Annotated in this window: 69 protein-coding genes (2 of these 69 cut by a window edge); 36 read left to right on the forward strand and 33 right to left on the reverse strand. The window is 59.3% G+C overall.

The window, feature by feature from the left end; translation table 11 throughout:
* Both ACR0BI_RS18780 and ACR0BI_RS18785 read left to right on the forward strand, forming a co-directional pair.
* Positions 1-108, forward strand: partial view of a MarR family winged helix-turn-helix transcriptional regulator gene (locus ACR0BI_RS18780; RefSeq protein WP_170392676.1) — the final stretch only. The gene continues 345 nt to the left of window position 1, outside the view; the window shows 108 of its 453 coding nt (coding positions 346-453); its start codon lies beyond the left edge, outside the window; the stop codon is at positions 106-108.
* 62 nt (positions 109-170) lie between these two features.
* Entirely contained in the window at positions 171-1,406 is a 1,236-nt protein-coding gene (locus ACR0BI_RS18785) for an adenylate/guanylate cyclase domain-containing protein (protein WP_170392675.1), read from the forward strand.
* Between the two features lie 56 nt (positions 1,407-1,462).
* Here the strand turns inward: ACR0BI_RS18785 and ACR0BI_RS18790 are convergent, their stop codons facing one another.
* Positions 1,463-2,401, reverse strand: coding sequence for a hydrogen peroxide-inducible genes activator (locus tag ACR0BI_RS18790; RefSeq protein WP_255611813.1), 939 nt, complete (start codon positions 2,399-2,401; stop codon positions 1,463-1,465).
* Positions 2,402-2,523: 122 nt separating this feature from the next.
* Here ACR0BI_RS18790 and ACR0BI_RS18795 point away from each other — a divergent pair, with 122 nt between their 5' ends.
* Entirely contained in the window at positions 2,524-3,210 is a 687-nt protein-coding gene (locus ACR0BI_RS18795) for a GNAT family N-acetyltransferase (RefSeq protein WP_480562529.1), read from the forward strand.
* A 46-nt stretch (positions 3,211-3,256) separates the two neighbouring features.
* On the opposite strand, the gene ACR0BI_RS18800 is transcribed toward ACR0BI_RS18795, so the two are convergent.
* The gene (locus ACR0BI_RS18800; protein WP_170402416.1) at positions 3,257-4,066 is read right to left on the reverse strand and encodes a division plane positioning ATPase MipZ; all 810 of its coding nucleotides are present in this window, start codon (positions 4,064-4,066) and stop codon (positions 3,257-3,259) included.
* Between the two features lie 218 nt (positions 4,067-4,284).
* Between ACR0BI_RS18800 and ACR0BI_RS18805 the strand changes: the two genes are divergently transcribed.
* The 3 genes from ACR0BI_RS18805 to ACR0BI_RS18815 all read left to right on the forward strand — a co-directional run bounded on the left by ACR0BI_RS18805 (position 4,285) and on the right by ACR0BI_RS18815 (position 7,609).
* On the forward strand, positions 4,285-5,172 hold the full coding sequence (locus ACR0BI_RS18805; protein ID WP_170425102.1) for an AEC family transporter: 888 nt from the start codon (positions 4,285-4,287) through the stop codon (positions 5,170-5,172).
* Positions 5,173-5,290: 118 nt separating this feature from the next.
* Positions 5,291-6,880, forward strand: coding sequence for an MFS transporter (locus tag ACR0BI_RS18810; protein ID WP_480562528.1), 1,590 nt, complete (start codon positions 5,291-5,293; stop codon positions 6,878-6,880).
* A gap of 51 nt (positions 6,881-6,931) precedes the next feature.
* Positions 6,932-7,609 (forward strand): SOS response-associated peptidase, encoded by a 678-nt coding sequence (locus ACR0BI_RS18815; protein ID WP_480562527.1) that lies wholly within the window; start codon positions 6,932-6,934, stop codon positions 7,607-7,609.
* 86 nt (positions 7,610-7,695) lie between these two features.
* On the opposite strand, the gene rpmE is transcribed toward ACR0BI_RS18815, so the two are convergent.
* Together rpmE and rplS are read right to left on the reverse strand one after the other, a co-directional pair.
* Positions 7,696-7,917 carry a 50S ribosomal protein L31 gene (gene rpmE, locus ACR0BI_RS18820; RefSeq protein WP_170392669.1) on the reverse strand — a complete coding sequence of 74 codons (222 nt, stop codon included), beginning with the start codon at positions 7,915-7,917 and terminating at the stop codon, positions 7,696-7,698.
* 11 nt (positions 7,918-7,928) lie between these two features.
* Positions 7,929-8,312: a 50S ribosomal protein L19 gene (rplS, locus tag ACR0BI_RS18825; protein WP_170328369.1), complete on the reverse strand. Its 384-nt coding sequence runs from the start codon at positions 8,310-8,312 to the stop codon at positions 7,929-7,931.
* Between the two features lie 370 nt (positions 8,313-8,682).
* Here rplS and ACR0BI_RS18830 point away from each other — a divergent pair, with 370 nt between their 5' ends.
* A complete protein-coding gene (locus ACR0BI_RS18830) occupies positions 8,683-9,483 on the forward strand; it encodes a glycoside hydrolase family 25 protein (protein ID WP_170402409.1) in 801 nt (266 codons plus the stop codon).
* A gap of 2 nt (positions 9,484-9,485) precedes the next feature.
* Here the strand turns inward: ACR0BI_RS18830 and trmD are convergent, their stop codons facing one another.
* From trmD to ACR0BI_RS18890, 12 genes are all read right to left on the reverse strand, one after another.
* Positions 9,486-10,289 (reverse strand): tRNA (guanosine(37)-N1)-methyltransferase TrmD, encoded by an 804-nt coding sequence (trmD, locus tag ACR0BI_RS18835; protein ID WP_480562526.1) that lies wholly within the window; start codon positions 10,287-10,289, stop codon positions 9,486-9,488.
* A complete protein-coding gene (locus ACR0BI_RS18840; protein ID WP_480562525.1) occupies positions 10,286-11,101 on the reverse strand; it encodes a hypothetical protein in 816 nt (271 codons plus the stop codon). Before ACR0BI_RS18840 ends, trmD begins: the two co-directional genes overlap by 4 nt.
* Positions 11,101-11,604, reverse strand: coding sequence for a ribosome maturation factor RimM (gene rimM, locus ACR0BI_RS18845; RefSeq protein WP_480562524.1), 504 nt, complete (start codon positions 11,602-11,604; stop codon positions 11,101-11,103). The genes ACR0BI_RS18840 and rimM overlap by 1 nt, the downstream gene beginning before the upstream one ends.
* The gene (locus ACR0BI_RS18850) at positions 11,597-11,743 is read right to left on the reverse strand and encodes a hypothetical protein (protein ID WP_170392664.1); all 147 of its coding nucleotides are present in this window, start codon (positions 11,741-11,743) and stop codon (positions 11,597-11,599) included. The genes rimM and ACR0BI_RS18850 overlap by 8 nt, the downstream gene beginning before the upstream one ends.
* Before the next feature lie 2 nt (positions 11,744-11,745).
* Positions 11,746-12,381 (reverse strand): 5,6-dimethylbenzimidazole synthase, encoded by a 636-nt coding sequence (bluB, locus tag ACR0BI_RS18855; protein ID WP_480562523.1) that lies wholly within the window; start codon positions 12,379-12,381, stop codon positions 11,746-11,748.
* A gap of 12 nt (positions 12,382-12,393) precedes the next feature.
* Positions 12,394-12,783 carry a 30S ribosomal protein S16 gene (gene rpsP, locus ACR0BI_RS18860; protein WP_010437590.1) on the reverse strand — a complete coding sequence of 130 codons (390 nt, stop codon included), beginning with the start codon at positions 12,781-12,783 and terminating at the stop codon, positions 12,394-12,396.
* Positions 12,784-12,826: 43 nt separating this feature from the next.
* The gene (locus ACR0BI_RS18865; RefSeq protein ID WP_480562522.1) at positions 12,827-13,123 is read right to left on the reverse strand and encodes a chorismate mutase; all 297 of its coding nucleotides are present in this window, start codon (positions 13,121-13,123) and stop codon (positions 12,827-12,829) included.
* Positions 13,120-13,659 (reverse strand): GNAT family N-acetyltransferase, encoded by a 540-nt coding sequence (locus ACR0BI_RS18870; protein WP_170513361.1) that lies wholly within the window; start codon positions 13,657-13,659, stop codon positions 13,120-13,122. Before ACR0BI_RS18870 ends, ACR0BI_RS18865 begins: the two co-directional genes overlap by 4 nt.
* A complete protein-coding gene (locus ACR0BI_RS18875; protein ID WP_170402397.1) occupies positions 13,656-14,207 on the reverse strand; it encodes a GNAT family N-acetyltransferase in 552 nt (183 codons plus the stop codon). The genes ACR0BI_RS18870 and ACR0BI_RS18875 overlap by 4 nt, the downstream gene beginning before the upstream one ends.
* Positions 14,204-14,761 carry a GNAT family N-acetyltransferase gene (locus ACR0BI_RS18880; RefSeq protein WP_480888640.1) on the reverse strand — a complete coding sequence of 186 codons (558 nt, stop codon included), beginning with the start codon at positions 14,759-14,761 and terminating at the stop codon, positions 14,204-14,206. The genes ACR0BI_RS18875 and ACR0BI_RS18880 overlap by 4 nt, the downstream gene beginning before the upstream one ends.
* The gene (gene ffh / locus ACR0BI_RS18885; protein ID WP_170402391.1) at positions 14,758-16,266 is read right to left on the reverse strand and encodes a signal recognition particle protein; all 1,509 of its coding nucleotides are present in this window, start codon (positions 16,264-16,266) and stop codon (positions 14,758-14,760) included. Before ffh ends, ACR0BI_RS18880 begins: the two co-directional genes overlap by 4 nt.
* A 160-nt stretch (positions 16,267-16,426) precedes the next feature.
* The gene (locus ACR0BI_RS18890; protein ID WP_170425135.1) at positions 16,427-16,945 is read right to left on the reverse strand and encodes a hypothetical protein; all 519 of its coding nucleotides are present in this window, start codon (positions 16,943-16,945) and stop codon (positions 16,427-16,429) included.
* Between the two features lie 89 nt (positions 16,946-17,034).
* Between ACR0BI_RS18890 and ACR0BI_RS18895 the strand changes: the two genes are divergently transcribed.
* Positions 17,035-17,565, forward strand: a complete 531-nt coding sequence (locus ACR0BI_RS18895; protein ID WP_170425138.1) for a prolyl-tRNA synthetase associated domain-containing protein — start codon at positions 17,035-17,037, stop codon at positions 17,563-17,565.
* Here ACR0BI_RS18895 and ACR0BI_RS18900 read toward each other — a convergent pair whose 3' ends face one another.
* Positions 17,566-18,306 (reverse strand): aspartate/glutamate racemase family protein, encoded by a 741-nt coding sequence (locus ACR0BI_RS18900; protein ID WP_170425141.1) that lies wholly within the window; start codon positions 18,304-18,306, stop codon positions 17,566-17,568.
* Positions 18,307-18,370: 64 nt separating this feature from the next.
* The gene (locus ACR0BI_RS18905; RefSeq protein WP_170648517.1) at positions 18,371-18,952 is read right to left on the reverse strand and encodes an NAD(P)H-dependent oxidoreductase; all 582 of its coding nucleotides are present in this window, start codon (positions 18,950-18,952) and stop codon (positions 18,371-18,373) included.
* Positions 18,953-19,072: 120 nt separating this feature from the next.
* Here ACR0BI_RS18905 and ACR0BI_RS18910 point away from each other — a divergent pair, with 120 nt between their 5' ends.
* From ACR0BI_RS18910 to ACR0BI_RS18925, 4 genes are all read left to right on the forward strand, one after another.
* Positions 19,073-19,951 carry a LysR family transcriptional regulator gene (locus ACR0BI_RS18910; protein ID WP_480562521.1) on the forward strand — a complete coding sequence of 293 codons (879 nt, stop codon included), beginning with the start codon at positions 19,073-19,075 and terminating at the stop codon, positions 19,949-19,951.
* Positions 19,948-20,859 (forward strand): DMT family transporter, encoded by a 912-nt coding sequence (locus tag ACR0BI_RS18915; protein WP_170392652.1) that lies wholly within the window; start codon positions 19,948-19,950, stop codon positions 20,857-20,859. The genes ACR0BI_RS18910 and ACR0BI_RS18915 overlap by 4 nt, the downstream gene beginning before the upstream one ends.
* Positions 20,860-20,916: 57 nt before the next feature.
* Complete coding sequence (locus ACR0BI_RS18920) at positions 20,917-21,195, forward strand: hypothetical protein (protein ID WP_170392651.1); 279 nt, start codon at positions 20,917-20,919, stop codon at positions 21,193-21,195.
* A gap of 81 nt (positions 21,196-21,276) precedes the next feature.
* Positions 21,277-21,690, forward strand: a complete 414-nt coding sequence (locus ACR0BI_RS18925; protein WP_480562520.1) for a universal stress protein — start codon at positions 21,277-21,279, stop codon at positions 21,688-21,690.
* Here the strand turns inward: ACR0BI_RS18925 and ACR0BI_RS18930 are convergent.
* Positions 21,687-22,019, reverse strand: a complete 333-nt coding sequence (locus tag ACR0BI_RS18930) for an ArsR/SmtB family transcription factor (RefSeq protein WP_170392649.1) — start codon at positions 22,017-22,019, stop codon at positions 21,687-21,689. The genes ACR0BI_RS18925 and ACR0BI_RS18930 overlap by 4 nt on opposite strands.
* Before the next feature lie 231 nt (positions 22,020-22,250).
* On the opposite strand from ACR0BI_RS18930, the gene ACR0BI_RS18935 reads away from it, so the two are divergent.
* The 5 genes from ACR0BI_RS18935 to ACR0BI_RS18955 all read left to right on the forward strand — a co-directional run bounded on the left by ACR0BI_RS18935 (position 22,251) and on the right by ACR0BI_RS18955 (position 24,821).
* A complete protein-coding gene (locus tag ACR0BI_RS18935) occupies positions 22,251-22,583 on the forward strand; it encodes an AtpZ/AtpI family protein (protein WP_170392648.1) in 333 nt (110 codons plus the stop codon).
* A gap of 2 nt (positions 22,584-22,585) precedes the next feature.
* Complete coding sequence (locus ACR0BI_RS18940; RefSeq protein ID WP_170392647.1) at positions 22,586-23,344, forward strand: F0F1 ATP synthase subunit A; 759 nt, start codon at positions 22,586-22,588, stop codon at positions 23,342-23,344.
* Between the two features lie 48 nt (positions 23,345-23,392).
* Entirely contained in the window at positions 23,393-23,617 is a 225-nt protein-coding gene (locus ACR0BI_RS18945) for a F0F1 ATP synthase subunit C (RefSeq protein ID WP_005981269.1), read from the forward strand.
* Positions 23,618-23,703: 86 nt separating this feature from the next.
* A complete protein-coding gene (locus tag ACR0BI_RS18950; protein ID WP_480562519.1) occupies positions 23,704-24,255 on the forward strand; it encodes a F0F1 ATP synthase subunit B' in 552 nt (183 codons plus the stop codon).
* A 5-nt stretch (positions 24,256-24,260) separates the two neighbouring features.
* Positions 24,261-24,821, forward strand: coding sequence for a F0F1 ATP synthase subunit B (locus tag ACR0BI_RS18955; protein WP_170392645.1), 561 nt, complete (start codon positions 24,261-24,263; stop codon positions 24,819-24,821).
* 81 nt (positions 24,822-24,902) lie between these two features.
* Here the strand turns inward: ACR0BI_RS18955 and ACR0BI_RS18960 are convergent, their stop codons facing one another.
* The gene (locus ACR0BI_RS18960; protein WP_170392644.1) at positions 24,903-25,673 is read right to left on the reverse strand and encodes a FadR/GntR family transcriptional regulator; all 771 of its coding nucleotides are present in this window, start codon (positions 25,671-25,673) and stop codon (positions 24,903-24,905) included.
* A gap of 151 nt (positions 25,674-25,824) precedes the next feature.
* On the opposite strand from ACR0BI_RS18960, the gene ACR0BI_RS18965 reads away from it, so the two are divergent.
* The 5 genes from ACR0BI_RS18965 to ACR0BI_RS18985 all read left to right on the forward strand — a co-directional run bounded on the left by ACR0BI_RS18965 (position 25,825) and on the right by ACR0BI_RS18985 (position 32,387).
* Complete coding sequence (locus ACR0BI_RS18965; protein ID WP_480562518.1) at positions 25,825-27,018, forward strand: aminotransferase-like domain-containing protein; 1,194 nt, start codon at positions 25,825-25,827, stop codon at positions 27,016-27,018.
* 45 nt (positions 27,019-27,063) lie between these two features.
* On the forward strand, positions 27,064-27,459 hold the full coding sequence (locus ACR0BI_RS18970; protein WP_480562517.1) for a hypothetical protein: 396 nt from the start codon (positions 27,064-27,066) through the stop codon (positions 27,457-27,459).
* A gap of 141 nt (positions 27,460-27,600) precedes the next feature.
* On the forward strand, positions 27,601-31,056 hold the full coding sequence (locus ACR0BI_RS18975) for a chromosome segregation SMC family protein (protein WP_480562516.1): 3,456 nt from the start codon (positions 27,601-27,603) through the stop codon (positions 31,054-31,056).
* Positions 31,057-31,110: 54 nt separating this feature from the next.
* On the forward strand, positions 31,111-31,464 hold the full coding sequence (locus tag ACR0BI_RS18980) for a hypothetical protein (protein WP_480562515.1): 354 nt from the start codon (positions 31,111-31,113) through the stop codon (positions 31,462-31,464).
* A gap of 125 nt (positions 31,465-31,589) precedes the next feature.
* Complete coding sequence (locus ACR0BI_RS18985; RefSeq protein ID WP_170565095.1) at positions 31,590-32,387, forward strand: class II glutamine amidotransferase; 798 nt, start codon at positions 31,590-31,592, stop codon at positions 32,385-32,387.
* Positions 32,388-32,397: 10 nt separating this feature from the next.
* On the opposite strand, the gene ACR0BI_RS18990 is transcribed toward ACR0BI_RS18985, so the two are convergent.
* The 3 genes from ACR0BI_RS18990 to ACR0BI_RS19000 are packed head-to-tail and all read right to left on the reverse strand — an operon-like array spanning position 32,398 to position 35,456.
* Positions 32,398-33,561: a lytic murein transglycosylase gene (locus ACR0BI_RS18990; RefSeq protein WP_170565092.1), complete on the reverse strand. Its 1,164-nt coding sequence runs from the start codon at positions 33,559-33,561 to the stop codon at positions 32,398-32,400.
* A gap of 12 nt (positions 33,562-33,573) precedes the next feature.
* Positions 33,574-34,494: an adenosylcobinamide-phosphate synthase CbiB gene (cbiB, locus tag ACR0BI_RS18995; RefSeq protein WP_170425177.1), complete on the reverse strand. Its 921-nt coding sequence runs from the start codon at positions 34,492-34,494 to the stop codon at positions 33,574-33,576.
* Positions 34,491-35,456, reverse strand: a complete 966-nt coding sequence (locus ACR0BI_RS19000; RefSeq protein ID WP_170610037.1) for a threonine-phosphate decarboxylase — start codon at positions 35,454-35,456, stop codon at positions 34,491-34,493. The genes cbiB and ACR0BI_RS19000 overlap by 4 nt, the downstream gene beginning before the upstream one ends.
* Positions 35,457-35,637: 181 nt before the next feature.
* Between ACR0BI_RS19000 and ACR0BI_RS19005 the strand changes: the two genes are divergently transcribed.
* Positions 35,638-36,000, forward strand: a complete 363-nt coding sequence (locus ACR0BI_RS19005; protein WP_008756687.1) for a response regulator transcription factor — start codon at positions 35,638-35,640, stop codon at positions 35,998-36,000.
* On the opposite strand, the gene ACR0BI_RS19010 is transcribed toward ACR0BI_RS19005, so the two are convergent.
* Entirely contained in the window at positions 35,982-36,971 is a 990-nt protein-coding gene (locus ACR0BI_RS19010; RefSeq protein ID WP_170392636.1) for a glutathione S-transferase family protein, read from the reverse strand. The genes ACR0BI_RS19005 and ACR0BI_RS19010 overlap by 19 nt on opposite strands.
* 212 nt (positions 36,972-37,183) lie before the next feature.
* Here ACR0BI_RS19010 and ACR0BI_RS19015 point away from each other — a divergent pair, with 212 nt between their 5' ends.
* A complete protein-coding gene (locus tag ACR0BI_RS19015) occupies positions 37,184-37,537 on the forward strand; it encodes a hypothetical protein (protein WP_170513411.1) in 354 nt (117 codons plus the stop codon).
* Between the two features lie 91 nt (positions 37,538-37,628).
* Here the strand turns inward: ACR0BI_RS19015 and ACR0BI_RS19020 are convergent, their stop codons facing one another.
* Entirely contained in the window at positions 37,629-38,327 is a 699-nt protein-coding gene (locus tag ACR0BI_RS19020; RefSeq protein WP_170609756.1) for a fumarylacetoacetate hydrolase family protein, read from the reverse strand.
* A 29-nt stretch (positions 38,328-38,356) separates the two neighbouring features.
* Complete coding sequence (locus ACR0BI_RS19025) at positions 38,357-39,529, reverse strand: MalY/PatB family protein (RefSeq protein ID WP_480562514.1); 1,173 nt, start codon at positions 39,527-39,529, stop codon at positions 38,357-38,359.
* 94 nt (positions 39,530-39,623) lie between these two features.
* Between ACR0BI_RS19025 and def (ACR0BI_RS19030) the strand changes: the two genes are divergently transcribed.
* The 6 genes from def (ACR0BI_RS19030) (at position 39,624) to speB (ending at position 42,936) form a co-directional block, all read left to right on the forward strand.
* The gene (def, locus tag ACR0BI_RS19030) at positions 39,624-40,142 is read left to right on the forward strand and encodes a peptide deformylase (protein ID WP_170392632.1); all 519 of its coding nucleotides are present in this window, start codon (positions 39,624-39,626) and stop codon (positions 40,140-40,142) included.
* Complete coding sequence (gene def, locus ACR0BI_RS19035) at positions 40,139-40,633, forward strand: peptide deformylase (RefSeq protein ID WP_170513416.1); 495 nt, start codon at positions 40,139-40,141, stop codon at positions 40,631-40,633. Before def (ACR0BI_RS19030) ends, def (ACR0BI_RS19035) begins: the two co-directional genes overlap by 4 nt.
* 23 nt (positions 40,634-40,656) lie before the next feature.
* Entirely contained in the window at positions 40,657-41,571 is a 915-nt protein-coding gene (fmt, locus tag ACR0BI_RS19040; RefSeq protein ID WP_480562513.1) for a methionyl-tRNA formyltransferase, read from the forward strand.
* 6 nt (positions 41,572-41,577) lie between these two features.
* Positions 41,578-41,814: a hypothetical protein gene (locus tag ACR0BI_RS19045; protein WP_170392629.1), complete on the forward strand. Its 237-nt coding sequence runs from the start codon at positions 41,578-41,580 to the stop codon at positions 41,812-41,814.
* A gap of 1 nt (position 41,815) precedes the next feature.
* The gene (locus ACR0BI_RS19050) at positions 41,816-42,052 is read left to right on the forward strand and encodes a GlsB/YeaQ/YmgE family stress response membrane protein (RefSeq protein WP_170392628.1); all 237 of its coding nucleotides are present in this window, start codon (positions 41,816-41,818) and stop codon (positions 42,050-42,052) included.
* 62 nt (positions 42,053-42,114) lie between these two features.
* Positions 42,115-42,936 carry an agmatinase gene (gene speB / locus ACR0BI_RS19055; RefSeq protein ID WP_170392627.1) on the forward strand — a complete coding sequence of 274 codons (822 nt, stop codon included), beginning with the start codon at positions 42,115-42,117 and terminating at the stop codon, positions 42,934-42,936.
* Here speB and ACR0BI_RS19060 read toward each other — a convergent pair.
* From ACR0BI_RS19060 to ACR0BI_RS19090, 7 genes are all read right to left on the reverse strand, one after another.
* A complete protein-coding gene (locus tag ACR0BI_RS19060; RefSeq protein WP_170392626.1) occupies positions 42,933-43,532 on the reverse strand; it encodes a COG3904 family protein in 600 nt (199 codons plus the stop codon). The genes speB and ACR0BI_RS19060 overlap by 4 nt on opposite strands.
* Positions 43,533-43,556: 24 nt before the next feature.
* A complete protein-coding gene (locus ACR0BI_RS19065; protein ID WP_480562512.1) occupies positions 43,557-44,180 on the reverse strand; it encodes a trimeric intracellular cation channel family protein in 624 nt (207 codons plus the stop codon).
* The gene (rnhA, locus tag ACR0BI_RS19070) at positions 44,177-44,644 is read right to left on the reverse strand and encodes a ribonuclease HI (protein WP_170402325.1); all 468 of its coding nucleotides are present in this window, start codon (positions 44,642-44,644) and stop codon (positions 44,177-44,179) included. The genes ACR0BI_RS19065 and rnhA overlap by 4 nt, the downstream gene beginning before the upstream one ends.
* Entirely contained in the window at positions 44,637-45,224 is a 588-nt protein-coding gene (locus tag ACR0BI_RS19075) for a class I SAM-dependent methyltransferase (RefSeq protein WP_170565069.1), read from the reverse strand. Before ACR0BI_RS19075 ends, rnhA begins: the two co-directional genes overlap by 8 nt.
* A complete protein-coding gene (locus tag ACR0BI_RS19080) occupies positions 45,221-45,673 on the reverse strand; it encodes a DUF3429 domain-containing protein (RefSeq protein ID WP_480562511.1) in 453 nt (150 codons plus the stop codon). Before ACR0BI_RS19080 ends, ACR0BI_RS19075 begins: the two co-directional genes overlap by 4 nt.
* Entirely contained in the window at positions 45,670-46,620 is a 951-nt protein-coding gene (gene ispH, locus ACR0BI_RS19085) for a 4-hydroxy-3-methylbut-2-enyl diphosphate reductase (protein ID WP_480562510.1), read from the reverse strand. The genes ACR0BI_RS19080 and ispH overlap by 4 nt, the downstream gene beginning before the upstream one ends.
* A gap of 202 nt (positions 46,621-46,822) precedes the next feature.
* Positions 46,823-47,398, reverse strand: a complete 576-nt coding sequence (locus tag ACR0BI_RS19090; RefSeq protein WP_039541714.1) for a LabA-like NYN domain-containing protein — start codon at positions 47,396-47,398, stop codon at positions 46,823-46,825.
* A 126-nt stretch (positions 47,399-47,524) separates the two neighbouring features.
* On the opposite strand from ACR0BI_RS19090, the gene folK reads away from it, so the two are divergent.
* The 6 genes from folK to ACR0BI_RS19120 form a co-directional block, all read left to right on the forward strand.
* A complete protein-coding gene (folK, locus tag ACR0BI_RS19095) occupies positions 47,525-48,106 on the forward strand; it encodes a 2-amino-4-hydroxy-6-hydroxymethyldihydropteridine diphosphokinase (protein WP_480562509.1) in 582 nt (193 codons plus the stop codon).
* A 94-nt stretch (positions 48,107-48,200) separates the two neighbouring features.
* A complete protein-coding gene (gene rpoZ, locus ACR0BI_RS19100; protein ID WP_010437681.1) occupies positions 48,201-48,554 on the forward strand; it encodes a DNA-directed RNA polymerase subunit omega in 354 nt (117 codons plus the stop codon).
* A gap of 25 nt (positions 48,555-48,579) precedes the next feature.
* Positions 48,580-50,712, forward strand: coding sequence for a RelA/SpoT family protein (locus ACR0BI_RS19105; protein WP_170392619.1), 2,133 nt, complete (start codon positions 48,580-48,582; stop codon positions 50,710-50,712).
* 16 nt (positions 50,713-50,728) lie between these two features.
* A complete protein-coding gene (locus ACR0BI_RS19110) occupies positions 50,729-51,427 on the forward strand; it encodes a DUF2062 domain-containing protein (protein ID WP_170392618.1) in 699 nt (232 codons plus the stop codon).
* Positions 51,420-52,166 (forward strand): pyridoxine 5'-phosphate synthase, encoded by a 747-nt coding sequence (locus ACR0BI_RS19115; protein WP_170392617.1) that lies wholly within the window; start codon positions 51,420-51,422, stop codon positions 52,164-52,166. Before ACR0BI_RS19110 ends, ACR0BI_RS19115 begins: the two co-directional genes overlap by 8 nt.
* On the forward strand, positions 52,163-52,560 hold the 5' portion of the coding sequence (locus ACR0BI_RS19120) for a LysE family translocator (protein ID WP_170425202.1). It continues 226 nt past the right edge of the window; 398 of the gene's 624 nt are visible here — the first part of the coding sequence; it begins with the start codon at positions 52,163-52,165; the stop codon falls past the right edge of the window. The genes ACR0BI_RS19115 and ACR0BI_RS19120 overlap by 4 nt, the downstream gene beginning before the upstream one ends.

The raw sequence follows: 52,560 nt of genomic DNA on the forward strand, positions 1-52,560 counted from the left end.
CTAAGCGGTATCGCGCAGGATTATGATCAGAAACTGGCATCGCGTTTCACCACGGGTGAGGCCGCTTTGCTGCGCATGATGCTGCGACGTCTGGCCGGAATGGATTAGGGTACTGGTAATCCGGTACAGCTGCCCCCAGATCAACGTCATAACGGACACAGGAACGACACATGACAGCGCCGGATTCCCCAACGGCAAAATCCCATGATCTGATAGATTGGTTGGTGACCCGAGGCCTGGAAGGGGCCGACAAACAAGAACTTCTGGACGGGTATTGCACCCGTTTAGTTGATCTTGGTGTGCCCTTGATGCGCTTTCATGCGGCGCAACCGGCCTTGCATCCCGTCTATGGCGGAACGGGCTATAGCTGGTACCGCAGCAAAGGAAGTAATCTGGAAACCTTCGAGTATTCCGAAGAGCCCAGTGAAGTTTGGACACAAAGTCCGCTGTATGCCGTATTGCACGAAGATATCGATGCTATCCGTGAACGGCTGGTCGATCAGAACGAACCCAGCCGTTTTCCCCTGCTAAACGAGTTGCGGGAAAACGGGGCCACGGACTATTACGCGACTGGCATCAGCTTTGATGTGCCGGCTCAACGCAACCCCTATGATGCGAAAGAGGCAATCGACGGCGTCTTGATGTCCTGGTCCAGCAATGCGCCGGAAGGATTCTGCGACGATGATCTGGACGTGATCAATACGGCGCTACCGCATCTGGGGCTGGCTCTGAAGTCAGCCTCGAACGCGCGGGTGTCGAAAGATTTGATGCGGGTTTATCTGGGGCGCGATGCCGGTCGTCGGGTCTTGTCCGGTGAAATCCGTCGCGGGTCACTGCAGCAGATTGATGCGGTGATCTGGAACTTCGATCTGGAAGGGTTCACCAGCTTGTCGGAAGAGATGCCAGGGATCGAAGTCATAGATATGCTGAATGACTACCTGGGTGTGGTGGTCGATGTTGTTCATCAATGCGAAGGCAACATCCTGAAGTTCATGGGCGACGGTGTCATGGCGATGTTTGATGTCGGCGAGATCGATGCCGATGCCCGCGCTGCGCTGGCTGCGGCGACCATGCTGCAAGAGCGCATGGCCGAATTGAACACTCAGCGGAGTTCACGGGGACAACCGGTTTCGAACTATACGCTGGCATTGCACTCTGGTGAGATCCTCTATGGAAACATCGGCTCCGAAAGTCGGCTGGATTTCACGGTAATTGGTCCGGCGGTCAACCAGACGTCCAGAATTGCGGGGATGCATCGGTCACTGGGGCAGCGCATCCTGATTTCCGACGATGTAGCCCGCGCGGCGCACCCTTGTGATCAGGACCTGATTTCGGTCGGGCGCTATATGTTGCGGGGTGTGGCTGAACCAAAAGAGTTGTTTACCATCTACAGAACAGCTGGCTAGATCTGGCCATTGTACAGCTGCTTAATGCGGTAGCTTGAGGCCAGAGGTCAACACCACTATTTTTCAACGCTGACCAATCCAGAATAATCTGTCTTGGCAACGCTGCGAATGGCGTCTGAGATAAAGCTGAATGCGCGATGGTGGCCACTGGAGGCGCGCCAGACAAGGCCAATCGACCTATTCAGGCGGCCGGGCCTATAGGGCACAAGTGCCACGTCCCCGCCAAATTTGGGCACTTCGGACGCCACATAAAGTGATGGAAGGAATGAGATTCCGATATTCATAGCGGTCATCTGACGAATGGCATCCAAACTGGTGCCTTCATAGTCATACAGCAGATTTGCGCCGACCTCCTTGGTCAGGTTTTCGATCTGGCTGTGGAGGGTGAAGCGCCGCGACAGGACCAAAACGTTTTCCCCCTTTAGATCTTCGTCTTCTACATATTCCTTTTTTGCCAGCGGATGGCTGAGGGCCACAGCCAGATGAAGAGGCTCTCGCAGTAATCGCTGAACAAAAACATCGGCCGATTTCACCGGCAGTTGCGTCAGAATAACGTCGTGCATTCCGCTCAGCAGTTCTTGCAGCAGTTCTGAGGGGGGGCCGTCACGCACGATCAATCTCAGATCTGGGTGGTTCTGATGCAAATGCAGAAAAACGCGCGGCAACAGATAAGGCCCCAGCGTTGGGGATGAGCCGAGGCGAAAACTTCCTGAAAGTTCGGATTTCATCCGATTGTGTGTTTCTTGTAGGGCCATCACATCAGATAGTATGCTTCGGGTTTGCTCAAGAATTTCTCGTCCTTCAGGCGTCAGCATCGCTCCGGCGCGGCCTCGTTCGACGAGGTTCAGACAAAGCACAGATTCCAAATTGGCAATCTGCAGGCTAAGGGAAGGCTGGCTAATGCCGATACGCTCGGCGGCTTTCCTGTAGTGGCCAGTGTCGGCCAGCGTACGGAAATAGGACAGTTGTTTCAATGTCAGCTGGATGTCGATCAATAGGTTTTTCCAATCAAATATTGTTGAATAATAGGCTATCCTATTTTGTTGGAATATCCAACAATTGGCGCAGTCTCTTGTTTCAGAGCACTTGGTGTTGGTGTGTTCGCTCGGAGGACGTCATGAACATTCAAAACAAATCTATTCGATCTGAACACTCCTGCGGGCATTCGAGATCAGTTGATCTGCGCAGATTGAGGTCGCAGGGCGTTCTTTCCGAACGTGAAGTCAAATGGTGTCAGTCGAACGGTGTCGAGGTCGCTTACGACCCGATTCAAATAGGCTGGGTCCCACTGGAATGTGAGGATGACATCCTGGGCACATTTGGGCGTCCGAATCCCCGGCCATTCCACTTCCGTGCATGGGATCTGAAGGACTCGGCAGAGTATGCGGCGATGCTTTCCTCTGAGCGCCTGTGGCGCTATCTGCCGGAGGTCTATCCAGGCCCAATCAGTGCGGACGATGCCGCCCAATTGATCGAACTGGGCTACGAAGATCATCATCAGGTGTTGGCCATCGAGAAAGATGGGCACGCAATCGGACAGGTTCGTATGCTAGAAAAGGGATCGGGCAGCGCCGAAGTCAGCTATTGGTTGGGTGAGAAGCATTGGGGCAACGGGTACGCCAGTTCGATCGTCGCACAGTACTGTGACGAATATTTGCGCCAACGCCCCAATGTTTACCGGGTGATCGCGGTTGTGCACGCAGACAACTTGGCATCTCAAGCTGTTCTCCGGAAATGTGCGTTTACTGACTCTGCGCGCGACGGAGAGTGGCTTACACTTGAGCGGCTACGTAGAGCATCTTAAGGCACTTGGATTTACTTTGGTTAGCTGTGCAGGCGCTGCCACGCGGCTAGAAGTCGATCTCAACACCCGGCAAGCTCAGTTCCTTCATCATGTCGCGCAATTCCTGACGTGCGGCGATGTTTGAGATGTTTAATTGCTTGACCCCGATATCCTTGAGGTCCAGCAAAGTCAGTCCGCGCGGGAACAACTCGCGGAAAATCACTCGCTCGGAAAAGCCCGAGGCGACGCGGAAGCCGATGCGCTGTGACAGCATCTCGATCGCGCGTTGCATCTTTTCCTTGTTGACCATGCGCTGGGTGCCGACCCGGTTGCGGACGACGACCCAGTCGATCGGTTTCAGCCCAGCTTGGGCGCGCAGTTGGCGGGCATTCCAGACCATCTCGGAATAGACTGAGGGGCCAAGGATTCTCTCACCTTTGGAATCGATCCGCGCCAGCAGGTCAAAATCGATGAAACTGTCGTTCAGCGGAGTAATCAGCGTATCGGCCAGCGAATGTGCAACCTGGCTGAGTCGAGTGTGCGAACCGGGGCAGTCGATCAGGATGAAATCGCTATCGCTTTCCAGTTCGGCCACGGCGGCTGAAAGGCGGTGGTCATAGATGTTTTCACCGGGTTGCAGAGCGCTGGCGTCAATCTCGGGCAGGTCGTGGTGGCGTGGGCTGGGCAGAGACAGGTCCGAGCCGTTCAGGAAGTTCAAGCGGTTCTCGAAATACCGGCCCAGACTGCGCTGACGCAGGTCAAGATCGAGTGTGCTGACCTTGTGCCCCAGCCGTGCCAATGCGGTGGCCACATGCATCGACACGGTTGATTTGCCTGCGCCGCCCTTTTCGTTCCCGACCACAATGATATGTGCCATGCCTGTATTCCCAAGTCCCGCCGTGTTTGCCTACACGTTGTTGGCGGCCACTATATGTTGTGTGAGCTGAGAAGGGAAGAACCTCGGGCCGTCTTGAGCGCTATTATCAAGCCTCAAATTGGAAAAGTGCTTGGTACTTGGGGGTTAGGGTAAATCCTTGCCAAACACACACCCCTGTTTCACTGTCCATCCTATGGATTTGTGATCGAGGGCAGCCATTGGATCATCTGTTTCTGAACGTTTTGAACGTGGTTCTGCCTGTCCTGATTTGCGCTGGAATCGGTTACGCTCTGGCTTTGATCAAGGCCCCCTATGACAACAAAGTTATTGGCGGGATCGTCTCGCGGGTCGGGTATCCGACGCTGATTATCTCGCACCTTTCAACCACCCAGATTGCGGTCGGCACCTTTCTTGATGTCATGATGGCCGCCGCTTTGGCGATTGCAGGTTTTGGGCTGTTGGGGCTTGTCGCGCTCAAACTGATGCGGCTGCCGGTGCGGGCATTTCTGACGCCACTGATGCATGGCAATGTCGGCAATATCGGCCTGCCCATTACCCTTTTGGCGCTGGGCGATGCGGGTATGGCCTATACGATGGCATTTGTGGTGGTTGTGCTGATCAGTATCTTCACGATCGGCATGTGGATTCCGGCCGGAGAGTTCTCACCCAAGAAACTGGCGACTTCGCCGATTATTTACGCGGTCGCACTGTCGCTGGTGTTGATGGCGACGGGCACCAGCCTGCCGCAACCGGTGGCCAAATCCTTTGATATTCTGGGAGGTCTTTCAATCCCGCTGATGTTGCTGACGCTGGGCCACACGCTGGCGACCCTGCGGATCAAAAGCCTTGGCCGAGCCGTTTTGCTGACAGCGCTGCACCTGCTGATGGCTGCGGTGATTGCCAGCGCGTTGGTCTGGAGCTTCGGCTTCACCGGGGCTGAGCGGGGCGCGGTGATCCTGTGCTGTTTGATGCCATCCTCTGTCGCGACCTATTTGTTCATCGATCAGCATGTGCCGGAATACGGACCCGATGTGGCCGGGTTCATTCTGGTTTCGACTCTGTCCACGATCCTGGTGCTGCCAGTGGCGCTGTCCTACTGGATCTAATAGGCGCTGGGCGCGCAGCGCGCTAAAAACAGTATCTATCAGCAAAAAACCGTTTAATAATAGGTACAACACGGTGCCCGAAAGGCCAGCGCGCTATTCCTGAACGGGGGACAGGCAGATGCCAAAAGACGTCACTGAGGACACATCCGGCGCGGGAGGGGCACGTCTGGTTCTAGTGATGACCGCGCTGTGCATGATGGTTGTTGGCTTCAACACAACCGCCGTTGCGACGATCCTGCCAAATCTGAAGGCCGAGTTCGATCTGTCGCCTTCCAGCCTGCAATGGGTGATGGCGATCTATACGGTGGTTAGCGCGACCCTCGTTACCATCGTCAGCCGACTTGGCGATATCACCGGCAAGATGGGCGTCTTCTTTGCCGGAATGATCGTGTTCGGTCTTGGCTCGGCCCTTGTGTTGTTTTCACAGGATGCAGCCATGTTGCTGGCAGGCCGCGGGGCCCAAGGTGCCGGGGCGGCAGCGCTGTTTGGCACCTCGCTTTCGCTGCTGACTGCCGCCACGCCCGAGGAACAACGGGCCAGCGTCACCGGTGCCTGGGGCGCGATCGTCGGGCTGGCAATTGGTGTTGGTCCGATCGTTGGCGGCGCGTTTGCGCATTACCTCAGCTGGCGGGGCGTGTTTGCCACCGATCTGGCGCTGCTGATCGTGGCGTTTGCGGTCGGGTTGCGGGTCAGCAAAGAGCATTACGTCCCCGACACCCGTCTTGCAGGCGCAAAGTTCGATCTTGCGGGTGCAGTCGCATTGGTCCTGCTGCTTGGCCCGCTATCCTTCGCGCTCAGCAACGGGGAAAGCCACGGATGGGCCACAAGATCGACCCTGATCCCGCTTGCCGTGTCGGCTGTAGCGGTGATTGCACTGATCATCACCTCGCGCCGCAGCGCGGACCCTCTGATCGAGCTGCGCTACTTCCGCCACCCCCGTTATTTCATGGCGGCGGCAGGGATGTTCATTACCGGCTTCGCGCTGTTCAGCTTTTTCGTCTATTTCAACGTCTTCGTGCAATCGCCAGATGCTTTTGGCCTGTCCGCTGTTGGGGCGGGGGTGGCGATCCTGCCGTTGAGCCTCAGTATGTTCGTCGTGTCCGTGGTGGCTCCGCGTTTTCTTGCACCTTACAGTTTTCGATGGCCGGTGATCCTGGGCATGGGGTTCATGACCTGTGGGTTCATGCTGTTGACGACAACGACGAATACAACAGGCATGGGTGCGATTTGGTGGAAGCTGGTGATTATCGGGATCGGGCTTGGCATCGGTTTTTCGTTATTGCCGCGTCTCGGGCTGCGCTTGTTGCCGGAAGAACATATGGGGCAGGGCTCGGGCGTGGTGAATGCGTTCCTCTATTTTGGTGCCACCCTTGGTGCCGTGGTTGGAGGTCTGGCCGAAGCAATCACTACCCGACGCGGCCTGTCCGAAGTGATCAACGCCTTGCCCACCGGGTCCGAGCAATGGGCCGACCTGGCCCATGCACTGACACATGGCACCGCCAGTCAGGTGCAGCAGCTTATAGCGGCGCTTGATCCGACCAAGGGCGAAGCGTTGGCGCGCGCCTTGCGAGATCTGCAGGATGATGCATTTAACAGTGCCATGCTTGTCGCCGCTATCGCTGCGCTTTTGGGGATGATCCTGGCTGCCGTAATGCTGCGAGGCCCGGTGCCTCCACCGCACAGCGCGGTTGATCTGACAAGGGACTGATCGTCGGTGGGGCCACTTGTGACCGGCACTCAATCGGCCTAGGCTTTTGTCATGTGTGGAAAGTTTGCAGCCGGTCACCTGACGCAGCGGGAAATGCTGGCGATTACCGAGTATTTTCTCTACGGCAAGGTCTCGCCTGATCTGCCCGAGCAGCTGCCTTCGGGTGGGTACAATGTGTCTCCGACCAATCGGGTTGGCATGGTCCGTTGGGACGGCGATCAGGCCGAATTGGCTACTGCGCGCTGGCAAATCAAGGATCCGCGCAGCAAGAAGCCGATGATCAATTCGAAGATCGAAAATGTCAGCTTCTGGCAGCAATACTGGAACAAGGGGCGCTGTCTAATTCCGGCACTGGGATATTACGAGTGGCCCAAGGATCAGGGCCATGATTGCCCGGTCTACATCACGGTTCAGCGCAATGCCCCGGTGATGTTTTTTGCGGGGTTTTACAGGACTGATGACGGCAGCCATAGCTGTACGATCCTGACCCGGACACCCAGCCCGCAGATCGCGCATATTCACAGCCGAATGCCGGTGATCCTGACCCCGGATGAGATCGAAAACTGGCTATCAGGCGTCACGACCGCGCAAGAGGCGCAGCAGTCGTTGGGTGCGCAGTACGAAGGCCGGTTTGAATATCACACCGTCAAACCCATCAAGCGCGGAGCTGAGGGCGAAGATATGATTGAGCCTTACACGCCCCCGGTCCAGACCGGGTTTGATTTCTGAAACAGCCGCAAAGTGCAGTGGGGTAATTCCAAAACAAAAAAAGGCCGCCCAATTGGACGGCCTTTCGCATTTCAACCAGGTCGGGATTAGAAGCCCAGACCTTCGTATTTCTTCTTGAACTTCGACACGCGGCCGCCTGCGTCCATCAGGCGCGACGAACCACCGGTCCATGCGGGGTGCACGGAAGGGTCGATTTCCAGAGCCAACTGGTCGCCTTCGCTGCCCCAGGTGGATTTCATCTGAACCACAGAGCCATCGGTCATTTTGACGTTGATGACGTGATAATCGGGATGGATGTCTTTTTTCATCTTTCCGCTCCTTACGCCTCGGCGCCAGCCTTGGGCTTGTAGTTGGTGACTTCTGCGATACGCGCGGATTTACCACGGCGCGAGCGCAGGTAGTAAAGTTTGGCGCGACGAACGCGGCCACGGCGGACAACGGTGATGCTGTCGATATTGGTCGAATGCAGCGGGAACACACGCTCCACGCCTTCGCCAAACGAAATCTTGCGAACGGTGAACGAACCGGCGATGCCGCTGCCACCTTTGCGCGCGATGCAGACGCCTTCATAGTTCTGCACACGGGTACGCGACCCTTCGGTCACTTTAAAGCCGACACGGATGGTGTCACCGGCTTTGAAATCGGGGATGTCTTTCCCCAGGGCGGCAATCTGTTCCGCCTCAAGCTGTGCGATCAGGTCCATCGCAGTTACTCCTATCTGCTCGTGGTTGGTCCACGAAGTTTGGGCACGGCCTGAGAGCTCTTGGTCTTCACCGGGTCCTGCGCACAGCCCGCCAGAGGTCAGATCGAATGTTCCTTTTGGTCCGGTCCGCCCTGTCGCGCCGGTGCCGAAGAAAGCTGGGCGTCACGTCAGGATGCAAACCAAAACACCGGAGTCGCATAACGCCACACCGGATTGCGCTGCTTTACGGGCTTTGCGGGCGGGGATCAAGCCTTATTCTTGGTGAAACAGGTGAGTTTTTGCCACCCGTCAAATCCACCGTTGCCTTGTTCACCAGATCAGGCATTCTGGGATTAATTATAAGAGCAGATATTTGATACAGGATCATAAGATGCGCAAAGCACTTCTGCTGGCCGTTATGGCGCTTGCACTTGTCTCATGTGGTCGCCGCGGCCCGCAACCTCAGGCGGTTGAGCCGCAGGCCTTCGCGGACACGACCCCGCCTTCGATCATCTACCCCGCCTTTGGTGACGCTGACCCGCACCCGTGGGAAGGTCGCCACCCCGGCCAGTACCCCGTGCATGGGCTGGATGTCTCGCGTTGGCAGGGGCCGATTGATTGGCGCACCGCACAGAAGAACGGTGTCAGCTTTGCCTTCATCAAAGCCACCGAGGGCGGAGATTTTACCGACCCGATGTTCGACGAGCACCGACGCGGCGCACAAGCTGCCGGAGTGCCGTGGGGGGCCTATCACTATTACTATTTCTGCCGACCGGCCCAAGAACAGGCGCGTTGGTTCATCCAGAACGTGCCCAAAGGGGCCGACCTGCCGCATGTGCTGGATATGGAATGGACGCCCCATTCCAAAACCTGCACCCTGCGCCCTGATGGCCGAACCGTTCGGGCCGAGGCGCAGCGGTTCCTTGATATTCTCGAGCGCCACTATGGCCGACGCCCGATTGTCTACACGACGGTAGATTTCTACGGCGACACCGATATCGGACGACTTCCCAAAACCGAGTTCTGGCTGCGCTCGGTCGCGGGCCACCCGCGCAACGTTTATCCAGGCTCGGTCTGGCGGTTCTGGCAATACACCGGCACCGGGCTGGTGCCGGGGGTTCAGGGTAAGGTGGACATCAACACCTTCAACGGCACGCCGGAAACCTGGGCGTTGTGGAAGGCAACCCGTTAGTCTTAGCCCTTATCTTCTGATTTTCGATAGGCGTCCCACAGATCGGGCCGCCGTTCGCGGGTGATCTGTTCCGACATTTCATAACGCCAATCCGCAATGCGTCCATGGTGGCCTGACATCAGGATCTCGGGGATCGGGCGGCCTTTCCAGTCGGCGGGGCGGGTGTATTGCGGATGCTCCAATAAGCCAGAGGAAAAGCTCTCCTCCTCGGCTGAGGCCTGGTTGCCCAGAACGCCCGGGATCAGCCGCACGGTGGCGTCGATCAGGGCCTGTGCGGCGATTTCACCCCCGGTCATGACAAAATCACCCAAGCTGATCTCTTGCACGCCGTAGTGCTCCAGCACGCGCTCATCGACGCCTTCGAAACGACCACATAACAGGGTCATGCCATCGCAGCGAGCCAGGTTTTGCATCATTTTCTGATCCATCCGACGCCCACGCGGGCTGAGGTAGATCAACGGCCAGTTGCCCCGGATGCCCGCCATCGTATGCTCAATGGCCTCACCCAGCACATCGGCACGCAGCACCATGCCCGCACCGCCGCCCGCCGGGGTGTCATCCACATTGCGGTGCTTGCCGATCCCGAATTGGCGCAAATCCACAGTTTCCAACTGCCATAGCCCTTCTTGCAGGGCCTTGCCGGTCAGGCTTTCGCCTAGAACACCGGGGAAGGCAGATGGGAACAACGTGATAATCTTGGCCTTCCACACCCCGTGCAGATCGGGCGTCGGCGTCATCAACTCGCGCGGCTTCAACGTTGGACGGATGGCTTTGCGGCCATGGGACTTTCCGGGTTTATCTGTCATCTCGAGCCGATCAGATCATTCTGGGTGCTTTGAACCAAAGCCGTCTTTTGATCGATCAGCGCAGCATCGTCCAGATCGGATCGGTTCATTTCCAGCATCTGCTGCAAGACATCCTCGGGCAGGCGTGGGTTTGATCGGGTCGGGCCTACCAATTCGGCGGCTTTGTCCGCAGGCAGGTCAAGGAATTCAGCAAAAGTGCTTCCAAGCCCATGTCGCTGGCCCTGCAGGTCTTCCAGCCATTCGGTGCGGACCGAGACCGAGGGCAAACGGTCGCGCACAGCCGCAGCAGCAATCTGAGGCGACGGCACCGGTTCAAGCCGGGCGCGAAAGGTCTCAAAATCCTGAATCATGCGCGATCGTTGCAGATCATGCGCCCACAGGCTGCGCAGCCAGCTTCCCCGTTGGCGCAGCGAGTAGTAGATCGTGATATGCACCTCTTCCCCGGCAAATCGGTCGCGGATCAGGCCGACAAGGCACGAGGCAAGCTCGGGCGCGGCCTCATATCCCACCGCGACATTGCGGCTAGGGCGCAGGCCCGAGAAATTCTCTTCGCTCAGAACCAGCCCGCGCTTCTGGCCGAATTCCAGTGAATTCAGGAAGTGACGCATCTGATCCTTGAAATCGCTCATCGCGCCGGGGGTGCCGTAGACGGAATAGCGTGTGGCTGCTTCGGACAAGCCGGTTTTGCGGGTCCGATAGGGCAGGACCAACGCATGGTGCGGCCAGATCAGTGAGCGGTTTTCGAACAGAAAGGACTGTGCCGCCGTTGTCCCGGTCTTGTGCAGACCCAGATGCAGCAACACGCGGCGCATTACAGCAGGCCCTCGGGCGGGTCGGCGATGATGCGGCCTTTTTCCAGATCAACGGTCGGAACGGATTCGAGTGTAAACGGCAGCAGCACGGTGGCCTTTAAGCCCGGACCGTGCAGTTCCAACAGATCCGCCGCGCCGTGATTTTGAACCGATTTCACCCGGCCCAGCAGCGTGCCGCCGGCATCATAAACCTCAAGCCCGATAAGGTCGGTGTGGTAAAACTCATCATCCGGCAGCGACGGCAATTGATCGCGCCGCGCATAAAGGCGCAGACCGTTCAGCGCATCCGCCGCTTCCTTCGTCTCAATGCCACCCAGCCGGGCGGCAAAGCCGTTCTTGATCGCGCGGGTCAGGACTACGGGATAGCGCTCTTTACCTTCTTCGTCTGTCAGCGGCGAATAGCCTTCGATATCCTCGGGGACGGCACAGAAACTTTTCAGCCGCACCTCGCCGCGCACCCCATACGAGCCCGCGATGCTGCCTACGCAGATCAGATCACTCATTTCGACCATCCGTCACACATAGCCCGTCCCGCCATTGTCCGATCACCTCGCACGCCTCGCGCTGGTTCGAGCGTTCGAAGAATACGCCCACAATAAATGCGATCGCCAGCAGGATGGGAAGCCGTAACAAACCGAACATGACTAACGCACCTCGATCGGCAGAGAGGTGTCTCTGCATTCCCAGCCGACCTGCTCCAGTTCCGGCGTATCGGATTGGGCCTCGGGCCAGCCCAAGCAGAAATATCCGATCAACCGCCAGTCCTCGGGGACATCCAGATCGCGCACCATCTGATCCGGGTCGAGGATCGAGACCCAGCCTAGGCCCAAGCCTTCTGTCCGCAAGGCAAGCCAGAAGAGCGTGATGGCTGAGACGACGGAATAACGCCGCATTTCGGGCATAGTGCCTGCGCCGAGACCTTGACCTTTGTCGGTGGCATCGTCGCAAAACACAGCCAGCTGCACCGGAGCTTCTTTCATCCCGGACAGTTTCAACTGGCTGTACAGCTGCGCCTTTTCGCCGGAATACCCGCTCAGCGCCCGCTCGTTGGCCGCTTGGAAATTCTTCAGCGCCGCGTCGCGCGCGGCCTGACTTTCGATGCGGATCACGCGCCAGGGTTCGCTGAGCCCAACAGAAGGGGCCAGTCGAAACGCGTCGAGGCAGCGCGTAAGCACTGCCTCGTCAATTGCATCGGTGCGAAACCGGCGCACATCACGACGGAGCCGCATCAACAGATCGAACTGCGTGCGAAAATCGTCGGAAAAGGCCTGATCCTGCACGCGCCTGACTGCTTATTCTTCTGCAGCAGCTTCTTCAGCCGGTGCAGCAGCCGCTTCGGCAGCTTCAGCAGCCTTGGCAGCTTTCTCTTCCGCGCGTTCCTGAGCTTTCTTGCCCGGAGTACCCTTGTTGGGATTGTTGCGCTCGGCCTTGTCACGGGCGCCGGCAGCTTCCAGCATACGTGCGATCCGGTCGGTGGGCTGTGCGCCCTGATCCAGCCAGTACTGGATGCGCTCCATGTTCATTTTCACGCGCTCTTCGCTGTCTTTCGGCAGCAGCGGGTTGTAGGTGCCCAGTTTTTCGATGAAACGACCATCGCGCGGCATACGGCTGTCAGCCGCAACAATGCGATAGAAGGGACGCTTTTTCGAGCCGCCGCGGGCGAGACGAATTTTCATTGCCATGGTGGTATCTCCTTTAGATGGCGTTTACCGGGATCGTTTCCGGTTATTTCTGATGTTTCTTGTGGTGTCGGATGACTTCCTGAATGATGAAATTCAGAAAAGCCTTGGCGAAATCGGGGTCCAGATCGGCCTCTTTCGCCAGGTCTTCTAACCGTGCGATCTGCGCAGCCTCGCGCGACGGATCGGACGGGGGAAGGTCGTGTGCGGCCTTGAGCTTGCCAACGGCCTGCGTGTGCTTGAACCGCTCGCCCAGCGTATAGACCAGGATCGCATCCAGCCGGTCGATGCTTTCGCGGTGATCCTTCAACAGCGCGGCAGCTTGTGTCACGGGGTTGTTCATTGGCCGGTCCTTTCGGTGGTCAAATCAATCTGCGGATGACGCCAGATCTGAGCGTGCTTGCCCAAAAGCTCGGCTCTCTCAATCTCCAGCGTTGCGCCCAGCCGTTCGGCCAGCGCGCGCGAGCGATCATTGGCATGGGCGATGTAAGAAATCACACCGTTCAGCCCCTGATGCCGCGCTGCATAGTCGCGTGCAGCCGCGGCGGCCTCAAAGCCCAGACCTTTGCCTTCGGCCTCGGCCATCAGCGTCCAGCCCAGCTCGGGCTCCGCCCAGCCGGGTACGTAGATCATGCCTGCCCATCCCACGAATGCGCCGCTGGCCTTTTCAGTCAGATGCCACAGACCATAACCACGCAGCGCCCAATGACCCAATCTGTTCGAAAGAGAGCTCCAGCTTCCAAGCGCGTCCTTGGGACCACCAACCATATGGCTGCGCTCGGTCGCGTAGAACGCGGTCATCGCAGGCAGATCGTCCAGATGCGGCGCGCGAAGGATCAGGCGATCGGTTTCGACGGTGGGTATAGTGAACGAGGTCATGCGTATGCCTCCACGCCACCGTTTACCAGATCGGCAGGCGCAGAATGACGCCAGACCTGCATCGCCCCGAAAGCCGGGTGTTCGAACATATATTCGAACTGCGCGCCCAGCCGTTCCGCGACAGCCTTGCTGCCCAGATTATCCGGATCGATCAGCGAGATTGCGGTTTCCCAGCCCAGCACGTCATAGGCATGTGCACGTGCAGCCAGTGCCGCTTCGGTCGCATAACCCTTGCCGGTGGCGTGGTTCATAAGCGTCCAGCCAATTTCGGGCTCGGGCCAGCCGTGAGGGTTCCACAAGCCAACATGGCCTACATAGGTGCCGGTGTCTTTTTCCTCGACACCCCAGAAGCCATATCCCCGCATCGCCCAGTGGCCTAACAGCATCGCAACAGCGCGCCATGTCTCATCCGGGCGTTTCGGGCCGCCGACGAATTTCGATGCGTCGCTGGCAAAAAACTCTGCCTCAGCCTCAAAATCGGCCTCGCAGGGGGCCCGCATGATCAGGCGTTCGGTTTCCAGCGTTGGTATGGCCATGGCAAGTGTCATGCCTGCACCTCGCCGTATCGCCAGACATGCTGGGTTGGACCAAAGGCGCTTTCGGCAACGGCGTCGCGCGTTGCACCCAGACGCTGTGCCAATGCGTTCGAACGCGTGTTAGATTGCGAAACGTAACTTACGAACTGGCCGGATCCGAGCAGATCAAGCCCAAAATCGCGAACGGCGCTGCACGCTTCGGTCGCGTAACCTTGCATGCGGAACTTGCTATCGAACATATAGCCAAGCTCGGGCTCGTGGTCGTCCCATTCGAGGCCCAGAATGACGAAGCCAATGACCTGATCGTCGTCCTTTAGCGAGACCGTGAACAGGCCATGCCCATGCAAAAGCCAGCCCGATGTGTAGTAGGAAAACTCAGTCCAGGCGTCTTGCTCGGTATCGCCAAAGCTGTCCTTGCAGATCGATGTCCACACCGGCAGGTCGTCCAGAGTGGGTGCACGCAGAACCAGCCGCCGGGTCTCAATGACCGGCAGGGCCGCGCGATACTGCGCTGCTGCCATCGCCGCCTTTCCGGACGGGGGCTGGGTGCAGCGTGCTGACGTCACTTTTTCTTTCCAAAACCGCTCAACCCCGGGGGCAGGCCCATGCCGCCACCCAGTCCGGGCAGACCGCCGGGCATCTTACCGCCCATCGCTTTGGCGGCTTGTTCCAGCGCCTTGGGGTCCATGCCCGCAGCCATTTCCTCGGGGCTTGGGCCACCTTTGCCGAACATGCCTTTCATGGCCTGTTTCAGCATCTTGCCTTTGCCCATTTTGCCCATCTTTTTCATCATGTCGGACATCTGCCGGTGCATCTTGAGCAGCTTGTTGAGATCGCTGACCTCCATACCCGAACCGGCGGCGATGCGTTTCTTGCGGCTGGCTTGCAGCAGTTGCGGGTTGGCGCGTTCGCGTTTGGTCATCGACTGGATCAGCGCGATTTGCTGGCGCAGGATTTTATCGTCCAGACCGGCCTGATCCATCTGCTTGGCCATCTTGTTCATGCCCGGCATCATACCCATCATGCCCTGCATGCCGCCCATCTGGATCATCTGCTCCAGCTGCATTTTCAGGTCGTTCATGTTGAACTGACCTTTGACCATGCGCTTCATCATGCGCTCGGTCTGTTCCATCTCCATCGTTTCCTGGGCCTTTTCGACCAGAGCGACGATGTCGCCCATGCCCAGAATACGCCCCGCGATCCGGTCCGGCTCGAAGGTTTCGAGCGCGTCCATCTTCTCGCCCAGACCAACAAAGCGGATCGGCTTGCCGGTGACTGCGCGCATCGACAGCGCCGCACCGCCACGTCCGTCACCGTCCATCCGGGTCAGGACCACGCCCGAGATGCCGACCTTGGCATCAAACTCTTCGGCCACTTCAACAGCGACCTGACCGGTCAGGCCGTCGACCACCAGCAGCGTCTCGCGCGGGTCGACCACGTTACGAACCTGCTCGACCTCGTCCATCAGGACTTCGTCGATATGCAGACGACCCGCGGTGTCGAGCATATAGACGTCATAGCCGCCGAGCGTTGCCTGTTGCTTGGCGCGCTTGGCGATATCAACCGGCGTCTGACCGGGTACGATCGGCAGCGTATCTACACCAACCTGCGTGCCCAGAACCGCAAGCTGATCCATCGCCGCTGGGCGATAGACGTCGAGCGAGGCCATCAGGACCTTCTTGCCCTCTTTCTCTTTCAGGCGTTTCGCCAGCTTACCGGTGGTGGTTGTCTTACCGGAACCCTGCAGGCCGACCATCAGGATCGGGGCAGGCGGGTTGTCGATCTTCAGCGCACCGGGGTCTTCTTCGCCGCGCAGTGTATCGACCAACGCGTCGTGCACGATCTTAACGACCTGCTGGCCGGGCGTGATCGATTTGGTGACAGCTTGACCGGTCGCCTGTTCCTGTACTTTCTTGACGAACTCGCGCGCCACCGGCAGCGAGACGTCGGCCTCAAGCAGGGCAACGCGGACTTCGCGCAGGGCAGTTTTCACGTCTTCTTCAGACAGGGCACCCTGTTTGGTCAGCCGGTCAAAGACGCCGGAAAGGCGTTCGGATAGATTTTCAAACATGCCTTCGGCCTCCTTAGCCGGTTATCTGGTGGCGTGCCCTAGATAGGACGCGTCGGTTAAATGCACAAACGCCCCCACGGGCGAAACTCGCTGGTGGGGGGCGATCCCTGAACGACTCAAGGGACCGGAAGATCAAGCGCTTCCGGATGTTGTTGGCGACTTAGGCCGATTGGCTGGCAGAGTCAACCTTGCGCGCCGGAAGCCAGTCATTGATCGCATCAACCAGCCGATGCGCGCCGCGCCCGCTGGAATAAGCCTCGACAATGGGATGCCGTCCGGCGCTCATGCCCTCATCCAGTATTAGGACAGGGCGATAGAGGGTCGATGTGCCATTGTCGCTACGCGAGGTCGTGCTTTCGGTTTCCGCGTGCGAGAGGTGCAAGAGCTCATGTTCCACCGCATCATATCCAAAGACTGACTGTCTGCGGATCAGGATGCTGTTTTTATTGCGATCCAGTATGACCTGCACGCGGCGGACAAAGGCGCAAAACGCACCAAAACCCATGCCTCCGCCGAATAGTGCGAAGAAAATGCCGAAGAAGATACCTTCGCCACCTTCAGTGGCCAAGAAGACGCCCGCGCCGACAAAGGCCAGAATGAAGAAGACAAGCGAGATGCCGATGAACCATGGCGTATTGGACAGGATCAGTTGGTTCGGAGTGTTGCGCGTGACTTTCATGGCGGCACGCTAGCACCGAATACCGCGCCTGTCGTGGCTTGAATTTACCTGTCGGTTGAGCGATGAGCGCGCCATACGAGGAGGTTCCCATGGACGCATCATCCGCATTTCAGGATACACTACCGCTCAGCTCGGATGCGCTTTTGGCGCAGCTGGATGAATGGGGGCTGTCCTATCGGTTGCATACTCATATCCCACTGCGCACGGTCGAGGATGCAAAAGGGGTCGAAGGCCAGTTCATGGTGCCGGGTGAAAACACGCTGCGGCTTAAGAACCTGTATCTGCGCGACAAGAAAAAGCGGAACTATCTGGTGACGCTGGAACAGAGCCGCGAGATCGACCTTAAGGCGCTGGGCGCGGAGTTAGGGATTGGCAACTTATCCTTCGGCTCGGCGGATCGGCTGTTCCAGAACCTCGGCATCCGCCCTGGCGCGGTCAGTCCGCTGGCGATGATCAACGGCGTTGAGAACAACGTTAAGTTCTTCATGGACGCCGCCGCGCAACAGGCCGATGTCATCAACATGCACCCTTTGGTCAACGACCGAACCGTCGTTTTGTCGCGCGAAGACCTGATGGTGTTCTTTGATAAGATCGGGTGCGAGATAAACTGGCTGCCGTGATCACCCTTCAAGCGCTTCGTTCAAAGCGGCAGCGACATGGGCGGCGGAGGGGTTGACGAACAGGTGACCGTCCGCCTCGAACACCGGATCGTCCAGATGATCGGGGAAGGCCAGAGGCAACTCGGTACAGGCCAGCAAGATCGCGGTTCCGGGTGTGGCGTGTTTGTTGCAGAAGGCCAGCAGGCGCGCATGTGCGGTGTCGGATGCGCCGCCGTAGAAATCACTGTCGATCATCGCCTGCATCTCGGCGATCTCGGGCTCGGGCAGGCGTGTGTTTGCCGTGATACCCTCGGCGGCCAGCCGGTCGGCATAGTTTGTGGCCCGCATGGTGACTGCGGTTCCAAGGACCAAAGCATTGGTGGCGCCGGTCGAGGCGGTCGCGTCGGCGGTTGCGTCAAAAATGCTGAGAATAGGCATGGAGACGCCTTCGCGGATCGCGTGAAGCCGCGCGTGTGGCGTATTGGAGGCGATGATGCCGAAATCGCAGCCTGCGTGTTCCAAAGTCAGCAGTGCTTCGCGGAACACCGCGTCGAAAGCGGCCCAGCTGTCTTCGTCACCGGCCACGCCGCGCAAGGCGCGGGTTTTGGCTTGGGTGACGGATTCGATGGTCATGGGTGGGATGGGCAGCGGCGATCCGTGGCCGCGTTCAGCAAAATACCGACCCGCGCCTTCAGCGATCGCCCGGTAGTAGTCGACAGTTGAGGCCCAGCCAACACCGCCCAATATTCCAATCTTTTTCATGTGAAACGCCCAGTCTGCCGATTTGCCTCGGCGCAGACTGGACGGTTCAAGGGGGGCAGGTCAATCAGGCTGCCAGTTTGGTGACAGCTTTCTGCGCATTGGACAGGGTTGTTTCGGGGTCCAGTGCCATGCGATCTGCGGCTATGACTTCGACATCATGGATGCCGATGAAGCCCAGAACATGGCGCGCATAGGTGGTGGCAAAGTCGATCTCGGAGCCCACCGCCGTACCGCCTGATGCAACAGCAAGGATGGCGCGTTTGCCTTCCAGCAGACCTTTCGGTCCTTCTTCGGAATAGGAGAATGTCAGACCGGCACGGGCGACCAGATCAATCCAGGCCTTGAACGCGGCGGGAACTGAGAAGTTGTAGATCGGCAGGCCGATGACGATCGTGTCGGCCTTTTGCAACTCGGACACCAATTCGTCCGACAGGGCCAGCAGGTCTTTCTGTACCGCGTCACGCTGTTCGGCGGGGGTGAAATTGGCGCCGATCCAGTCTTCGGTCAGCAGGGGCAGGGGGGTGGCCAGATCGCGGCGGATGATGCGGCTGGCGTTCAGGTGGCGAACCACGCGGTCGGACAGATCGCGGGTGGCAGATCCAGTGCGGCGGGCCGAGGCGTCGATATGCAGGATGGTTTTGGTCATTTCGGGGCGTCCTTTGTTGCGGAATTAGCTTCTGTTGCCCCAATATGGCTGTTGCGTGCATGAACAAAACTCGGATATATCAACAAGCATTGTTAGAATTTGCACATTGGATCAGATGCAATGGACAATTGGGATGAAGTGAGAACCGCCTATCAGGTGGCGCGCATGGGAACGGTCAGCGGCGCGGCGGATGTGCTGGGTGTGCACCACGCCACCGTGATCCGCCATATCGATGCGATCGAGGCACGGTTGGGCGTCAAACTATTCCAGCGTCACGCGCGTGGGTACACACCAACCGAAGCGGGTGAGGACCTGTTGCGTGTCGCGCAGGCAACCGAAGATCAATTCAACCAGTTGGTTGGTCGCATGAAGGGGCGCGGAGACGATGTCTCGGGCGAGATCGTGGTCACCTCACTGGCCTCACTGGCCCCGCTCATCGTACCGACGCTGACCGAGTTCCAGCAGACCCACCCGGGATTGATTGTGCGCTATCTGACCGGCGACCGCCTGTTCCGGTTGGAATATGGCGAGGCGCATGTGGCGATCCGCGCCGGGGCCGCGCCGGATCAACCGGACAATGTGGTGCAGCCGTTCATTCCACAAGAGGTCGGACTATTCGCCAGCAAGGCCTATCTCGCGCGCTACGGCAAACCCGCGGACGTTGCAGATTTCGCCAATCACCACTTCGTCGGCAATGATGACGAAAACAGCCGCGCGCCGTTTTCCCGCTGGCTGCGTGCCAACGCGCCGGAGCAGGCGATCACTTTCCGCTGCACCAATAATTTCTGTATGCGAGAGGCTGTTCTGGCCGGTGCAGGCATCGGCTTTATGGCCCGTTGGGAGGCCGCGCGCGATCCCGATCTGGTCGAGGTGATGGCACCGTTGCCCGAGTGGTCTGGCAAGCTGTGGCTGGTGACTCATGTGGATCTGCACCGGACCACCAAGGTGCAGGCTTTCCTATCCTTCCTGAAAGATCAATCCAGGGGCTGGCTGCCGTGACACCGCAGGCGCGCGGCCATCTGGCCATGCTGACATTCTCGGCTTTGGTGGCGGGCAGTTTCTCGCTTGGCTCAATGGCGGCAAATGAGATCGCACCGTCGGCGATCACGGCAGCGCGCTTTGCGATTGCGGCGGTTGTGATCGGCATCGCTGCGATTGCCACAACGGGCATTCCGCGCAGCGCGGCTCGGGCACCATGGCGCTATCTGGTGCTTGGCGGATTGTTCGGAGCCTACTTTGTCCTGATGTTCTACGGATTGAAAACCGCTCCCCCGGTCAGCGCGGCGGCGGTCTTTACGCTGACCCCGGTCATGTCGGCGCTGGCCGGGTGGGTGCTGCTGCGCCAGATCACCACCCCACGCATGGCGCTGGCCCTGACGGTCGGTGCGGTCGGTGCGCTGTGGGTGATCTTTAGAGCGGATTGGCAAGCCTTTCAGGTCTTCGAGATCGGAGGCGGCGAGATCATCTATTTCTGGGGTTGCGCCGCGCACGCCGTCTATACGCCGATGATACGGCGATTGAACCGGGGCGAGCCTGCGGTGGTGTTCACCTTCGGTACGTTGGTTGCGGGGTGTTTGATCCTGACGGTCTGGGGCTGGTCCGATATCCGTGCAGTAGATTGGGGCAACCTTCCCGGGATTGTCTGGGTGACGCTGCTTTACATCTCGTTGTTTGCGACCGCCGCCAGTTTTGTACTGGTTCAGTTTGCAGCCCTGCGTTTGCCCGCGGCAAAGGTCATGGCCTACACTTACCTGACGCCCAGCTGGGTGATCCTGTGGGAAATCGCCCTGGGACGTCCTGCGCCGACGGCATTGGTGTTGGTTGGTGCCGGGCTCACCGCTGTTGCGCTGTTGTTGCTGCTGAAAGGAGAAGACGCGCCTGCAAATACTCCGGTGCGCTCGAATTGAAGCTTGTGATTTCTACCTGATGTGGCAGCCTGCCTGTCACCACCAAGGAGCTGGGCCATGAAAACAATGTCACTTATTCCCGCATTGCTGGCGCTGTCCGCCTGTGCCCCCGGTAGCGCGAAAGACGCTGCAGAGGCGGACCTGCAAGCCAGCTGCGAAGCTCTGGTGGGCGCCGAAACCGGCACAGGGCCTGATGGTGTCAAAGCGATGTCGACCCAGTCCAGCCCGACAGGCTCGGTCACCAGCGTATTCGTGGCAGGGGCCGAGGCTCCGTGGCTCTGTCGTGCCGACCCAACGGGGGTTGTGACCGGGGTGGAATATAGCCGCGAGGGCTGAGCCTGCCGTTTGGATCGTCCCGACGGGTCAGGCTGGCGAACCGCCCGGGTCGACATATCTCAGGATCAGGAGGACGCCAATATGTTCAAACACATCATGGTCCCGGTCGACCTGCACTTGCCGCCCGAGGTCAAGAAAGCCACCGAGGTTGCCGCGCAATTGGCCAAATGGCAGGGCGCCAAAGTGACCATCGTCAGCGTCACCGGCCCGCAGCCTGGGGATAGCCACCTGACAACAGACGCGATCAAACAAGAATTGCTGACCTGCGCCAGTGAAATTGCGATGCAAAGCGGCACAAGTGTGGACACACGCAACATTCACTCGGTTGATGTCGCGGTCGAGATCGACAAGGACCTGACCCACGCAGCAGAGGAAATGGGGGCCGATCTGATTGTTGTGGGAACCCACGCACCCCAGATCACAGACTATATCCTGTCCAGCCACGCGGGATATCTGGCCAAACACGCCAGCATGTCGGTCTTAGTTGTGCGTTAGGCCTCATCCGGGGGCAGTTCAACTTCTAGAAACCGCTCGAACGCATCCAGATTGACCGGTTCGAACTGTCCGAACCCCTGCATCCAAACCGAGGCCGCACGAAGCGCGTCGGGTTCAAGTTTGCACCACTTCACCCGTCCGCGTTTTTCCTGAGAAATCAGACCTGCTTTGGTCAGGATCACCAGATGCTTTGAAATCGCGGCCAGCGACATTTCGAACGGTTCGGCCACGTCGGTGACGGCCATGTCATCTTCCAGCAGCATCGCTAAGATGGCGCGGCGGGTGGGATCGGCGAGGGCTGCGAAGACAGTGTCGAGGTCGTTGGACATGGTTCCGCTGAACCATAGCCTGTGAGTTTGGTCAACCATTTGGTTGAATATGCGGATTCAGGCTTATCCGCCCGGTCAGCGAATTATACGCCATCGGCAGGTTTCGCGTGGTCTGTAATTTTATTATAAAAATCATATGCTTAGCGACGTTCATGCTGCGGCTTCATTGCCGTTGACTCTGCGCCCTCAGCCCCTTAGCACCCTACCCAAGACTGTGCGAGGGAAACGCCCGTGACCGAAGATGACCAAAAGCAGCGTATGGCGCAGCTGGAGGCCAAGATCGAAGCGGCGAAAAAGGCCAAAGCGCCGAAACCTCGTGCGGATGCTGACGTATCCGGAGGCGAGCTTGCCTGGAGGATGGTCATCGAAATGGTTTCCGGTCTGGGGATCGGATTTGGCATCGGATACGGGCTGGACAGCCTGCTCGGGACGATCCCGATCTTTCTGGTGCTGTTCACATTGCTGGGCCTTGTCGCGGGCGTGAAGGTTATGCTCCGCAGCGCGAAAGAGGTTCAAGAGAAACAAGCGGCCGCAAGCGCGACCGAGAAGGACGAGAGGGACTGAACGTGGCAACCGAGACCACCGCAGAAAAAGGCAGCAGCCTGGCTTTCCATCCAATGGACCAGTTTATCGTCAAGCCGTTGTTCGGCGACGGTGCGATTGCCTGGTACACGCCCACCAACGTGACCCTGTGGCTGTTCCTGGCGATTGCGGCGATCTTTGCCCTGCTGGTTCTCAGCACGTCCAAGCGCGCCATTGTTCCGACGCGGATGCAGTCGGTGGCCGAGCTGGCCTATGGTTTTATCTACAAAATGCTGGAAGACATCTGCGGCAAGGAAGGCGTCAAGTACTTCCCCTATGTCATGACCCTGTTCATGTTCATCGTCTGCGCGAACTTCCTGGGCATGTTGCCCATGTCCTTCACCACCACATCGCATTTCGCCGTGACCATCCCGCTGGCGCTGGCCGTGTTCCTGACCGTGACCGTTTTGGGTTTCGTCAAGAACGGCGCTGCGTTCCTGGGCTTGTTCTGGGTCTCCAGCGCGCCGCTGGCGCTGCGCCCTGTTCTGGCGATCATCGAGCTGATCTCGTACTTCGTACGCCCGGTCAGCCACTCCATTCGTCTTGCCGGTAACGTCATGGCAGGCCACGCGGTTATCAAGGTGTTCGCAGGCTTTGCCGCGATTGCCGTGATCTCGCCCGTGTCGGTTCTGGCGATCACCGCAATGTATGGCCTTGAGGTCCTCGTGTCCTTCATTCAGGCCTACGTCTTCACCATTCTGACCTGTGTGTATCTGAAAGATGCGCTGCATCCGTCGCACTAAGGTCCGAACCCCCAACATCGAAACTTCCAAATCGTAAGGAGAATTCTCATGGAAGGCGATCTCGCACACATCGGCGCAGGCCTGGCAGCAATCGGTTCCGGCGCAGCCGCAATCGGGGTGGGCAACGTTGCAGGCAACTTCCTGGCCGGCGCCCTGCGCAACCCTTCGGCGGCTGCTTCGCAGACCGCAACCCTGTTCATCGGTATCGCGTTCGCAGAAGCGCTGGGCATCTTCGCATTCCTGGTCTCGCTGCTGCTGATGTTCGCCGTATAATCTGCGGAACCTGATCCTTACGCGCAGGTGGGCCCAAGCCATAGCGGCCCATCTGTTGTAAAGACAACGTTCCGACGGAGGACATCATGGCGACTGAACCCATTGCTGAAGAAGTAGTAGGCACATGCGTTGATTCCAGCGGCTACGCCGTCGGGATGCCGCAGCTCTGCTTCGATTGGTTCCCCAACCAGATTTTCTGGCTGGTCATCACGCTGGTCGTCATCTTTCTGGTCCTGTCCCGCGTGGCTCTGCCCCGCATCGCGGCAATCCTGGCTGAACGCCAGGGGACCATTACAAATGACCTGGCTGCGGCCGAAGATCTGAAGGCCAAAGCGGTCGAGGCCGAAGAGGCCTATAACAAAGCGCTGGCCGATGCCCGTTCTGAGGCTCAGCGTATCGCAGCGGAAGCCCGCGCCGAAATCCAGTCTGGTCTGGATGACGCGATTGCCAAGGCGGATGCGGAAATCGCTGCAAAGGCGGCTGAATCGGAAAAGGCAATTGCCGAAATCCGTGCCGGTGCGCTGGAAAGCATTCAAGTGGTTGCCAAGGATACGGCGGCTGAACTGGTCACAACACTGGGCGGCGAGGCGGATGCCAAAGCCATCAACAGTGCAGTAGATGCGCAGACGAAAGGATAAGTGACATGCGGAACACTCTTGCCCTTATCCTGACCGTTGGTGCCGCCAGCCCCGCGCTGGCCGCAAGCGGCCCGTTCTTCTCGCTTGCCAACACTGACTTTGTCGTCACTCTGGGCTTCATCGTCTTTATCGCGGTCCTGTTCTACTTCAAGGTCCCCGGTATGATCGGTGGTGCGCTGGACAATCGCGCCGAAGGTATTCAAGCCGAGCTGGACGAAGCCCGCGCCCTGCATGAAGAAGCACGCAGTCTGCTGGCCTCGTACGAGCGCAAGCAGCGCGAAGTTCAGGGTCAGGCCGAAGCTATCGTTGCCGCGGCCAAGGAAGACGCGGTTCTGGCGGCTGAACAAGCTAAGGTGGATCTGGAAAAATCCATCGCGCGCCGTCTCGCGGCAGCGCAGGATCAGATCGCATCGGCTGAGGCATCTGCCGTCAAGGAAGTCCGCGATCAGGCCATCACCGTAGCGGTTTCGGCAGCCAACGCCGTGCTGGCCAAACAGATGACCGCAACGCAGGCGAACAAGCTGATCGATGCATCCATCGCGGATGTGGGTGAAAAGCTACACTGATCGCCCGGATCATATTATTTTAAAAACCCGAGGGCTTCAGGCTCTCGGGTTTTTTCTTTTTGTGGCTTCCAGTTTGAAGGATCAGACCTCTCCAGTCTCGTGCTTCAAACGCTGTTGCGCTATCTCTTCATTGCGCAGGGCCTTCTGCTGATCGGCCATGCAGCTTTTGACAAAGTTCAGATGATCCTCGACCGCCTTCCGTGCCCCTTTCGGGTCGCGGTCCTGCAGGGCTGTGTTGATGGCTCGGTGCTGGTCCAGAATTGCGTCGCGGGTGGTGCGTTGCTGGAACATGATCTGTCGGTTGTAGAATACGCCCTGCCGCAGCAGATCGAACATCGACCGCATCATATGCAGCATCACCACGTTATGACTGGCCTCGATGATCGCCATATGGAACTGGGCGTCCAGATGCGCCTCTTCTTCGGCTGCATTGCGGGCGTGGGCGTCTTCCATCTTGTCCAGTATGGTCTGCACCACCTTCAGATCGCTGCCCGAGCCCATGCGGGCGGCACGCTCAGCCGCTAGACCCTCCATGTCACGCCGGAATGAGAGATAGTCGAACACTGCCTCGTCGTGATTGCCGAACAACCGGATCAAAGCTGGCGCGAAGGCCGAGCCCAGAACCTCGGCCACATAGATGCCCGATCCGGCCTTGGCAGTCAGCAATCCCTGCTCCTGGAGGTCCGAGATTGCCTCGCGCAGCGACGGGCGCGACACGCCCATCCGCTCGGCCAGCTCCCGTTCTGAGGGCAGGCGTTCTCCGGGGCGCAGAATGCCGCGCAGGATCAGCAGTTCGATCTGGCGCACAACAGCCAGTGACAGTTTTTCGGTTTGAACTTTTTGAAAAGGCATCTGGCTACCACTTGGAATTGGTCAAGTCACTTGACCACGTTTGTAAGGGGCGTTCAAGTCGCTCACAGAGGTTGAAACATTAGGTCAGAATTATTGACATAAGAGGCGCATTGCCTAATCTGCGTCCCAAGGGCGGAGGAGGCCCCCTACGATGAATCAGCTCTACGCCACCCGAACCGCTCGGATGAAGGCTTCCGAAATCCGCGAATTGCTGAAACTGCTGGGCGAGCCCGGTATCATTTCCTTCGCAGGCGGTATTCCCGAGCCCGCTTTGTTTCCAGCAGAGGCTTTCGCCGAAGCGTTTCAAAATGCGCTTAGCCCAGATCAACAGGCGCAGGCGCTGCAATATTCGGTCAGCGAGGGCTATGCCCCGCTGCGTGAATGGCTGGCCGACCATATGCGTGGGATCGGCGTTACGTGCGGCATCGACAACATCCTGATCACCTCAGGCTCGCAGCAAGCGCTGGATTACTTGGGTAAGTTGTTCTTGTCACCGGGTGATACTGCGTTGGTTGGGTGGCCCACATATCTGGGCGCGCTCAATGCGTTTGACGCTTATGAGCCGCGCTTTGACCAGCTTAGCATCAATGGCAATCGTGGGGCTGCCGAATACCAGGCCGCCGCCGGTAACAGCCCGATCAAATTCGCTTATCTTTCCGCCGATTTTGCAAATCCGACTGGTGAGACGGCCGATTTGCGGGGCAGGGAGGCGCTGCTCGATCTGGCAGATGAATTGGATTGCGCAGTAATCGAGGACGGAGCCTATCAAGCGCTGCGCTATGACGGCGATCCGATCCCTCCGATCCTCGCGTTAGAACAGGCGCGCAAGGGATCGATCGAGAACTGCCGGACGATCTATTGCGGCAGCTTCTCGAAAACTCTTTCACCGGGGTTGCGGCTGGGTTGGGTGGTTGCAGCAAAACCGGTGATCTCGCAACTGGTGCTGCTGAAACAGGCGGCTGATCTGCATTCTTCTACGATCAACCAGATGGCGGTGTATCAGGTGGCACGGGATCGCTTCGACACTCATGTCCCCATGCTACGCCAGACCTATGCCGCGCGCCGCGATGCGATGCTTGAGGCGCTCAACCAGCACATGCCCAATGGCGTCGACTGGACCCGACCCGAGGGTGGCATGTTCATTTGGGTCACTCTGCCCAAGGAAATGAACGGCGCCGACCTGCTGGCGAGGGCGCTGGAAACGGTCAAGTTGGCCTTTGTACCCGGTCAGGCTTTCTATCCCGACGACACCGGGTCGAATACCATTCGACTGAGTTTTTCCAACTCGGATGAGGACACGATCCGCGAGGGTATACGCCGGTTAGGAGAAGTGTTGCGCGCCTGAACCGGGGAAAGGTTTCATTAACCATATTGTCGCTAATAAAGCAGCATGATCCGCGTGCTCGCTTTCCTGTGCCTCGCCGCCTGCTCGGGTGGTACACCCTATTTTCGCGACTTGCCCGCAACGCGCGTCGCGGTGAATGGCAGTATCTTCGACGTCCGCGTCCGCAATGAACTGGCCGAGGCCGTCCGCGTGAACCCGCAATACGCGCCGCGTCTGGGTCCGATCCGTGACCGGGCCGCGCTGGCCATGGCGCAGGTCTCGGGCTGTCCGCTTCTGGACGTTCTTGGCGATGCGGCCGTCACTGTGGGCGTGCTGGGCTGCGACCAGGAACTGGGGGAAAAACTGATTTTCGGCGCACTCCTTCGCCGTCCCTATGAATGCGTTGGTTACGGATATTACGAAGACTACGGATATCAGGTCTTTGAATGCTCGCCTTACTGAGATACGCGAGACTCCGCGTAGTTTTGCCAAGATGTTGTGGATAACTTGGTCCAATCTCCCATATCCTGCGCAATCACGTTGACACCTCCCCCATCCGTTGCGCAGACTTCTTACCCATAGGAATCATACCAAGAGCAGCCATTGCGCTTTAGCAAACTCAAACTGACAGGCTTCAAAAGCTTCGTGGACCCGACCGATCTGATCATCGCGGACGGGCTGACCGGAGTGGTTGGTCCGAATGGCTGCGGCAAGTCCAATCTGCTGGAAGCGTTGCGCTGGGTGATGGGTGAAAACCGTCCCAAATCCATGCGCGGTGGCGCGATGGAAGATGTGATCTTTGCGGGCGCTGCCACTCGGCCTGCGCGCAACTTTGCCGAGGTGGTCCTGACGATGGACAACTCGGAACGTTTGGCGCCATCCGGCTTCAACGACAGCGACCAGTTGGAAATTGTCCGCCGCATCACCCGCGATGTGGGCAGTGCCTACAAGACCAACGGCAAGGACGTGCGCGCCCGCGACGTTCAAATGCTGTTCGCGGACGCCTCGACCGGTGCGCATTCGCCTGCGCTGGTGGGGCAAAACCGCATTGCCGAACTGATCAACGCCAAACCCCGCGCACGACGTCGCATTCTGGAAGAGGCCGCCGGCATCTCCGGGCTTTATCAACGCCGCCACGAGGCAGAACTGAAACTGAAAGGCACCGAGGCCAACCTGACCCGCGTGGATGACGTGCTGGAACAATTGGGCGGGCAGTTGGCACAACTCGCCCGTCAGGCCCGGCAGGCGGCGCGGTATCGCGAGATCGGCGAGCTGTTGCGTCAGGCCGAAGGGATGCTGCTCTATCGCCGTTGGAAAGAGGCCGACATGGCCCGTCAGGCGGCCGAGGAAAAGCTACGCGACCGGATCACCGAAGCCTCTCGCGCCGAGGCATCCGCCCGTGAATCCGCCGCCAAACGCGCTGAGATCGAGGAAACCCTGCCGCCCTTGCGTGAGGAAGAGGCCATCGCCGCAGCCGTCCTGCAGCGCCAGCAGGTGCAGCGCGATCAGCTGTCGGATCAGGAAACCCGCGCACGCCAGACGATCGAGACTCTGACCAACCGTATCCAGCAATTGGGCAACGACATCGAACGCGAATCCGGTCTGAACCGGGACGCGGGTGAGATGATCGAACGGCTCGAATGGGAGGCCCGCGAGCTTGCAAAAGCCGCCGATGGCTATGACGAAAAGGTCGCTGAAGCTGCTGAAGTTGCGCGCGAGGCCGCGTCGGTGTTGCAGGATCGCGAAGATCACCTGTCGCAGGAAACCGAAGACATGGCCCGTCTGGTGGCTCGCCACCAATCGGCGCAACGACTGGTTGAAGACAGCCGCAAGACACTGGTTCGTTCCGAGGGTGAGGAAGAAAAGGCCCGCGCCGCCGTGGACGAGGCGCGCAATGCCCTTTCCCGTGCCAGCGAGGCGTTCGAGACCGCGCAAGAGGGTGAGGAAGAAGCCCGCGAAGCTGCTGAGGCAGCGGAAGAAGCACTGGCCGCCGCCGACGAGCTGCGCAACGATACACAGGCGCGTGAGGCCGAGGCGCGCGCCAAACGCTCCGAGGCCGAGGGTGAACTGGGCGCGATAAGGGCCGAGACCACCGCGCTGGCCAAGCTGGTCGAACGCGACACGGCTGAGGGTGGGCAAGTGCTCGACATGCTGCGGGTGGCAACGGGCTTTGAAAAGGCATTGGGGGCTGCGCTGGCGGATGACCTGCGTGCACCGTTGGTCGAGGGCGACGGACCTTCAGGTTGGGTGCAGGTAGCGGGCTATGACAGCGACCAGCCCTTGCCCGACGGGGCCGAGCCGCTGGCGTTGCATGTGTCCGGCCCCGACCGCCTAAGTCGCCGTATTGCGCAGATCGGTCTGGTCGATGCGGATCAGGGCGCGCGCCTGCAGGCGTCGTTGAAACCGGGTCAACGCTTGGTCTCACGCTCGGGAGATTTGTGGCGCTGGGACGGATTCCGCGCCTGGGCCGAGGATGCACCAAGCGCTGCCGCCCTGCGTTTGGAACAGCTCAACAAGCTTGAGGCGCTGAAACAGGAACTGACCCGCACCGAGGCGCAGGCCGAAGGTGCTCGCGCCGCGCATGAAGCGCTGTCGCAGCAACTGGCCGACGTCACCGAAGCCGACCGCCGCGCCCGCGAGGCCCGCCGTGCCGCGGATCAGCGCATGGCGGAAACCGCGCGGATGCTCAGCCGGGCTGAGGCGGATCGAAATCTGGCGCAGGGCAAGCTGGAAACACTGACACTCGCGGTCGACCGTCATAAGGAAGACGCCATGTCCGCCCGCGCACAACTGCGTGAGGCTGAAGGCGCGTTGACTGGCCTGGGCGATCTCGACAGCGCCCGCGCGCAGGTCGAGGACATCAAGCAGACTGTCGAGGCGGCGCGGATCACCATGCTGACCCACCGCTCGACGCATGATGAATTGCGCCGCGAGGGCGAGGCGCGCACCCGGCGCACGCAGGAGGTGACTAAGGACCTCAGCGGTTGGCGGCATCGTCTGGAAACGGCGGAAAAGCGGATATCGGAACTGGCCGAACGCAAGGAAAGCTCGGAAGAAGAACTGACCGAGGCGATGGCGGCCCCCAGCGAAATCGCCGAGGCACGGGAAGAACTGAACGAGCTGATCGAAACCGCTGAGGCTCGGCGCGCCGAAGCCGCCGACAAGTTGGCCGAGGCCGAGACCCAGCAGCGCGAGGTGGTTCTTGCCGAGCGCGAAGCCGAACGTCTGGCCTCGGAGGCGCGCGAAAGCCGCGCGGCGGCTGAGGCGCGTTGCGACGCCGCCAAGGAAAGCGTAGTCGCCGCAGCAGAACGCATTGCCGAGGATCAGCAACTGACGCCTAACCAGCTGCTGAACCAACTGGACGTGAACCCTGATCAGATGCCCGCCGCCGACGCACTTGAAGCCGAAGTGAACCGCCACAAGCGTCAGCGCGACGCCATGGGCGCAGTGAACCTACGGGCTGAAGAGGACAGCAAAGAAGTCCAGGAAGAATTCGACACGCTGAACGGCGAAAAGGCCGATCTGGAAGAGGCGATCAAGGCCCTGCGCAGCGGCATCGCCAGCCTCAACCGCGAAGGACGCGAGCGTCTGTTGACCGCGTTCGAACAGGTGAATTCCAACTTCGCCATGCTGTTCAAGCATCTGTTTGGTGGCGGCGAGGCCAATCTGGTCATGGTCGAAAGCGACGATCCGCTGGATGCGGGCCTTGAGATCATGTGCCAGCCGCCGGGCAAAAAGCTCTCGACTCTCAGCCTGCTGTCGGGCGGCGAACAGACGCTGACCGCGACCGCGCTGATCTTTGGCGTGTTCCTTGCCAATCCCGCGCCGATCTGTGTGCTTGATGAGGTCGACGCGCCGCTGGACGATGCCAACGTCACCCGCTTCTGCGACTTGCTGGACGAGATGTGCCGCCAGACCGATACGCGTTTCCTGATCATCACCCACCACGCGGTGACCATGGCGCGGATGGATCGGCTGTTCGGTGTGACGATGCAGGAACAGGGTGTCAGCCAACTGGTTTCGGTCGATCTGAAAAAGGCCGAGCAGATGGTCGCTTGATCGATCACTGCAACGTTATGAGCCATCACCCGTGTATGAGGGTAGGCTAGCATCATGATCCGATATTTCATCCTCGCATTGCTCGCGGCCAACCCCCTCTGGGCTGCCGAATGGCTCACGAAACCCGGTGACGTCCCCTTGACGCCAGAAGAATTGGAGGCTTTGGCCGGCCGCACTCTCACTTTCTACGACGACGGCCAGTCCAAATACTCGGCTGGAGGGGCCTATTCTTATACCTATGCCAGCGGAGAATCCGCCTTTGGCACCTATTCCATCGCCGGGGACGGCAGTGTTTGCATAGCGTATCGCAATGGGTTCAGCCGATGCGACCTATATGTCCGCAGTGGTGAGCGGTTGATCCTGATCGACGAGAAAGGCGATCGCTACCCGGTCAGAGCGAGTAATTGATCTATTATTCCCGATCAGTTGGTAAATTTGATAGAGGTTTTGAGTAAAAACGGAAGAAAACGGGATAATCATCGTCAAATCACGTTGTAGAATGCCCTGGATCGAAAAACTGATGGGGATGCCAAATGTGCCGTTTTTTGGCTTGGGTTGGGGAGCAGCGATATCTGGATGAATTGATTCAGGAGCAAGAGCAATCGCTTGTCATTCAAAGCCGCAACGCGTTGATCGGGAAGACACCAATCAATGCCGACGGGTTTGGGCTGTCCTGGTATTCTGATCGCGAAACGCCCTGTTTCTACAAGGACACTCATCCCGCGTGGTCCGATGCAAATCTCAAACAACTGGCTCATCATACACGATCACGACTGTTTTTGGCCCATGTAAGAGCGTCGACAGGCACTGCGACCTCGCGCAACAACTGTCACCCATTTGGATTTGGCAAATGGAGCTTCATGCACAATGGCCAGGCTGGAGGGCATGACCAAATCCGGCAGCAGCTCGATGCTATGATCCCGGCACATTTATACGGGCACCGAATGGGTGCGACAGAAAGTGAAGCGATCTTTTTGATTGCTCATGGCGAAGGTCTGGATTCAAATCCGATCGACGCAATGGCACGGGCCGTGGGGCGGGTGGAAGCGCTGTCCCGGCAATGCGGATCGTTGCCTTATATGCGGTTTGCTGCGTGCTGGTCAGACGGCAGCCGTGTATTTGCGGCGCGCTATGCGTCTGATCGTTATGCACCCAGTTTGCATTACCGGGCCTCTGAAGACGGGATAGTGATATCGTCCGAGCCGCTTGATGCAGACAGTGACGGCTGGGTTGAAATACAGCCCAATACCGCCATCGTCACAGAAAGCTCGCTGGTATCTATCCATGCGTTTGATCCGTCAGTGAAACGTGAACCTGCAAAGGTTGCCTAGGCGCTGACCCTTATAGCTGCTTCAGCAGCTGTGTCGTTGGCCACGCATCCGCTGGCAAACCCAGACGCAGTTGTTCAGCCTGCACAGCCGCACGCGTTCCGGCCCCAAGGATGCCGTCGATCTTGCCTACGTCGTGCCCGCGCGCCTGCAGTTTGCTCTGCAACTGTTTCATTTGCGCGCCCGTCAGCCCCGGCGCTGGATTACCTGCATCGTAAATCTGCGCGCCTTCCAGCCGTGTGCCGAAATAAGCGGCGGTCAGGACGTAAACGAAGCTCTGGTTCCATTCGAAATATACGTCGAAATTCGGGTAAGCCAGAAAGGCGGGGCCTTTATGCCCTTGTGGCAGGATCAGTGAGGCAGGCAGATTTGCCAACGACCCACTGCGCGCCTGCACGCCCATCGCCTGCCATTCGGACACCGAGCGGGGCTTGCCGGGGCCAGAGAGAGACCAGTCCATCTGCGCGGGGACGGTGACCTCTTGCAACCATGGCTGACCCGGTTGCCAACCCAGATGCGACAGCATCTTGGCCCCGGACATCAGTGCATCTGGCGCCGAGGTTTTTAGTGAAACCTTGCCGTCTCCGTCCCCATCAACGCCGTTTTCCAGAATGTCGCGGGGCAGCATCTGGACCATGCCGATTTCACCGGCCCAAGCCCCGGTGGTGCGGGCGGGGTCAAAATTGCCCTGGCTGTACAGCTCGATCGCGGCGAAAATCTGCGGGCGGAACAACTCGGGGCGGCGGCAGTCGTGGGCCAGCGTCACCAGCGCGTTGCGAGTGTTGAAATCGCCCTGAAAGGACCCGTAGTCGGTCTCGAACGCCCAAAATGCCAGTAGCACACCGCGCGAAATGCCGTATTCCTGCTCAATCCGGTCAAATACCGCGTCGTATTTGCCAGACATGGCCTTGCCCCGGTCGATCCGGTTCTGTGAAATCAGGCGCCGCGAGAAGTCGATGAATGGTTTCTGGAATACGCCCTGCGCGCGGTCGGCTTTCAGAACGGCTCCGTCCTGCTGCACGCCCTTGAAAAAGCTGTTGACGGTGGATTTGTCGTAACCCTGCTGAATGGCTTCGGCTTTCAGCCCTTTGACGAAGGTATTGAACCCGCCGCCGCATTGGGCGAGTGCAGGCGAGGCGAAGAGGGCGGCGGCAATAAGGCCGGAAAGGAAACGCATAAGGCTGATCCGTCAGAATATGAAGTTGAACCCAACCCACACCGACACGAGCCCAAGCGCAAGCCCCCATACCTGCCAGAGCATGTCTGATGCGCGAAAAACCTCCGCCGCGTCGATATTCTGCCGCGCATTCCCGTTCACCCAAGCAAGATCCCGCATCTGGCCATCATAGCTGCGCGGTCCGGCCAGTGCGATATCAAGCGCACGTGCCATCGCGGCCTCGGGCCAGCCTGCGTTGGGTGAGATATGGCGGCGTGCATCCTCAACCATCTCTCCCCAGCGCGACCATTGGCTGGACAGCGCGACGATCATTACGAAGGTCAGGCGTGCCGGGACAAGGTTCAGCACATCATCCAGCCGCGCCGCTGCCCAGCCGAAGGCGCGGTATTTGTCGTTGCGATAACCGATCATACTGTCGGCGGTGTTGACGACCTTGTAAACCAGCAGCCCCGGCAGACCTGCGACCAGAAACCAGAAGGCTGGGGCAATAACCCCGTCGCTCAGGTTTTCGGCGGCACTTTCGATGGCCGAGCGCGCCACCTGCGCCTCGGTCATGTCCCGCGTATCGCGCGAGACGATCATGGCGACCTGCGCGCGCCCTTCGGTAAGCGAGGTCAACAGGCCTTCACCTACTGCGCGAACATGGGTGATCAGGGATTTCTGGGCCAGAAGGATGGCGCAGACCACGATCTCGACGATCGGACCAAGCAGCGCCAGCAACCGGCCAAGGATGAGTGCCACCGCAACCAGGATGAGTACCGTCGCAACCCCTTTGAGGCGGCGATACGCTCCATGGTTCAGCCGGTTGTCCAGCCAGCCAATCGCGTTGCCCATCAACACGGCAGGGTGGCGAATCCGCGACCACAGCCAATCCGGCTCACCCAATGCTGCGTCCAGACACATAGCGCAGACCAATAGGAACGCGGTGCTCACAGCGCTGCTTCCAACCGGGCCCAACCATCTGCTGGCGGTAATCCAAGGCGCAGGTAGGTCCGGGAATAGGGGAAAATACGGCTCCAGATATGCGCCCGCGCCAATCGGTCTTGCCAGGCGGTCGCGTTATCAACGTCGTAGAGGCGGAACAGGCTGGTGCCACCAATCAGCCGCGCATCCTTGGCCGTTACAAGCTGATCCAACCGTGTTGCTTCATTTGCCAGACGCATGCGCGTTTCGTCAGCCCATTTTACATCGTGCAACGCTTGCGCGCCGATCCGCAGTGCCGGGCCGGATACGGCCCATGGTCCGGTCAGGTCGTTCAATCGTGCAATCAGATCGGGATGGCCAATTGCAAAACCCAGTCGCAACCCGGCCAACCCCCAAAATTTGCCAAAGCTCTTCAGCACCACGATGCCGGGCCGCTGGGCCAGATGAATCAGCGAGGCTTCGGGCGTTACGTCGCAGAAGCTTTCATCGATCACCGTCAGCGGCGCGTCGACATCCGCGTCCTGCCAGATGCGCCCATCGGGATTGTTGGGGTGTACGATGACACGTGCCTGAGCCGGGCCGCTCTCGTGCACCGTCCACCCCTGAGCGGTGAATGCAGCGGCATGTTCGTTATAAGTGGGCATCGTGATCTGCACGCGACCGGCTTTGGTCAGCGCGGGCACGCGGGCAATCACCGCAGAGGCACCAGGCGATGGCAGAATCTCGGCCCCATCAGGCACGTTCCAAAACACCCGCGCCGCGTCCGAGAGGCGTTCGAACGCGCCATGATCCGGCAGTTCCTTCCAGTCCGGAGGCTGCAGGCCCGAGACCTCATAAGCATGCGGATTGATCCCCGTGGACAGATCGATCCAGTCTGCGCGCGTGCCCCCAAACCGCGTCATCGCGCCATCCAGCCCTCCGCCATGATCGCGCGCAGCCCGAGGGTTCAATCTGTCATCCTGTCCAACCATCTGCCCCAGCCGGAATCGCCTATTTCTCATGCTTCAAGCGGATTTTTGCCGTTCTTACAAGCGAATCCGCCCGATCACGGCGCTGTGCGGGCCTTGTTAACACTTTGTTAAGGAAATCGCGTGATCACGGACAACAGGGGTCGGCACCACTCACCCATATCACGTGCCGAGGTTGTTGCAAATGAAAGTACTGATTGTTGAGAGTAACCCCGATCTAGGTCGGGTCTGGCAGCGGCATCTGCAAAGGCAGGAGGCCGAAGTCACGCTGGTCGAAACGCAAGAGGCCGCGATCCTGGCACTGTATGGTACCGCATTCGATATCATCGTGCTGGATCTGGTTCTGGAAACCGGCAGCGCCTTGGCGGTTGCCGATTTCGCAAGCTATCGCAGGCCCGAGGCGCGAGTGATCTTCGTCACCAACACCACATTCTTCTCGGACGGATCAATCTTTGCCCATAGCGCCAATGCCTGCGCCTATGTCCAAAGCTCGACCCCGCCCGAGGATCTGGCGGCCATGGTCGAACACTACGCGGCGGGGCGCTGATCCCGCCCATGGGGTTCTGAATAGTCCAACGTTGGATTCACCGGAATAATTCGGTGCGGATTGATGCTGTCATGGCTGAAGTGATAGTGGCGCACGATGTGGTTCATGTTCACAGACTGCGCCACGCCGGGCCATTGATATAGCTCCCGCGTAAAGGCCCAGAGGTTCGGGTAGTCCACCAACCGACGCTTGTTGCACTTGAAATGTAAATGATAAACCGGGTCGAACCGGATCAATGTGGTGAACAGGCGCCAGTCGGCCTCGGTCACGCGGTCACCCATAAGATAGCGGTTCCGGGCCAGACGATCCTCAAGCCAGTCCAGCGTGTCGAACAGAGGGCCAACCGCGGCGTCATAAGCTTCTTGCGAGGTGGCAAAGCCGGATTTGTAGACCCCGTTATTGACATCGGAATAGATGCGCGCGTTGACCTCTTCGATCTCGTCCCGCATTGCCTCGGGCCAGTAGTCGTCTGTGTTGCCGGTGATCCCGTTGAAAGCCGAGTTGAACATGCGGATGATTTCCGAGCTTTCGTTCGACACGATCGTTTTCTCAACTTTGTCCCACAGGATCGGAACCGTAACGCGGCCCGAATAGTGAGGGTCGGCACGGGTGTAGATTTGATGGGCAAATTCTGATCCGAACAGTTTGTCGCCGGTCGCGCCATGGTCGTCGGTCTCAAAGGTCCAACCTTTATCCAGCATATCCGGATGCACGACCGAGACCGAGATGTGGTCGCTCAGCCCTTTCAACTCACGAAAGATCAGTGTGCGGTGCGCCCAAGGGCAGGCGTGCGAGACATAAAGGTGATAGCGCCCAGATTCCGCCTCGAACCCGCCGCGCCCCGAGGGGCCGGGCGCGCCATCGGCGGTGATCCAGTTGCGAAACTGTGCGGCCGAGCGTTTGAACGCCCCGCCTGTGGATTTGGTGTCATACCAGGTGTCATGCCATTCGCCGTCGACAAGCAGGCCCATCGTTATTCCTTTCGCATTGCGATTGGGTCAAAGATAGGCCGTCTTGCGCCCCGATCCTATTTCACCGGGCGCGCATCAGGCCTGCATGCGCGCACAGGTGGGATGCGGTGTCTGGGCACCAGAACCGCAATGCCAAAACTTATGTGACGCCGTTCACTGGATTTTTACAGGAATCGCGTCAGACTAATGAGTGTTAAGGGGGGAAGTTTATTATGAGTACCTATGTTTCCAAGGAAATTCGCGCCGAATTGGATGCGGCCCGAATCGCTACCCTCAAGAAATCCAGCCGTTTGCGGGTGGAGGTTGGCGACAATAGCTTCAAAATTTTGACATTGTGGAAGGATGGTTTCACCGTCGAGGCCGAAACCACGCCACGCCTGCGCGGGCTCGTCGATATCTATGACGGTGCCAATCACATGTATCAGTGCCTGATCATCGCAGATGAAGAAGCGGTGGGTGAGATGCGCTATGAGTTCAAGCGCAGCACCGTGGCAGCCGACAAGGCCCCGCTGGATTTCTACCGCGCCCCGGATGCACCGATCGCATTGCTTGAAAACCGAGACTGACGCGCGCACCGTTTGACCTTTGGCACCGACGCGCCACCGGCGCTCGGGCGGCAATGGGGCCTCAAGATTCTCAGGGATCAGGCCGGACGGTTTAGTCGGAGGCTGTCAGGGTCAGGTGCACAGGAGCCAAACCATCGATGCCGCCTTCAATTCGGTCTCCGGCGACCACAGGCCCGACCCCGGCGGGTGTGCCGGTCAGGATCAGATCGCCGGGGCGCAAATGGTAGAAGCCCGATAGATGGGAGATCAGTTCATCGATCTTCCAGACCAACTCTGACAATGTGGCGTCTTGTACGACCCGCTCATTGACGCTCAGATAGATGCGCTTGTCATCAGATGGGCTCCAGTCATCGGCGCGGGTCAGCGGAGCGAAGACCGCGCCGTTTTCCACATCCTTGCCCAGATCCCAGGGACGCTGTTTGTTGCGCTCACGAATCTGCAGGTCGCGGCGCGTCATGTCCAGGGCACAGCCGTAGCCAAAGATCGCGGCTTGGGCCTGCGCGGCCGTGGCCTGAAAAACCGGCTTGCCGATGGCAACGGCCAGTTCCATTTCATGATGATAATCCTCGGTCCCTGCCGGATACGGCACATGCGCTCCGGTTAAAACCGCGTTGGGCGCGGATTTGGTGAAGTAAAACGGCGCCTGACGATCCACCTCATGCCCCATCTCGGCAGCGTGGGCGGCATAGTTGCGGCCCACGCAAAAAATCCGTCCGATCGGATAGGTCGCCTGTTCCCCCTGCACCGGGATGCTTGGGATGTCCGGAAGCGTAAAAAGGTGGTTGGGCATGACGTGCCTCCGTTTTTTTTGAACGGGGTTCATTGTAAATCGCCAAAGGCTGCCTTCAATCGCGCACAGGCCTCTTCAACCCGCTCGCGTTGGGTGGCCAGATTGAAGCGCTCGAAGGTTTCTCCACCGGTGCCAAAACCGGGGCCAGAGGATGTCGCGATCCGCGCATCTTCGCGTAGGCGGCGGACAAACTCATCGTGGCTCATACCCGTGCCCGAAAAATCGACCCATGCCAGATAGGTCGCCTGCAGAGGCATCGACCACAGGCCCGGTATCTCGGCGATGGCAGCATCAAACAGCTTCCGGTTCGCGTCCAGGTGGGCAATTTGTTCATCGACCCATTTTGCACCTTCCGGCGAATAGGCGGCGGTAATCATCGCCACCCCCAGCGCGCTGGGGTCATAGTCCAGCGTTGTGATCCGGTGCCGCATCTCGGCCCGCAGCTTGGCGTCGGGAATGATCATGTTGCCGGTACGCTGACCGGCGATGTTGAATGTTTTCGACGCCGCGGTCAGTGTCACCGTCCACGGGCGCGCGTCGGGGGCGGCCGTATCCATCGGTACGAAGGTATTGCCCGGATAAACCAGATCATGGTGAATCTCGTCCGACACAAGGATCAGCCCGTTGCGCTCTGCAAACGCCGCCACAGCGCGCAGTTCATCCGGCGTCCAGACCCGACCTGACGGGTTCTGCGGCGAGCACCACAGCAGCAGCTTTTCTGATCCGTCCAACCGCGACTGCGCATCGTCCAGATCAAGCCCATAGCTGTCGCCATCGCGTACCAGCGGGCATTCCACCACGCGGCGGCCGGATTTGTTCACCTTATGGGCAAACTCATGGTAGACGGGCGTGAAGATCACGACGCCATCTCCCGGTTCACTCCAAACATCCAGACACAGGGCAATCGCATTGCCCAACCCTTGCGAGGTCAGAATCCAATCGGTGTCGATCTCCCAGTTGTGGCGTGTCTTCATCCACCACTGGATTGCATTCAGATAATCCGGGTGCATCCATGAATATCCAAACGCGCCATGATCGGCCGCTTCCCGCACCGCCTCGATCACGCAAGGGGCCGTGGCATAGTCGGAATCAGCCGTCCACATGGCCAGCCCATCCTCGGGGGCGACACCGTAAAGCTGCTCCATCTTATCCCATTTTGAAGAGTTGGTGCCCCGGCGGTCGATCAGGTCGTTGAAAGTCATGTCATCTCCATCTGTCGAGGCGAAAGCTAACCACAAATCCATAAGGTGCAAGGGGGCCGTTGCGGAGGCGGGCGCGATGGCCTAAATCAGCCCCATGAAACGCAATATCCTGATCCATCCCGATCCCCGCCTGAAAAAGGTCTGCGCGCCGGTGGCCGACATCACCGACGATCTGCGCAAACTGGCCGATGACATGCTGGAGACGATGTATGACGCGCCCGGCATTGGCCTTGCTGCGCCGCAGATCGGTGTGCTCGACCGGCTGATCGTGGTGGACTGCGTCAAAGAAGAAGGTGAGGCCCCACGCCCACTGGTGATGTTCAACCCCGAGGTCATCGCCTCCTCGGACGAGACCAACGTTTACGAAGAAGGCTGCCTGTCGATCCCTGAGCAATATGCCGAAGTTACGCGCCCGAAGACGGTTGATGTCACCTGGCTGGACCGTGACGGTAATCTGCAGCAGGAAACCTTTGATGATCTCTGGGCGACTTGTGTGCAGCATGAGATCGACCATCTGAACGGTAAGCTCTTCATCGACTATCTCAAACCGCTCAAGCGTCAGATGATCACGCGCAAAATGCAGAAGCTCAAGCGCGAAAAGGCCCGTACATGACGGTGCGGACCTGCCTGCCGTGGCCCGACAAGCGCCTGCGCACCAAGGCCGAGGACGTCCCCGAGATCACCGACGACATCCGCACCATCTGGGATGACATGATCGATACGATGGAGGCGATGCCGGGCGTTGGCCTCGCTGCGCCGCAGATCGGAGTGATGCTGCGGCTGGCCGTCGTGGATGGCTCGACCCAGCGGGGCAAAGCTGTGCGACTGGCCAACCCCGAGATTCTGCACAGCTCGGTTGAGCTGCGTGAACATGACGAGGCCAGCCCGAACTTGCCCGGCGTGTCTGCCAAGGTGAAGCGACCGCGCGCAGTGACCGTGAAATTTCTCAACGAACAGGGCCAGATCGACCGCCGTGATTTTGTCGGCATCGAAGCCACCAGCGTGCAGCATCAGATCGACCACCTGAACGGGCGGATGTATTTCGACCGGCTCAGCAAGGTCAAACGCGACATGCTGCTGCGCAAAGCACAGAAGATGGGGTGAAACCCCATCCTAGGGAGGGACGGATGCGTATCATCTTCATGGGAACGCCAGATTTCTCGGTGCCGGTGCTGGATGCGCTGGTCCGTGCCGAACACGAAATCGCCGCCGTCTATTGCCAACCGCCACGCCCCGCCGGTCGCGGTAAAAAAGACCGTCCAACCCCGGTGCACGCGCGTGCCTTGGCGCTGGGCTTAGACGTTCGCCACCCCAACTCGCTGAAATCGCCCGAAGAACAGGCCAGCTTTGCCGCGCTGAACGCCGATATCGCGGTGGTCGTCGCCTATGGCCTGATCCTGCCACAACCTATTCTGGACGCGCCAACCCATGGCTGCCTGAACATTCACGCCAGCCTGTTGCCGCGCTGGCGTGGGGCCGCGCCAATACACCGCGCGGTCATGGCAGGCGATGTGCAAACCGGTGTTTGTATCATGCAGATGGAGGCCGGGCTGGATACAGGCCCCGTTCTGCTACGCGAAGCCACCGATATCGGCATCGAGGAAACCACCGCGCAACTCCATGACCGCCTGTCGGATATGGGCGCGGCTCTGATCGTTGAGGCTCTGGCCAAACTGCACAGCCTTACACCTGACCCGCAGCCCGATGAGGGCGTGACCTACGCCGCCAAGATCGACAAAGCCGAGGCGCGGATCGATTGGTCGGCCCCCGCGTCCGAAGTCGATAGAAAAATCCGCGGTCTCTCCCCGTTCCCCGGCGCATGGACCGAGGTCGAGGGTCACCGGATCAAACTGCTGGCTTCGCGGCTGGCCGAAGGACGGGGCACTCCGGGCGAGGTGCTGGACGACCACCTGCGCGTGGCTTGCGGCGAAGGCGCAGTTGAGTTGCTGCGCTTGCAACGGGCAGGCAAGGGCGCGCAGGATAGGGAAACTTTTCTGCGGGGATGGCCCATGCCGGCCGGGACCCGCCTGTCATCGGAGTAGGCGTATATGATCATGATCATGATGGGCACGGTCGTGATTGCCGGGATCGTAGGCTATCTGTCTGAACAGACTGGCTTTACCCATAACGGCTATCTGCAGTCGATCATCATCTGCGTGGGTGGTGCTTTCCTGTTCTATTTCGTGCGCATCATGTTCGGCATCAGCTTTGGCCCGCCGGGGTTGGACGCGGTGCTGTCCTCGATCGGTGCGCTGATCATCGTGCCCACGCATTGGAGGAAATGATATGCCGATCATCGCCCTGATCATCGTCGGAGCCGCTGCAGGTTTCCTCGCCACCCGCCTAATGCGGATCGAGGCCGATATTCCAACCACCATGCTGATCGGCATTGTCGGCGCTTTGGTGGGCGGTTTGGTACTGCGCACGCTCATCACTGTGATGGGCTGGCTCTCAGGGTTTATCGGCGCCGTTCTGGGGGCGCTCTTGGTGATCTGGATCTGGCAGACATATATCCGCCGCTGATCGCTTGACCCGACCGTGATCTGCGACCAATGTCCCGTCAATTCTTTGTTGAAAGGCCTCTCATGTCGCATGATCTGACCGCCGGAGACGTCGCGCTGATGGGTGTGCCGTTGGACCTGCATTCCTCATTCCTGCAAGGCCCCGCGTTTGCCCCGGGTCGCATCCGCGAGGCGTTGCATTCCGGCGCGGCCAACCTGACCGCCGAGGATGGCACTGATCTGGGCGCAGCCGACCGTTTCAAAGACACCGGCGATCTGGATGTGTTCGAGATGATGGGGCAGGAACCCATCGACCGGATCGAGGCAGGGGCCGCCGCCCGGATTGAAACCGGCGCACGGCTGCTGTCATTGGGCGGTGATCACTCGGTGGCCTTTCCGCTGATCAAGGCGCATGCCGACCGGTATGAGGGGCTGAATATTCTGCATATCGACTCACATCCCGACCTCTATGACAGTCAGCAGATCGGCCCGCTGGGCCATGGCTGCCCGTTTGCCCGCGTGATGGAGACAGGCAAGATCAACCGTCTGGTGCAGGTCGGGATCCGCACCATGAACAAGCACCAACAGGAACAGGCCGACAAGTTCGGGGTCGAGGTGATCGACATGCGCAACTGGAGCCCCGATCTTGAGATCAGCTTTGACGGCCCGGTCTATCTGTCACTGGACCTTGACGCGCTGGACCCCGCCTTTGCCCCCGGGGTGTCGCATCACGAACCCGGTGGCCTCAGCACGCGTGAGGTGATCGACCTGATCCACCGGTTCAAGGGCCAGTTGATTGGCGCGGACATTGTCGAGCTGAACCCGCATCGCGATCCCTATGGCATGACCGCCATGGTGGCGGCGAAATTCGTCAAGGAAATCGGCGCGCGGCTGCTCAGTCGCTAACGTTCGTCGCAGATTGCGGCAGTGCCAAGGCGAGGGGCGGACCGTGTAGTCATGTCGAACCGGTTCGCCTCGGACGCCGTCATCCAGTGCATCTCTTCCTCGGATGCTGCATCCAGCGTGAACCAGTAGAAGTCGGGATCGACGCCGATATCTTCGAAATAGTTCAAATACCGGTCATGCTCGGGGTGATCTTCGGGTAGCTCCGCAGCGACATAGCCGCCGCCGCCCCAGCTGTGGACCCCCACGCAGGCGCCGGGTTCCAGCACGCGTCGGTTACCCGCTAGAAACAAATCGGTGCCGCCCGAGGCCACCAGCCCGTTTGACGGAACCACCGTGTCGAACCCTTCCTCACGCACTACGCGACTGAAGACCACATTCGAGTCATCATCGACCGAACCTTCGATATTTTGCAGCACCAGCGTCTTAATCTCGGGGTTCTCGTCCATCACTTCTTCAAACGCGCTGAGCGTTGTATGGTCGATCGTTCCGGACGCGACGATCTGATTGCCCACTGCCGTGAAGCTGACCGGGGCGTATTGCTCTGCACATGCCGTTAGCAGCAGTGCCGTGGCCAGAAACGAAAGTCTGTAGGTCATCGCGATCTCTTGTCCGTTTCTACCCTATTGCCGAGGCGGTCGGGCCTTGTAAACCGGCAACTGCCAACCGAACAGCAGAGATCCGGCGCGCAACGCCCAGCAAATCAATGCACATAAGCCCAATGCCAGCAGGCCTTCCAGCCCGAGGCGGGTGGCAAACACAGCGGTCAAGGCTCCGATAAAGGCGCAGGATACGTAAAGCTCACCTTGTTTCAGTACCAGCGGCACCTCGTTGCACACCACGTCACGCATCAAGCCGCCCAAACAGCCCGTGGTCACCCCCATCAGCACTACGATGATACCGGATTGATCCAGTGACAACGCTGCACCCGTGCCAGCAGCGACCGCGATGGACAGGGCGAAACTGTCCAACCAGACCAGCCAATTATACCGGCTTTCCACTAGGTGAGCGGTAAAAAATACCAGCACCGCAGCGCCGCAAGCGATCAGGATATAGGCGGGCTGACCGACCCAGAAGATCGGATGTCGGTCCAGCAGCAAGTCGCGTACGGTACCACCGCCCACTGCCGTCAGACAGGCGATGACGGCAAACCCGACCAGATCAAGCTGCGCTCGGCTGGCCACCAGCGCACCGGTCAGCGCAAAGACCAAAACCGAGGCGTAATCCAGCAGGGCAAGCCCGCTCACGCCTGCGCCTTCTTAGGTTTGAACGGGGCCATGCCGGCGCGTGCCAACTCATCCGCGCGTTCATTTTCGGGATGGCCCGCATGACCCTTGACCCATTCCCATGTCACCTGATGCCGCTCTTGCGCCTCATCCAGCCGCTGCCACAGATCGACATTTTTGACCGGCTTCTTGTTCGACGTCTTCCAGCCGTTCCGCTTCCACCCGAAAATCCATCCCGTAACGCCGTTCTTCACATAAGCGCTGTCGGTGACGATAGTCAGTTTCGAGGGCCGCTCCAGCGTCTCCAAAGCACTGATTGCAGCCAGCAGTTCCATCCGGTTGTTGGTTGTCTCGGCTTCGCCTCCGCTCAGCTCGCGTTCTTTCAGGATGGTCTCGCCATCCATCGCGCGCAGCAGTACGCCCCAGCCGCCGGGGCCGGGATTTCCGGAACAGGCACCATCGGTATAGGCAAAGAGATCAGGCATGAGCGAATACCAGAATGAATCCGTCGTAAGACCCGGCCAAACCTTTCCCCATTCCCTGCATGGTACGATCAATGGTGAAACCTGCCGAGGTCAGGGCGTCCTTGATCTGGGTCTCTGAATAATAGGTATAGTAACGGTCCAAATCATCGCGATGCTCGCCCGTGCCCAGCTTCATTCCTAGAAACAGCTGCCCGCCCGGCTTCAGTGCGGTGTGGATCGCGTTCAGATGACGCGGGAAATCGGCGCGCGGGGCGTGCAGCAGGCAGAAACTGGCATAGACGCCGTCATACTCTGCCACCTCGGTGACGTCATCGAAGGTGCCAAGGTGGGCGTCAACACCGTTGCTCCGCGCATGTTCAACAAAGGCAGGGGTGGCATCCAGCGCCCGTACCTTCAGCCCTTGCCGCATCAAAAACGCGCTGTCTGATCCGGGACCCGAGCCCAGATCCAGCACATATCCACCCTCGCGGACCGCATCTACAAAAGCCTGACGCGCCTCTAGCTGCTCGGCGGGCAGGGGGATCCTTAGGTAATCCGCAACGCGATCCGTGTAGGCCTTGATAGTCCGTTCATCACTCACAGGTAAATTCCCACAGCAAGACAGGTCAGCACGACAGCGGTTAGCAGGACGCGCAGCCGCATCCACCAGACCGGGGTCAACCGCCAATATGAGAACATGGCGTCCAGCAAAAGCAAGCCCGCAAACCCATACATCAGGTTGGTGCCCGCATTCACCGGACCGCCGCCGGTCGTGAAAAATGCCCAAAGTGCAGGCAACACCGACAAAGTGTAACAGGCCGCAGCTTTGCTGCCTGAGGTTTTGGTGGCGAAGCCCCACAGCACGCCCGACATGAAACTCAGGATCACCGCGCCATAGAATAGCTGAATATACGGCCCCACGAAGCGCGACCCCAGCGTCTGCCGACCCCAATCGTTCAAATCACCGTTCAGATAAGTCAGCGCGCCCCAGACAAACGGGATCAGCCCAGCCAAACCAAGGAATAACGGCGCGCGGGGGATGCCGCTCATGCTGGTTCCCGCAATACGCGGGGAACTTTGAACTCGACATTCTCAACAGCGGTTTCGACCAGCTCGACGGTGACATCGTAGTGGTCGCGGAATGCATCGATCACCTCGCTCACCAGCACCTCGGGCGCGGATGCCCCGGCGCTAACCGCAATGCTGGAAATTCCTTCCAGCGCACGCCAGTCGATCTCGGTCGCGCGCTGCACCAGCTGCGCATAACTGCATCCGGCGCGCGAGGCGACCTCGACCAGACGACGTGAATTCGATGAGTTCGGCGCACCCACCACCAGCAAGGCATCGGCTTTCGGAGCGACGGCTTTCACCGCTTCCTGCCGGTTGGTGGTGGCATAACAAATGTCTTCCTTGTGCGGCCCGACGATGGCGGGGAAGCGGGCCTCAAGCGCGGCAATAATGTCCTTGGTGTCATCCACCGATAGGGTTGTCTGGGTGACAAAGGCCAGCTTTTCGGGGTTACGCACAGCGACCTGCGCCACATCTTCTACCGTTTCAACCAGCAGTACCTCGCCATCGGGCAGCTGTCCCATGGTGCCGATTGTTTCGGGATGGCCCTTGTGACCAATCATGATCATCTGCAGCCCGGCATCCGCGTGGCGCTGCGCTTCGACATGCACCTTGGATACAAGCGGGCAGGTGGCGTCGATATATATCATCTCGCGCTGGGCTGCTGTGGCGGGCACCGATTTTGGCACACCGTGGGCCGAGAAGATCACGGGGCGATCATCAGGGCATTCGTCCAGCTCCTCGACAAACACGGCACCCTTGGCGCGCAGACCGTCGACGACGAATTTGTTGTGAACAATCTCATGGCGCACATAGACAGGCGCCCCCCATTTTTGAAGGGCCATTTCCACAATCTTGATGGCACGGTCCACACCGGCGCAGAACCCGCGCGGGGCGGCCAGATATAATGTCAGCGGCGGCTTTGTCATTCGGCGATCTCCTGGACCGAACACCTAGGTCTTTTCATTGCCATGGTCCAGACAGCACTGCGTCATTTCACTGACATGAATCGCTGTTAGCACAAGGGTGTTTTCAGCACCTATACCTTTAAAGTCGCGCGGCCAGGGCTTCTGGCCCTGGCCGCGCATATTCTTGCCAACCCCCATTGGTGAGTGGTGGGGTTTGGTGGGGTCAGTGCCCGCCTGCAGCTGCGACGCTGCGGGGTTCAGTCGGCATCTCGCGCGGAGGGCGGCCGATCACGTCGCGCAGATCCTCCAACTCGATGAAGTTATCGGCCTGGCGGCGCAGTTCGTCCGAAATCATCGGCGGCTGGCTACGGATGGTCGAAACAACGGAAACACGTACGCCCTGCCGTTGCAGGCTTGCGATCAGCGGGCGGAAATCCCCATCGCCCGAAAACAGTACGATATGATCAACGCGTGGTGCCAGTTCCATGGCATCGACGGTAAGCTCGATATCCATGTTTCCCTTGACCTTCCGACGCCCCATGCTGTCGGTGTATTCCTTGGCCGGTTTGGTGACCATGGTGAAGCCATTATAGTGCAGCCAGTCCACCAGAGGCCGGATCGGGGAATACTCGTCATTTTCCAGTAGCGCTGTGTAGTAGAAAGCTCTAAGCAGTTTGCCTCTGCGCATAAATTCCTGACGCAGCAACTTGTAGTCGATGTCAAACCCTAGTGCTTTGGCGGCTGCATAAAGATTCGAGCCGTCGATGAACAGCGCTAGCCGTTCGTCCTTGTAAAACATAAAATGGTCCTTCCGGTATAAGCCACCGCACCGTGAGCTCCGTGAGTGATAAAGTAATAGGTCAGTGCAATGGTGTCCTTAAAATAGGTGTTTTAGGCTTTATCGCAAGTATTCTCTGGTCCGAATATGGGGTCTGAAGTGGACAAAACCTTGTCAAAAGCGGTCATTGCCCTAGGGGCAAATCTCAGTCTGAGAGGTTGTGGGCCCAAGGTGACACTTGAGCGGTCGCTGATCGCGATGGCCGAGACTGGCTTGGTGATTCGCAAGATAAGCCGGTTTTTTGCCACCCCATGCTTTCCGGCAGGGGCAGGGCCGGACTATGTCAACGCCGCGGTTTTGATCGAATCGGACCTCACGCCACAGGGTGTTCTGGACCTGCTGCACCGCATCGAACATGATTTTGAGCGCGCCCGTGAACAGCGTTGGGGCATGCGCACTCTGGACCTCGATCTGGTCTGTTGGGATGAACTTGTGCTGCCGGATGACGCCGAATACCAGCGCTGGCTGACCCTTCCCCCCGAAGATCAGACCAAATCTGCGCCGGAACACCTTATCCTGCCCCATCCGCGCTTGCAGGACCGCGCTTTTGTGCTTGTCCCCATGGTGGATGTCGCCCCCGATTGGCGCCATCCCGTTCTGGACCGGACAGTGACGCGGATGGTTGCAGCCTTGCCGCCCGATGAGGTGGCAGAGGTCAAGCCTCTGTGATCCTCGCATTTGCGGCATTTCTTGCTTGTCAAGGCGGGGATTCGCGCTTAGATAAACCCCTTCCTGCCACGGATTCATTTACGGAGAGCGCCCCATGGCCCGCGTTACGGTCGAAGATTGTGTAGACAAGGTCCCGAACCGGTTCGAACTGGTGATGCTTGCAGCCCACCGGGCGCGCGAGATTTCTGCTGGTGGCCCGATCACCGTTGACCGCGATAACGACAAGAACCCTGTCGTCTCGCTACGCGAAATCGCCGACGAAACCCAAAGCGCTGATGAGCTGCGCGAGCGTCTGATTGAAGCCAACCAGACCCAGATCGAGGTTGATGAGCCCGAAGAAGATCAGATGGCCCTGCTGATGGGTGCGGAATCTGACAAGCCTGCGGATGACGACATGTCGGAAGAAAAGCTCCTGCGCGCTCTGATGGAGGCCCAGGGCCAGGGGTAACCCAAGCGACAAAGGTGCGGACCGGATGATTTCAGAAGAAGACCTGATTGCGCTGGTCCGCAATTACAATCCCAAGACAAATGCCGACCGCATCGAAAGGGCCTATGAATTTGGCCAACAGATGCATGAAGGCCAGTTCCGCCATTCCGGCGAGCCCTATTTCTCTCATCCCGTTGCCGTTGCCGCCATCCTGACCGAACAGCGTCTGGATGATGCGACCATTATAACGGCCCTGTTGCACGACACGATCGAAGACACCAAAGCCAGTTATGGCAAGGTTACCGAACTGTTCGGGGATGAGGTCGCCAAGCTGGTCGATGGCGTCACCAAGCTGACCAACCTGCAGCTGTCCAGCCGTGAGACCAAACAGGCCGAGAATTTCCGCAAGCTGTTCATGGCCATGTCCAAGGATCTTCGGGTTATTCTGGTCAAGCTCGCCGACCGTCTGCACAACATGCGCACGATCAAGGCGATGCGCCCTGAAAAGCAGGTGCAAAAAGCGCGTGAGACAATGGATATTTACGCGCCGCTTGCGGGCCGGATGGGGATGCAATGGATGCGCGAGGAACTTGAAGACCTTGCCTTCCGCGTCCTGAACCCCGAAGGCCGCCAGTCGATCATCCGCCGCTTTATCACTCTGCAACGCGAAACCGGCGACGTGATCCATCGCATCACCGGCGACATGCGGCACGAATTGGAAAAGGCGGGCATTGAAGCCGAAGTCTTTGGCCGTGCCAAGAAACCCTATTCGATCTGGCGTAAGATGCAGGAAAAGGATCAGGGTTTCTCACGTTTGTCCGATATCTACGGGTTCCGCATCATCACCCAGACCGAGGAAGACTGCTATCGCACACTCGGTGCCATCCACCAGCGCTGGCGCGCGGTGCCAGGGCGATTCAAGGACTATATCAGCCAACCGAAATCGAACGGTTATCGCTCGATCCACACAACAGTTTCGGGGCGCGACGGCAAACGGGTCGAGGTCCAGATCCGCACCCGCCAGATGCACGATGTGGCCGAAACCGGCGTTGCAGCGCACTGGTCCTATCGCGACGGTGTGCGGTCCGAAAACCCCTTTGCGGTCGACCCGGCAAAGTGGATCGCAAACCTGACCGAGCAATTCGACAGCGAGGATGATCATGAGGATTTCCTCGAAGCTGTGAAGCTCGAGATGTATTCGGACCAGGTGTTCTGCTTCACCCCCAAGGGCGATGTGGTGAAACTGCCGCGTGGGGCGACGCCGATTGATTTTGCTTACGCAATCCACACCCGCATTGGTCATGCCTGCGTGGGGGCCAAGGTTGATGGCATTCGTGTGCCGCTTTGGACCCGGCTCAAGAACGGGCAGTCGGTGGACATCATCACCGCCGATGGCCAGAGCCCGCAGGTCACGTGGCTTGAGATCGCAGTCACCGGCAAAGCCCGCACCTCGATCCGCCGCGCGTTGCGCGAGGTCGACCGGGAACGCTTCATCAAGTTGGGTAAGGAACTGGCCCGCGCCGGGTTCGAAAACCTGGGCCGCAAAGCCACCGACAAGGCGCTGGAAACCGCTGCAAAACACCTGCGTTTAAAAGATCGGGACGAGTTGCTGGCCCGTCTGGGCAGTGCCGAGTTGACCGCCCATGAGGTGGTCGAAGCCGTATACCCCGAACTCACCAAGGATGATGGCGACGCGATCTCGCCCCGCCGTGCTGTGATCGGGCTTGAACCGGGCCAGAAATTCGATCGTGCCCCCTGTTGCCAGCCACTGCCAGGCGAGCGCATCGTCGGAATTACATATCGCGGCAAGGGTGTTGTCGTGCACGCCATCGACTGCGATCGCCTGACCGAGTTTGAAAATGAACCCGAGCGCTGGGTTGATCTGCACTGGCATTCCGGCACCCACCCCGCCGTCTATGGCGCGACGCTGGATTTGACCATCGGCAATGATGCCGGGGTGCTGGGGCGTATTTGCACATTGATCGGCGAGAAAAAGGCCAATATCTCGAACCTCGAATTTGTCGACCGCAAACCGGATTTTTATCGGCTGATGATCAATGTCGAACTTCGCGATCTTGAACAGTTGCATTCGCTGATGCTGATGCTCGAGGCTGAAAGCGACGTTGCTGCGGTCGAACGGTACCGGGAAAGTGCGAAACCCGCCGTTGCGGCTGGCTGAGAAGGGGTGATCACGAGTGGTTTTCAAGCGCCGAGATCGCCGCTCGCCTGTCCAAGTCGCGTCAGAGTTCGTCTATCCGCGCGGCGGATGGACCCGTGCCTTTCACTATGTCAAACATCGGGTTCGGCGCCTGCCTGACAGCCCGGAACGCATCGCGCGTGGCATCGGGGCAGGGGTGTTTGCCTCGTTCACGCCTTTCTATGGCTTGCATTTCCTGGTCGCCGCCGTGCTGGCGCGCCTGCTGAACGGCAACATTCTTGCCGCGCTCAGCGGCACGTTCTTTGGCAATCCCCTGACCTACGTGCCAATCGCGGTCATCAGCCTGCAAACCGGGCATTTCCTGCTGGGGACCAAGTTCCGCAAAGACGATACCGATGGGTTGATGGGGAAATTTGCGGATGCGATGGGCGATCTCAAGGACAATTGCATCGCCATGTTCACCCATCGCGAGGCGGACTGGCACGGGCTTAGCCGGTTCTATGACGATGTGTTCTTTCCTTATATGATCGGCGGGGTCATTCCAGGCATCGTGGCCGGAGTGATCTGCGCCTATCTTAGCCTGCCGCTTATCCGTACTTATCAGCAACGCCGCCGCGCCAGAATCAAAGCGAAGTTTGAACAAATCAAACGCCTTGCTCAGGCAGAGGCTGACGTTCCCCCGACAAAACCACTAGGCTCGACCTCAGGGACAATGAAGGATTCGAAAGATGTCTGACAACCGTTTGCGTCTGGGCGTGAATATCGACCACGTAGCCACCGTGCGGAATGCGCGCGGCGGGGCCTATCCCGACCCACTGCGCGCCGCCCGGATCGCGGAAGAGGCCGGGGCCGACGGCATCACAGCACATCTGCGCGAAGATCGCCGCCACATCTCGGACGCCGATATCGACGGGTTGATGGAGATCCTGTCGGTGCCGCTGAACTTCGAGATGGCCGCAACGGACGAGATGCAGAAAATCGCCCTGCGCCACAAGCCACACGCCGTCTGCATCGTTCCCGAAAAGCGCGAGGAACGCACAACCGAAGGGGGGTTAGAAGTCGCGCGCGAGGAAAATAAGCTGGCCCATTTCATTGCGCCCTTGCGCGATGTGGGCTGCCGCGTGTCGATCTTCATCGCCGCCGACCAGCGCCAGATCGACGCCGCCCACCGCATCGGGGCCGAGGTGATCGAACTGCACACCGGTGCCTACTGCGATTTCCACGCCGAAGGCAAACTGGACGACGCCGCGCGCGAACTGGAAGCCCTGCGCGAGATGTCCGCCTATGCCCATTCGCTGGGTCTTGAAGTTCATGCGGGTCACGGGCTGACTTACGACACCGTGCAACCGGTGGCGGCCTTCCCTGAAGTGCGAGAGCTGAACATCGGCCACTTCCTGATCGGCGAGGCGATATTCCGGGGCCTCACCCCTGCGGTTCACGAAATGCGCCGCCTGATGGACGAGGCGCGAGCATGATCACACCCGGCTTTGTGGCGATCTGGTTTGCATGGCTCATGGCCGGGGGCTCTCCGGGCCCTGCCACCATGGGCATCGCCGGAACCGCCATGAACGAAGGCCGCACCGCCGGTCTGGCCTTTGCGCTGGGCATCTGCGCTGGGTCCGCCGCGTGGGGCATCGCCGCCGCACTGGGGCTGTCGGCGATCATGCTGGCCAATGTCTGGGTGTTCGAGGTGATCCGCTATATCGGCGTCGCTTATCTGGGCTGGCTGGCGCTCAAGGCGCTGCGCCGCGCGCTGACTTCGGATGAGGTCGCGCTGGGCAATCCGGTCACCGGCTCATTGGGTACGATATTTGCCAAGGGTGCGGCGATCCACCTGACCAACCCCAAGGCGATCCTCAGCTGGGGCTC

This window comes from Ruegeria sp. E5, from assembly GCF_056534105.1.

Coding starts and splice junctions, on each gene's coding strand:
- ACR0BI_RS18785 (WP_170392675.1), top strand. CDS start 171: ATGACAGCGCCGGATTCCCCAACGGCAAAATCCCATGATCTGATAGAT.
- ACR0BI_RS18795 (WP_480562529.1), top strand. CDS start 2,524: ATGAACATTCAAAACAAATCTATTCGATCTGAACACTCCTGCGGGCAT.
- ACR0BI_RS18800 (WP_170402416.1), bottom strand. CDS start 4,066: ATGGCACATATCATTGTGGTCGGGAACGAAAAGGGCGGCGCAGGCAAA.
- ACR0BI_RS18810 (WP_480562528.1), top strand. CDS start 5,291: ATGCCAAAAGACGTCACTGAGGACACATCCGGCGCGGGAGGGGCACGT.
- ACR0BI_RS18815 (WP_480562527.1), top strand. CDS start 6,932: ATGTGTGGAAAGTTTGCAGCCGGTCACCTGACGCAGCGGGAAATGCTG.
- rpmE (WP_170392669.1), bottom strand. CDS start 7,917: ATGAAAAAAGACATCCATCCCGATTATCACGTCATCAACGTCAAAATG.
- rplS (WP_170328369.1), bottom strand. CDS start 8,312: ATGGACCTGATCGCACAGCTTGAGGCGGAACAGATTGCCGCCCTGGGG.
- ACR0BI_RS18830 (WP_170402409.1), top strand. CDS start 8,683: ATGCGCAAAGCACTTCTGCTGGCCGTTATGGCGCTTGCACTTGTCTCA.
- trmD (WP_480562526.1), bottom strand. CDS start 10,289: ATGACAGATAAACCCGGAAAGTCCCATGGCCGCAAAGCCATCCGTCCA.
- ACR0BI_RS18840 (WP_480562525.1), bottom strand. CDS start 11,101: ATGCGCCGCGTGTTGCTGCATCTGGGTCTGCACAAGACCGGGACAACG.
- rimM (WP_480562524.1), bottom strand. CDS start 11,604: ATGAGTGATCTGATCTGCGTAGGCAGCATCGCGGGCTCGTATGGGGTG.
- ACR0BI_RS18850 (WP_170392664.1), bottom strand. CDS start 11,743: ATGTTCGGTTTGTTACGGCTTCCCATCCTGCTGGCGATCGCATTTATT.
- rpsP (WP_010437590.1), bottom strand. CDS start 12,783: ATGGCAATGAAAATTCGTCTCGCCCGCGGCGGCTCGAAAAAGCGTCCC.
- ACR0BI_RS18865 (WP_480562522.1), bottom strand. CDS start 13,123: ATGAACAACCCCGTGACACAAGCTGCCGCGCTGTTGAAGGATCACCGC.
- ACR0BI_RS18870 (WP_170513361.1), bottom strand. CDS start 13,659: ATGACCTCGTTCACTATACCCACCGTCGAAACCGATCGCCTGATCCTT.
- ACR0BI_RS18875 (WP_170402397.1), bottom strand. CDS start 14,207: ATGACACTTGCCATGGCCATACCAACGCTGGAAACCGAACGCCTGATC.
- ffh (WP_170402391.1), bottom strand. CDS start 16,266: ATGTTTGAAAATCTATCCGAACGCCTTTCCGGCGTCTTTGACCGGCTG.
- ACR0BI_RS18890 (WP_170425135.1), bottom strand. CDS start 16,945: ATGAAAGTCACGCGCAACACTCCGAACCAACTGATCCTGTCCAATACG.
- ACR0BI_RS18895 (WP_170425138.1), top strand. CDS start 17,035: ATGGACGCATCATCCGCATTTCAGGATACACTACCGCTCAGCTCGGAT.
- ACR0BI_RS18900 (WP_170425141.1), bottom strand. CDS start 18,306: ATGAAAAAGATTGGAATATTGGGCGGTGTTGGCTGGGCCTCAACTGTC.
- ACR0BI_RS18905 (WP_170648517.1), bottom strand. CDS start 18,952: ATGACCAAAACCATCCTGCATATCGACGCCTCGGCCCGCCGCACTGGA.
- ACR0BI_RS18910 (WP_480562521.1), top strand. CDS start 19,073: ATGGACAATTGGGATGAAGTGAGAACCGCCTATCAGGTGGCGCGCATG.
- ACR0BI_RS18920 (WP_170392651.1), top strand. CDS start 20,917: ATGAAAACAATGTCACTTATTCCCGCATTGCTGGCGCTGTCCGCCTGT.
- ACR0BI_RS18925 (WP_480562520.1), top strand. CDS start 21,277: ATGTTCAAACACATCATGGTCCCGGTCGACCTGCACTTGCCGCCCGAG.
- ACR0BI_RS18930 (WP_170392649.1), bottom strand. CDS start 22,019: ATGTCCAACGACCTCGACACTGTCTTCGCAGCCCTCGCCGATCCCACC.
- ACR0BI_RS18945 (WP_005981269.1), top strand. CDS start 23,393: ATGGAAGGCGATCTCGCACACATCGGCGCAGGCCTGGCAGCAATCGGT.
- ACR0BI_RS18950 (WP_480562519.1), top strand. CDS start 23,704: ATGGCGACTGAACCCATTGCTGAAGAAGTAGTAGGCACATGCGTTGAT.
- ACR0BI_RS18955 (WP_170392645.1), top strand. CDS start 24,261: ATGCGGAACACTCTTGCCCTTATCCTGACCGTTGGTGCCGCCAGCCCC.
- ACR0BI_RS18960 (WP_170392644.1), bottom strand. CDS start 25,673: ATGCCTTTTCAAAAAGTTCAAACCGAAAAACTGTCACTGGCTGTTGTG.
- ACR0BI_RS18965 (WP_480562518.1), top strand. CDS start 25,825: ATGAATCAGCTCTACGCCACCCGAACCGCTCGGATGAAGGCTTCCGAA.
- ACR0BI_RS18970 (WP_480562517.1), top strand. CDS start 27,064: ATGATCCGCGTGCTCGCTTTCCTGTGCCTCGCCGCCTGCTCGGGTGGT.
- ACR0BI_RS18980 (WP_480562515.1), top strand. CDS start 31,111: ATGATCCGATATTTCATCCTCGCATTGCTCGCGGCCAACCCCCTCTGG.
- ACR0BI_RS18985 (WP_170565095.1), top strand. CDS start 31,590: ATGTGCCGTTTTTTGGCTTGGGTTGGGGAGCAGCGATATCTGGATGAA.
- ACR0BI_RS18990 (WP_170565092.1), bottom strand. CDS start 33,561: ATGCGTTTCCTTTCCGGCCTTATTGCCGCCGCCCTCTTCGCCTCGCCT.
- ACR0BI_RS19000 (WP_170610037.1), bottom strand. CDS start 35,456: ATGGTTGGACAGGATGACAGATTGAACCCTCGGGCTGCGCGCGATCAT.
- ACR0BI_RS19005 (WP_008756687.1), top strand. CDS start 35,638: ATGAAAGTACTGATTGTTGAGAGTAACCCCGATCTAGGTCGGGTCTGG.
- ACR0BI_RS19010 (WP_170392636.1), bottom strand. CDS start 36,971: ATGGGCCTGCTTGTCGACGGCGAATGGCATGACACCTGGTATGACACC.
- ACR0BI_RS19015 (WP_170513411.1), top strand. CDS start 37,184: ATGAGTACCTATGTTTCCAAGGAAATTCGCGCCGAATTGGATGCGGCC.
- ACR0BI_RS19020 (WP_170609756.1), bottom strand. CDS start 38,327: ATGCCCAACCACCTTTTTACGCTTCCGGACATCCCAAGCATCCCGGTG.
- ACR0BI_RS19025 (WP_480562514.1), bottom strand. CDS start 39,529: ATGACTTTCAACGACCTGATCGACCGCCGGGGCACCAACTCTTCAAAA.
- def (WP_170392632.1), top strand. CDS start 39,624: ATGAAACGCAATATCCTGATCCATCCCGATCCCCGCCTGAAAAAGGTC.
- def (WP_170513416.1), top strand. CDS start 40,139: ATGACGGTGCGGACCTGCCTGCCGTGGCCCGACAAGCGCCTGCGCACC.
- fmt (WP_480562513.1), top strand. CDS start 40,657: ATGCGTATCATCTTCATGGGAACGCCAGATTTCTCGGTGCCGGTGCTG.
- ACR0BI_RS19045 (WP_170392629.1), top strand. CDS start 41,578: ATGATCATGATCATGATGGGCACGGTCGTGATTGCCGGGATCGTAGGC.
- ACR0BI_RS19050 (WP_170392628.1), top strand. CDS start 41,816: ATGCCGATCATCGCCCTGATCATCGTCGGAGCCGCTGCAGGTTTCCTC.
- speB (WP_170392627.1), top strand. CDS start 42,115: ATGTCGCATGATCTGACCGCCGGAGACGTCGCGCTGATGGGTGTGCCG.
- ACR0BI_RS19060 (WP_170392626.1), bottom strand. CDS start 43,532: ATGACCTACAGACTTTCGTTTCTGGCCACGGCACTGCTGCTAACGGCA.
- rnhA (WP_170402325.1), bottom strand. CDS start 44,644: ATGCCTGATCTCTTTGCCTATACCGATGGTGCCTGTTCCGGAAATCCC.
- ACR0BI_RS19080 (WP_480562511.1), bottom strand. CDS start 45,673: ATGAGCGGCATCCCCCGCGCGCCGTTATTCCTTGGTTTGGCTGGGCTG.
- ispH (WP_480562510.1), bottom strand. CDS start 46,620: ATGACAAAGCCGCCGCTGACATTATATCTGGCCGCCCCGCGCGGGTTC.
- ACR0BI_RS19090 (WP_039541714.1), bottom strand. CDS start 47,398: ATGTTTTACAAGGACGAACGGCTAGCGCTGTTCATCGACGGCTCGAAT.
- folK (WP_480562509.1), top strand. CDS start 47,525: ATGGGGTCTGAAGTGGACAAAACCTTGTCAAAAGCGGTCATTGCCCTA.
- rpoZ (WP_010437681.1), top strand. CDS start 48,201: ATGGCCCGCGTTACGGTCGAAGATTGTGTAGACAAGGTCCCGAACCGG.
- ACR0BI_RS19105 (WP_170392619.1), top strand. CDS start 48,580: ATGATTTCAGAAGAAGACCTGATTGCGCTGGTCCGCAATTACAATCCC.
- ACR0BI_RS19115 (WP_170392617.1), top strand. CDS start 51,420: ATGTCTGACAACCGTTTGCGTCTGGGCGTGAATATCGACCACGTAGCC.